The organism is Streptomyces sp. NPDC054956, assembly GCF_053609185.1.
In genome coordinates this window covers 1-52,933 of record NZ_JBSGXB010000003.1, presented here as the reverse complement: position 1 = coordinate 52,933, position 52,933 = coordinate 1, and the positions used below count along the sequence as shown (strand labels likewise).

The 52,933-nt window shown below is 72.2% G+C and carries 57 protein-coding genes and 1 tRNA gene (1 of these 58 cut by a window edge); 31 read left to right on the top strand and 27 right to left on the bottom strand.

Annotation, left to right across the window (positions count from 1 at the left end; all coding sequences use genetic code 11):
* Both ACWGDE_RS01100 and ACWGDE_RS01095 read left to right on the top strand, forming a co-directional pair.
* Positions 1 to 221, top strand: partial view of a GNAT family N-acetyltransferase gene (locus tag ACWGDE_RS01100; RefSeq protein ID WP_453386837.1) — the 3' portion only. The gene continues 1,024 nt to the left of window position 1, outside the view; the window shows 221 of its 1,245 coding nt (coding positions 1,025–1,245); the start codon falls outside the window, past its left edge; the stop codon is at positions 219 to 221.
* Positions 222 to 306: 85 nt separating this feature from the next.
* Positions 307 to 1,071, top strand: a complete 765-nt coding sequence (locus ACWGDE_RS01095) for a putative protein N(5)-glutamine methyltransferase (RefSeq protein ID WP_453386836.1) — start codon at positions 307 to 309, stop codon at positions 1,069 to 1,071.
* Positions 1,072 to 1,086: 15 nt separating this feature from the next.
* Here ACWGDE_RS01095 and ACWGDE_RS01090 read toward each other — a convergent pair whose 3' ends face one another.
* From ACWGDE_RS01090 to ACWGDE_RS01080, 3 genes are all read right to left on the bottom strand, one after another.
* Positions 1,087 to 1,458 carry a hypothetical protein gene (locus ACWGDE_RS01090; RefSeq protein WP_453386835.1) on the bottom strand — a complete coding sequence of 124 codons (372 nt, stop codon included), beginning with the start codon at positions 1,456 to 1,458 and terminating at the stop codon, positions 1,087 to 1,089.
* A complete protein-coding gene (locus ACWGDE_RS01085; RefSeq protein WP_453386834.1) occupies positions 1,455 to 1,826 on the bottom strand; it encodes a hypothetical protein in 372 nt (123 codons plus the stop codon). Before ACWGDE_RS01085 ends, ACWGDE_RS01090 begins: the two co-directional genes overlap by 4 nt.
* Before the next feature lie 339 nt (positions 1,827 to 2,165).
* Positions 2,166 to 2,606, bottom strand: a complete 441-nt coding sequence (locus ACWGDE_RS01080) for a DUF6228 family protein (RefSeq protein ID WP_453386833.1) — start codon at positions 2,604 to 2,606, stop codon at positions 2,166 to 2,168.
* Between the two features lie 150 nt (positions 2,607 to 2,756).
* Between ACWGDE_RS01080 and ACWGDE_RS01075 the strand changes: the two genes are divergently transcribed.
* The 3 genes from ACWGDE_RS01075 (at position 2,757) to ACWGDE_RS01065 (ending at position 4,225) form a co-directional block, all read left to right on the top strand.
* Complete coding sequence (locus ACWGDE_RS01075; protein WP_453386832.1) at positions 2,757 to 3,167, top strand: helix-turn-helix domain-containing protein; 411 nt, start codon at positions 2,757 to 2,759, stop codon at positions 3,165 to 3,167.
* A gap of 25 nt (positions 3,168 to 3,192) precedes the next feature.
* A complete protein-coding gene (locus tag ACWGDE_RS01070; protein WP_453386831.1) occupies positions 3,193 to 3,762 on the top strand; it encodes a hypothetical protein in 570 nt (189 codons plus the stop codon).
* Between the two features lie 124 nt (positions 3,763 to 3,886).
* Positions 3,887 to 4,225 (top strand): DUF2516 family protein, encoded by a 339-nt coding sequence (locus ACWGDE_RS01065; protein ID WP_453386830.1) that lies wholly within the window; start codon positions 3,887 to 3,889, stop codon positions 4,223 to 4,225.
* Positions 4,226 to 4,302: 77 nt separating this feature from the next.
* Here ACWGDE_RS01065 and ACWGDE_RS01060 read toward each other — a convergent pair whose 3' ends face one another.
* The 3 genes from ACWGDE_RS01060 to ACWGDE_RS01050 form a co-directional block, all read right to left on the bottom strand.
* Entirely contained in the window at positions 4,303 to 5,547 is a 1,245-nt protein-coding gene (locus tag ACWGDE_RS01060) for a PP2C family protein-serine/threonine phosphatase (RefSeq protein WP_453386829.1), read from the bottom strand.
* A 276-nt stretch (positions 5,548 to 5,823) separates the two neighbouring features.
* Positions 5,824 to 6,870 carry an NlpC/P60 family protein gene (locus tag ACWGDE_RS01055; protein ID WP_453386828.1) on the bottom strand — a complete coding sequence of 349 codons (1,047 nt, stop codon included), beginning with the start codon at positions 6,868 to 6,870 and terminating at the stop codon, positions 5,824 to 5,826.
* A gap of 168 nt (positions 6,871 to 7,038) precedes the next feature.
* Positions 7,039 to 7,848 (bottom strand): class I SAM-dependent methyltransferase, encoded by an 810-nt coding sequence (locus ACWGDE_RS01050; protein WP_453386827.1) that lies wholly within the window; start codon positions 7,846 to 7,848, stop codon positions 7,039 to 7,041.
* A 165-nt stretch (positions 7,849 to 8,013) separates the two neighbouring features.
* Here ACWGDE_RS01050 and mshA point away from each other — a divergent pair, with 165 nt between their 5' ends.
* Complete coding sequence (mshA, locus tag ACWGDE_RS01045) at positions 8,014 to 9,399, top strand: D-inositol-3-phosphate glycosyltransferase (protein WP_453386826.1); 1,386 nt, start codon at positions 8,014 to 8,016, stop codon at positions 9,397 to 9,399.
* A complete protein-coding gene (locus ACWGDE_RS01040; protein WP_453386825.1) occupies positions 9,392 to 9,886 on the top strand; it encodes a YbjN domain-containing protein in 495 nt (164 codons plus the stop codon). Before mshA ends, ACWGDE_RS01040 begins: the two co-directional genes overlap by 8 nt.
* Before the next feature lie 153 nt (positions 9,887 to 10,039).
* On the opposite strand, the gene ACWGDE_RS01035 is transcribed toward ACWGDE_RS01040, so the two are convergent.
* Positions 10,040 to 11,323 carry an MDR family MFS transporter gene (locus ACWGDE_RS01035; protein ID WP_453386824.1) on the bottom strand — a complete coding sequence of 428 codons (1,284 nt, stop codon included), beginning with the start codon at positions 11,321 to 11,323 and terminating at the stop codon, positions 10,040 to 10,042.
* Between the two features lie 162 nt (positions 11,324 to 11,485).
* Between ACWGDE_RS01035 and ACWGDE_RS01030 the strand changes: the two genes are divergently transcribed.
* The gene (locus ACWGDE_RS01030; protein WP_453386823.1) at positions 11,486 to 12,244 is read left to right on the top strand and encodes a phosphoglyceromutase; all 759 of its coding nucleotides are present in this window, start codon (positions 11,486 to 11,488) and stop codon (positions 12,242 to 12,244) included.
* A 95-nt stretch (positions 12,245 to 12,339) separates the two neighbouring features.
* Here ACWGDE_RS01030 and ACWGDE_RS01025 read toward each other — a convergent pair whose 3' ends face one another.
* Positions 12,340 to 12,507 carry a hypothetical protein gene (locus tag ACWGDE_RS01025; RefSeq protein WP_453386822.1) on the bottom strand — a complete coding sequence of 56 codons (168 nt, stop codon included), beginning with the start codon at positions 12,505 to 12,507 and terminating at the stop codon, positions 12,340 to 12,342.
* Between the two features lie 842 nt (positions 12,508 to 13,349).
* Here ACWGDE_RS01025 and ACWGDE_RS01020 point away from each other — a divergent pair.
* Positions 13,350 to 13,820, top strand: a complete 471-nt coding sequence (locus tag ACWGDE_RS01020) for a hypothetical protein (protein ID WP_453386821.1) — start codon at positions 13,350 to 13,352, stop codon at positions 13,818 to 13,820.
* An 89-nt stretch (positions 13,821 to 13,909) separates the two neighbouring features.
* Here ACWGDE_RS01020 and ACWGDE_RS01015 read toward each other — a convergent pair whose 3' ends face one another.
* Positions 13,910 to 14,056 carry a hypothetical protein gene (locus tag ACWGDE_RS01015; RefSeq protein ID WP_214951967.1) on the bottom strand — a complete coding sequence of 49 codons (147 nt, stop codon included), beginning with the start codon at positions 14,054 to 14,056 and terminating at the stop codon, positions 13,910 to 13,912.
* Positions 14,057 to 14,233: 177 nt separating this feature from the next.
* The gene (gene phoU, locus ACWGDE_RS01010; RefSeq protein WP_112449136.1) at positions 14,234 to 14,911 is read right to left on the bottom strand and encodes a phosphate signaling complex protein PhoU; all 678 of its coding nucleotides are present in this window, start codon (positions 14,909 to 14,911) and stop codon (positions 14,234 to 14,236) included.
* A gap of 233 nt (positions 14,912 to 15,144) precedes the next feature.
* Between phoU and ACWGDE_RS01005 the strand changes: the two genes are divergently transcribed.
* Both ACWGDE_RS01005 and ACWGDE_RS01000 read left to right on the top strand, forming a co-directional pair.
* A complete protein-coding gene (locus ACWGDE_RS01005; RefSeq protein ID WP_453386820.1) occupies positions 15,145 to 16,389 on the top strand; it encodes a sensor histidine kinase in 1,245 nt (414 codons plus the stop codon).
* Positions 16,386 to 17,066, top strand: a complete 681-nt coding sequence (locus tag ACWGDE_RS01000; protein ID WP_030387286.1) for a response regulator transcription factor — start codon at positions 16,386 to 16,388, stop codon at positions 17,064 to 17,066. The genes ACWGDE_RS01005 and ACWGDE_RS01000 overlap by 4 nt, the downstream gene beginning before the upstream one ends.
* Positions 17,067 to 17,187: 121 nt before the next feature.
* Here the strand turns inward: ACWGDE_RS01000 and ACWGDE_RS00995 are convergent, their stop codons facing one another.
* Positions 17,188 to 17,838 carry a DUF461 domain-containing protein gene (locus ACWGDE_RS00995; protein WP_453386819.1) on the bottom strand — a complete coding sequence of 217 codons (651 nt, stop codon included), beginning with the start codon at positions 17,836 to 17,838 and terminating at the stop codon, positions 17,188 to 17,190.
* Between the two features lie 603 nt (positions 17,839 to 18,441).
* Between ACWGDE_RS00995 and ACWGDE_RS00990 the strand changes: the two genes are divergently transcribed.
* The 6 genes from ACWGDE_RS00990 (at position 18,442) to ACWGDE_RS00965 (ending at position 24,733) form a co-directional block, all read left to right on the top strand.
* Positions 18,442 to 18,924 carry a CarD family transcriptional regulator gene (locus ACWGDE_RS00990; RefSeq protein ID WP_003953493.1) on the top strand — a complete coding sequence of 161 codons (483 nt, stop codon included), beginning with the start codon at positions 18,442 to 18,444 and terminating at the stop codon, positions 18,922 to 18,924.
* Between the two features lie 278 nt (positions 18,925 to 19,202).
* On the top strand, positions 19,203 to 19,949 hold the full coding sequence (gene ispD / locus ACWGDE_RS00985; protein ID WP_453386818.1) for a 2-C-methyl-D-erythritol 4-phosphate cytidylyltransferase: 747 nt from the start codon (positions 19,203 to 19,205) through the stop codon (positions 19,947 to 19,949).
* Complete coding sequence (ispF, locus tag ACWGDE_RS00980; protein ID WP_453386817.1) at positions 19,939 to 20,442, top strand: 2-C-methyl-D-erythritol 2,4-cyclodiphosphate synthase; 504 nt, start codon at positions 19,939 to 19,941, stop codon at positions 20,440 to 20,442. The genes ispD and ispF overlap by 11 nt, the downstream gene beginning before the upstream one ends.
* A gap of 103 nt (positions 20,443 to 20,545) precedes the next feature.
* The gene (gene cysS, locus ACWGDE_RS00975; protein ID WP_453386816.1) at positions 20,546 to 21,946 is read left to right on the top strand and encodes a cysteine--tRNA ligase; all 1,401 of its coding nucleotides are present in this window, start codon (positions 20,546 to 20,548) and stop codon (positions 21,944 to 21,946) included.
* A 120-nt stretch (positions 21,947 to 22,066) separates the two neighbouring features.
* The gene (gene rlmB, locus ACWGDE_RS00970) at positions 22,067 to 23,038 is read left to right on the top strand and encodes a 23S rRNA (guanosine(2251)-2'-O)-methyltransferase RlmB (protein ID WP_453386815.1); all 972 of its coding nucleotides are present in this window, start codon (positions 22,067 to 22,069) and stop codon (positions 23,036 to 23,038) included.
* Between the two features lie 168 nt (positions 23,039 to 23,206).
* On the top strand, positions 23,207 to 24,733 hold the full coding sequence (locus tag ACWGDE_RS00965; protein ID WP_453386814.1) for a DoxX family membrane protein: 1,527 nt from the start codon (positions 23,207 to 23,209) through the stop codon (positions 24,731 to 24,733).
* Positions 24,734 to 24,842: 109 nt separating this feature from the next.
* Here ACWGDE_RS00965 and ACWGDE_RS00960 read toward each other — a convergent pair whose 3' ends face one another.
* From ACWGDE_RS00960 to ACWGDE_RS00950, 3 genes are all read right to left on the bottom strand, one after another.
* Entirely contained in the window at positions 24,843 to 25,604 is a 762-nt protein-coding gene (locus ACWGDE_RS00960) for a nucleotidyltransferase family protein (RefSeq protein WP_453386813.1), read from the bottom strand.
* A gap of 67 nt (positions 25,605 to 25,671) precedes the next feature.
* The gene (locus ACWGDE_RS00955) at positions 25,672 to 26,085 is read right to left on the bottom strand and encodes a hypothetical protein (protein ID WP_453386812.1); all 414 of its coding nucleotides are present in this window, start codon (positions 26,083 to 26,085) and stop codon (positions 25,672 to 25,674) included.
* A 211-nt stretch (positions 26,086 to 26,296) separates the two neighbouring features.
* Positions 26,297 to 27,385 (bottom strand): ABC transporter ATP-binding protein, encoded by a 1,089-nt coding sequence (locus ACWGDE_RS00950; protein ID WP_453386811.1) that lies wholly within the window; start codon positions 27,383 to 27,385, stop codon positions 26,297 to 26,299.
* Positions 27,386 to 27,550: 165 nt separating this feature from the next.
* Here ACWGDE_RS00950 and ACWGDE_RS00945 point away from each other — a divergent pair, with 165 nt between their 5' ends.
* Positions 27,551 to 28,219 carry a hypothetical protein gene (locus tag ACWGDE_RS00945; protein WP_453386810.1) on the top strand — a complete coding sequence of 223 codons (669 nt, stop codon included), beginning with the start codon at positions 27,551 to 27,553 and terminating at the stop codon, positions 28,217 to 28,219.
* A 171-nt stretch (positions 28,220 to 28,390) separates the two neighbouring features.
* On the opposite strand, the gene ACWGDE_RS00940 is transcribed toward ACWGDE_RS00945, so the two are convergent.
* Complete coding sequence (locus tag ACWGDE_RS00940; protein WP_453386809.1) at positions 28,391 to 28,663, bottom strand: zinc ribbon domain-containing protein; 273 nt, start codon at positions 28,661 to 28,663, stop codon at positions 28,391 to 28,393.
* A 131-nt stretch (positions 28,664 to 28,794) separates the two neighbouring features.
* Here ACWGDE_RS00940 and ACWGDE_RS00935 point away from each other — a divergent pair.
* Positions 28,795 to 28,870: transfer RNA gene (locus tag ACWGDE_RS00935), tRNA-Thr, on the top strand.
* A gap of 95 nt (positions 28,871 to 28,965) precedes the next feature.
* Here the strand turns inward: ACWGDE_RS00935 and ACWGDE_RS00930 are convergent.
* Positions 28,966 to 30,348: an NAD(P)/FAD-dependent oxidoreductase gene (locus ACWGDE_RS00930; RefSeq protein WP_453386808.1), complete on the bottom strand. Its 1,383-nt coding sequence runs from the start codon at positions 30,346 to 30,348 to the stop codon at positions 28,966 to 28,968.
* A gap of 287 nt (positions 30,349 to 30,635) precedes the next feature.
* On the opposite strand from ACWGDE_RS00930, the gene ACWGDE_RS00925 reads away from it, so the two are divergent.
* From ACWGDE_RS00925 to ACWGDE_RS00915, 3 genes are all read left to right on the top strand, one after another.
* Positions 30,636 to 31,229 carry a thioredoxin domain-containing protein gene (locus ACWGDE_RS00925; protein ID WP_453386807.1) on the top strand — a complete coding sequence of 198 codons (594 nt, stop codon included), beginning with the start codon at positions 30,636 to 30,638 and terminating at the stop codon, positions 31,227 to 31,229.
* Between the two features lie 118 nt (positions 31,230 to 31,347).
* A complete protein-coding gene (locus ACWGDE_RS00920) occupies positions 31,348 to 32,277 on the top strand; it encodes an aminoglycoside phosphotransferase family protein (RefSeq protein ID WP_453386806.1) in 930 nt (309 codons plus the stop codon).
* Between the two features lie 9 nt (positions 32,278 to 32,286).
* A complete protein-coding gene (locus tag ACWGDE_RS00915; protein ID WP_453386805.1) occupies positions 32,287 to 32,757 on the top strand; it encodes an N-acetyltransferase family protein in 471 nt (156 codons plus the stop codon).
* A gap of 60 nt (positions 32,758 to 32,817) precedes the next feature.
* On the opposite strand, the gene ACWGDE_RS00910 is transcribed toward ACWGDE_RS00915, so the two are convergent.
* The gene (locus tag ACWGDE_RS00910; RefSeq protein ID WP_453386878.1) at positions 32,818 to 33,810 is read right to left on the bottom strand and encodes a zinc-binding dehydrogenase; all 993 of its coding nucleotides are present in this window, start codon (positions 33,808 to 33,810) and stop codon (positions 32,818 to 32,820) included.
* Positions 33,811 to 33,944: 134 nt separating this feature from the next.
* Here ACWGDE_RS00910 and ACWGDE_RS00905 point away from each other — a divergent pair, with 134 nt between their 5' ends.
* Positions 33,945 to 34,664 carry a pentapeptide repeat-containing protein gene (locus ACWGDE_RS00905; RefSeq protein ID WP_453386804.1) on the top strand — a complete coding sequence of 240 codons (720 nt, stop codon included), beginning with the start codon at positions 33,945 to 33,947 and terminating at the stop codon, positions 34,662 to 34,664.
* Positions 34,665 to 34,878: 214 nt separating this feature from the next.
* On the opposite strand, the gene ACWGDE_RS00900 is transcribed toward ACWGDE_RS00905, so the two are convergent.
* Complete coding sequence (locus tag ACWGDE_RS00900; protein WP_453386803.1) at positions 34,879 to 35,382, bottom strand: hypothetical protein; 504 nt, start codon at positions 35,380 to 35,382, stop codon at positions 34,879 to 34,881.
* 479 nt (positions 35,383 to 35,861) lie between these two features.
* On the opposite strand from ACWGDE_RS00900, the gene ACWGDE_RS00895 reads away from it, so the two are divergent.
* Positions 35,862 to 36,518 (top strand): sensor histidine kinase, encoded by a 657-nt coding sequence (locus tag ACWGDE_RS00895; RefSeq protein WP_453386802.1) that lies wholly within the window; start codon positions 35,862 to 35,864, stop codon positions 36,516 to 36,518.
* Positions 36,515 to 37,165, top strand: coding sequence for a response regulator (locus tag ACWGDE_RS00890; RefSeq protein ID WP_453386801.1), 651 nt, complete (start codon positions 36,515 to 36,517; stop codon positions 37,163 to 37,165). The genes ACWGDE_RS00895 and ACWGDE_RS00890 overlap by 4 nt, the downstream gene beginning before the upstream one ends.
* 51 nt (positions 37,166 to 37,216) lie before the next feature.
* Here the strand turns inward: ACWGDE_RS00890 and ACWGDE_RS00885 are convergent, their stop codons facing one another.
* The 3 genes from ACWGDE_RS00885 to ACWGDE_RS00875 form a co-directional block, all read right to left on the bottom strand.
* Positions 37,217 to 37,831 carry a nuclear transport factor 2 family protein gene (locus ACWGDE_RS00885; RefSeq protein ID WP_453386800.1) on the bottom strand — a complete coding sequence of 205 codons (615 nt, stop codon included), beginning with the start codon at positions 37,829 to 37,831 and terminating at the stop codon, positions 37,217 to 37,219.
* A gap of 264 nt (positions 37,832 to 38,095) precedes the next feature.
* Positions 38,096 to 38,716 carry a response regulator gene (locus ACWGDE_RS00880; RefSeq protein WP_453386799.1) on the bottom strand — a complete coding sequence of 207 codons (621 nt, stop codon included), beginning with the start codon at positions 38,714 to 38,716 and terminating at the stop codon, positions 38,096 to 38,098.
* Entirely contained in the window at positions 38,713 to 39,948 is a 1,236-nt protein-coding gene (locus tag ACWGDE_RS00875) for a sensor histidine kinase (RefSeq protein ID WP_453386798.1), read from the bottom strand. Before ACWGDE_RS00875 ends, ACWGDE_RS00880 begins: the two co-directional genes overlap by 4 nt.
* A 386-nt stretch (positions 39,949 to 40,334) precedes the next feature.
* Between ACWGDE_RS00875 and ACWGDE_RS00870 the strand changes: the two genes are divergently transcribed.
* Entirely contained in the window at positions 40,335 to 40,889 is a 555-nt protein-coding gene (locus ACWGDE_RS00870) for a GlcG/HbpS family heme-binding protein (protein WP_453386797.1), read from the top strand.
* Positions 40,890 to 40,952: 63 nt separating this feature from the next.
* The gene (locus ACWGDE_RS00865; RefSeq protein WP_453386796.1) at positions 40,953 to 42,386 is read left to right on the top strand and encodes a M1 family metallopeptidase; all 1,434 of its coding nucleotides are present in this window, start codon (positions 40,953 to 40,955) and stop codon (positions 42,384 to 42,386) included.
* Between the two features lie 3 nt (positions 42,387 to 42,389).
* Here ACWGDE_RS00865 and ACWGDE_RS00860 read toward each other — a convergent pair whose 3' ends face one another.
* Both ACWGDE_RS00860 and ACWGDE_RS00855 read right to left on the bottom strand, forming a co-directional pair.
* The gene (locus ACWGDE_RS00860; RefSeq protein WP_453386795.1) at positions 42,390 to 42,908 is read right to left on the bottom strand and encodes a GNAT family N-acetyltransferase; all 519 of its coding nucleotides are present in this window, start codon (positions 42,906 to 42,908) and stop codon (positions 42,390 to 42,392) included.
* 146 nt (positions 42,909 to 43,054) lie between these two features.
* Entirely contained in the window at positions 43,055 to 43,630 is a 576-nt protein-coding gene (locus ACWGDE_RS00855) for a TerD family protein (protein ID WP_453386794.1), read from the bottom strand.
* Between the two features lie 198 nt (positions 43,631 to 43,828).
* On the opposite strand from ACWGDE_RS00855, the gene arfB reads away from it, so the two are divergent.
* Positions 43,829 to 44,254 carry an alternative ribosome rescue aminoacyl-tRNA hydrolase ArfB gene (gene arfB / locus ACWGDE_RS00850; RefSeq protein WP_214949692.1) on the top strand — a complete coding sequence of 142 codons (426 nt, stop codon included), beginning with the start codon at positions 43,829 to 43,831 and terminating at the stop codon, positions 44,252 to 44,254.
* A gap of 69 nt (positions 44,255 to 44,323) precedes the next feature.
* Here the strand turns inward: arfB and ACWGDE_RS00845 are convergent, their stop codons facing one another.
* The gene (locus ACWGDE_RS00845) at positions 44,324 to 44,809 is read right to left on the bottom strand and encodes a flavin reductase family protein (protein ID WP_453386877.1); all 486 of its coding nucleotides are present in this window, start codon (positions 44,807 to 44,809) and stop codon (positions 44,324 to 44,326) included.
* A gap of 406 nt (positions 44,810 to 45,215) precedes the next feature.
* Here ACWGDE_RS00845 and cdgB point away from each other — a divergent pair, with 406 nt between their 5' ends.
* Positions 45,216 to 46,958, top strand: coding sequence for a diguanylate cyclase CdgB (gene cdgB / locus ACWGDE_RS00840; RefSeq protein ID WP_453386793.1), 1,743 nt, complete (start codon positions 45,216 to 45,218; stop codon positions 46,956 to 46,958).
* A gap of 68 nt (positions 46,959 to 47,026) precedes the next feature.
* On the top strand, positions 47,027 to 48,070 hold the full coding sequence (locus ACWGDE_RS00835; protein WP_453386792.1) for a CBM35 domain-containing protein: 1,044 nt from the start codon (positions 47,027 to 47,029) through the stop codon (positions 48,068 to 48,070).
* A 45-nt stretch (positions 48,071 to 48,115) separates the two neighbouring features.
* Here the strand turns inward: ACWGDE_RS00835 and ACWGDE_RS00830 are convergent, their stop codons facing one another.
* The 3 genes from ACWGDE_RS00830 to ACWGDE_RS00820 all read right to left on the bottom strand — a co-directional run bounded on the left by ACWGDE_RS00830 (position 48,116) and on the right by ACWGDE_RS00820 (position 51,259).
* Positions 48,116 to 49,036, bottom strand: a complete 921-nt coding sequence (locus tag ACWGDE_RS00830; protein ID WP_453386791.1) for a 1-phosphofructokinase family hexose kinase — start codon at positions 49,034 to 49,036, stop codon at positions 48,116 to 48,118.
* 166 nt (positions 49,037 to 49,202) lie between these two features.
* Positions 49,203 to 50,366 carry an N-acetylglucosamine-6-phosphate deacetylase gene (gene nagA, locus ACWGDE_RS00825; protein ID WP_453386790.1) on the bottom strand — a complete coding sequence of 388 codons (1,164 nt, stop codon included), beginning with the start codon at positions 50,364 to 50,366 and terminating at the stop codon, positions 49,203 to 49,205.
* Positions 50,366 to 51,259 carry an ROK family protein gene (locus tag ACWGDE_RS00820; protein WP_453386876.1) on the bottom strand — a complete coding sequence of 298 codons (894 nt, stop codon included), beginning with the start codon at positions 51,257 to 51,259 and terminating at the stop codon, positions 50,366 to 50,368. Before ACWGDE_RS00820 ends, nagA begins: the two co-directional genes overlap by 1 nt.
* 301 nt (positions 51,260 to 51,560) lie before the next feature.
* On the opposite strand from ACWGDE_RS00820, the gene ACWGDE_RS00815 reads away from it, so the two are divergent.
* Positions 51,561 to 52,883, top strand: a complete 1,323-nt coding sequence (locus ACWGDE_RS00815) for an ABC transporter substrate-binding protein (protein ID WP_453386789.1) — start codon at positions 51,561 to 51,563, stop codon at positions 52,881 to 52,883.
* The last annotated feature ends 50 nt before the right edge of the window (positions 52,884 to 52,933 follow it).

Here is a 52,933-nt window from a genome sequence, read left to right as displayed (position 1 = left end):
GTTACCGGCTGGACGCGGGCGCGGGGGACTGCGTACGCACGGACGAGCCGGCCGACCTGCGGCTGGACGTGTCCACGCTGGGGTCCCTCTACCTCGGCGACGAGTCGGCGGTGCGGCTGGGCGCGCTCGGCGAGATCACCGAGGAGCGTGCGGGCGCGCTCGCGCTCGCGGACGCGGTGTTCCGCACGGCCCGTCGGCCGTGGTGCCCGGACATCTTCTGAAGCTGTCCGGCTGTCCGGCTGTCCGGCTGTCCGGTTGTCCGGCTGTGCGACCGTCGTGTGCGTGGAAATCTGAGGACTGAGGTACTTGGCAACACTGGTGGAAACCCTGCGCGCGGCCGGCTGCGTCTTCGCGGAGGAGGAGGCGGAGCTGCTGAGCGCCGCCGCCGCGGACGAGGGGCAGCTGGCCGCTCTGGTGGCCCGGCGGGTGGCGGGCGAACCGCTGGAACACGTCGTCGGCTGGGCGGAGTTCTGCGGTCTGCGCATGGAGGTGGGCGAGGGGGCCTTCGTACCGCGCAGGCGCAGCGAGTTCCTCGCGCAGGAGGCGGTGGCGCTGGCCCGGCCCGGCGCGGTGGTCGTGGACATGTGCTGCGGAGTGGGCGCGCTGGGCGCGGCCGTGGCCGCGCAGGTGCCCGGCGCCGAGCTGCACGCGGCGGACATCGACCCGGTCGCGCTCGCGTACGCCCGCCGCAACGTGGCCCCGTACGGGGGGCGGGTCTGGGAGGGCGACCTCTACGCCGCCCTCCCCGGGGAGCTCCGGGGGCGGGTGGACGTGCTCGTCGTCAACGCCCCGTACGTCCCGACCGGCGAGATCGGCCTGCTGCCGGCGGAGGCCCGCGACCACGAACCGGCCGTCTCCCTGGACGGCGGCGCGGACGGCCTGGACATCCACCGCCGGGTGGCGGCGGGCGCCCCGCCCTGGCTGGCCCCGGGCGGCCGGCTGCTGATCGAGACGAGCGCCCGCCAGTCCCCGGTCACGGCATCGGCCCTGACGGCGGCGGGCCTGTCCGTGCGGGCGGTGACCTCGGAGGAGTACTACGCGACGGTGGTCATCGCGACGGCGCCGGCGTAAGCGTCTGCTTGCCGCTCAGAAGAGGAACTCGAGGCTGCTGAGGGAAACGAGGATGCCGACGAAGGCGAGGGCCCACATCACCAGGGTCCCGATCAGCGCGCCGGTCGCCGTCCACAGGCCGGTGCGGCGACCCGAGAGCGTCGCGCACATCCAGCCCACCAGCGCCCCGACGGTGGGCAGGCCGCCGATCACCAGCCCGGTGCGCTGGAGCCCCAGCTTCGTCCGGTGATTGCCCTGCCAGTCGGTGGCGCTCTTGTTGTGGAGGGCGCTCTGCGCGGTGGCGTACCAGAAGAGCACGGGCGGTACGAGGAGCACGGCGGTCAGCGCGAGGAGCACGGCGGGCCGGTGGCGGCCGCGCGCGGGGCCGGGGGCCGAGGGGGCTGTCATGAGGGGACGACCTCCACGCCGGCCGCGAGCATCCGGGCGATGATCTGTTCGCCCAGTTCCTCGTGGCAGACGGTCAGGTACATGGGTGGATCGCCCTTCGTGACGATCAGATGGCCGCCGCTGCCGGTCTCCTCGAGCAGCCAGTGCTCCCGTCCGGTGGTCCACATGTCGGCGTACGCGTCGAGATCGGGCTCGGGTACCTGCCCACGGCTCTCCGCCGGGGCGTCCCGCAGGGCGGCCGAGGGCAGGTACCCGCCGGGCGGCGCGCTCCGGAACGGCAGCCCGAGCCGCGGATCGCGCCCCTGCTCCCCGAGGGCCCGGGCCACCTCGTCGGCCGGGTACCCGAACAGGTCGACGTCACCGAGCACGACGGACACCTCCGCCGGCCCGTACCACCGCGGCTGTCCGCCGCGCGGGCCCGACCCCCGGCCGAACCGCCTCACCGCCACACCCGCGAACGGAGCCCCACCGGGCTCCCCGATCCACTCCGGGTCCGGAGGCCCCGCGTGGGCGATCACCTGAACATCACCCCACGACACGCCGTACCCCCAAGCCGCATCCGCAACCCCGTCCACGCCGGAACACACCTCCCCGAGCCCGCCCAACACCTCCCGCACCCGACCACCCCCCACCCCGAACCGCAGCACCCCAACCCCGGGCAGCCCCACCCCAACCCCGGGCAACAGCTCGACCATCGACATCGCCGCTCACCCCTCCAGGAAGTGCCGGACGGCGGCGGCCAAGGACGACATCTGCTCCCCGGCCTCCAGCCACGTGGTCACCGAGGCGGTCCAGCCGCCCTCGGTGCTCCGCCACGGCCTCAGGGTCCAGGTCAGGCCGACGTATCCGCCGGACCGGAACACGGCGGAGACGGCCAGGTCCCGGTCGTAGGTCTGCCAGCTCCGTTCGCCGTCCCAGCCGCGGTAGTCCGATGCCAGTCCTTCCAGGAACCGTGTGAGCTCGCTGTCCGGGACCCAGGCCACGACCTCGTCGACGCGAGCGCTCAGACCCGGAGCGCGGAGCTCGACCGTGTAGCGCACGCAGTCGGAGTCGGGACCGGACCGCTCGCGGAACTCCACACCGACGGCCTGGGTGTCGCGGCATTGGACGGTCACGGCGTCGGGGTCGGTGCTGTCCGGGGTGGTCATGTGCGGAACGCTAGGGCAGCGCCGCGTGGGCCGTCATCAAGGTTTTCCGGTGAGGTGGATCCGGGTGGGTGGTGCCGGTCCGGCCCGGGGAGTGGGAGCTATTGCAAGCGGGTGCTTGCAATAGTTAGCAAGGTGCGGCAGGATCGGGGTATGGCATCGCTCAACGTCGGGAACCTCGGCGAGTACCTGCGCGAGCAGCGGCGGCAGGCGCAGCTTTCGCTGCGGCAGCTGGCCGATGCGGCGGGGGTGTCGAATCCGTACCTCAGTCAGATCGAACGCGGGCTGCGCAAGCCGAGCGCGGACATCCTGCAGCAGCTCGCCAAGGCGCTGCGGATCTCCGCCGAGACGCTCTACGTGCAGGCCGGAATCCTGGACGAGCGGGACCGGGACGAGGTGGAGACGAGGGCCGTGATCCTCGCCGATCCGTCGATCAGCGAGCGGCAGAAGCAAGTGCTGCTCCAGATCTACGAGTCCTTCCGCAAGGAGAACGCCGCCGAGGCCGATGCCGAGGCCGCGGAGCCGAGCGACGGCTCCGGTGCCGATACGACCCACACGAACTGAGACTGTGATCCGGGAGGACCAGCACATGGCCATCGCCGATGACCTGAAGAAGACCCTCACCGACCCGACCCCGCTCTACTTCGTGGCCGGCACCGCAGACCTCGCTGCGCAGCAGGCCAAGAAGGTGCCCGGGCTCATCGAGCAGCTGCGCGCCGAGGCCCCCGCGCGCATCGAGGCAGTGAAGAACACCGACCCGAAGGTCGTGCAGGAGAAGGCCAAGGAGGCGCAGGAGGCGGTCACCGCCAAGGTCGTCGAGGTGCTCGGCGCGATCGACCCGAAGAAGCTCGGGGAGACCGCTCAGGACCTGGCGCTGCGCGGGGTCGGCGTGGCCGCCGAGTACGCGGTCAAGGCCAAGGAGGCCTACGACAAGGTCGCCGAGCACGGCGAGCAGGCCGTGCGGGCGTGGCGCGGCGAGGTCTCCGAGGAGATCGTCGACATCGCCGTCGTCGTGGAGCCGGAGCCCGAGGTCCCGGCGCAGGCGCAGGCGGACGCGCAGGACACCGCCGCCGCCGAGGAGAAGCCGGTGGCGAAGAAGGCGACCGCGCGCAAGTCCGCGGCCAAGAAGGCCGCCGCGGAGCCGGCCGACGAGAGCTGAGAACGGCGCGGCGGACCGGGCACCCGACGGGTGTCCGGTCCGTTGGTGTTTGTGAAACGGGCTATGCCGGTAGCGTTGAGGCAGGCGGCATCCGGCGTGCGAGGCGTGAGAAGGCGGTCAGGCGATGTTGATGAACGGGTTCGATAACGGGGTTCTGCCGTTGCTCGGATACGCCATGCTCGGGCTCGCCGTCGCGGCTTTCGTGTTGGCGCTGATGGCCCGCGAGGACGCGTACCGCGCGGCGGACAAGCAGACCAAGACCTTCTGGCTGGTCATCCTCGGAGTCACCGTCCTCGTGGACTTCTTCCTGGGGATGCTCTTCCTGGAGATCGCCGGCCTGGTCGCCAGCATCGTGTTCTTCGTCGACGTGCGGCCCGCGCTCAAGCAGGTCTCGGGCGGCGGCCGGCGCAGCGGCGGCAGCAGCAGCGACGGTCCGTACGGGCCCTACAACGGCGGACGGTAGCGGGGGAGAGGGCCACACCCCTCTCCGGCGCTGCTGTCGGGGCCGCCTCCGGGTCCGCGAGGCCCCGCCTCCGGCGTTCAGCCCTCCGCGCGGGAGAGGAGGACGACGGCGACGTCGTCCGTCAGTTCGCCGCCGTTGAGGCGGCGGGCCTCGGTCACGGAAGCTTCGAGCAGGCCTTCGCCGCTCAGCCCGTCGTCCAGGTGGCGGTTGATCATCTCGACCATGCCGTCCTGTCCGAGGCGTTCCCGGCCGGGGCCGATGCGGCCCTCGATGAGGCCGTCGGTGTACATCATCAGGCTCCACGTGCCGCCCAGCTCGACCTGGCGGCGCGGCCAGCGGGCCCGGGGCAGCAGGCCGAGCGCCGGACCGCTGTTCTCGTACGGGAGCAGTCGCGCGGGCCGGCCCGGCCTGGATATCAGCGGCGCCGGATGGCCCGCCAGGCACAGGCCGGCGCGGCGGCCGTCCGGGGCGATGTCCACCGTGCACAGCGTCGCGAAGATCTCCTCGCAGGGCCGCTCGACTTCGAGGACCTCCTGGAGGGTGGAGAGCAGGTCGTCCCCGCACAGTCCGGCCAGGGTCAGCGCGCGCCAGGCGATGCGCAGCTCGACGCCCAGGGCGGCCTCGTCCGGGCCGTGGCCGCAGACGTCGCCGATCATGGCGTGGACGTAGCCGTCGGGGGTGCGGACCGTGTCGTAGAAGTCCCCGCCGAGCAGGGCGCGGCTGCGGCCCGGGCGGTAGCGGGCCGCGAAGCGGAGGTCGGAGCCCTCCAGGAGCGGGTGCGGGAGCAGGCCGCGCTCCAGGCGGGCGTTCTCCTGGGCCCGCAGTTTCGATTCTGCAAGCTTGTACTGGGCGATGTCCGCCCGCTTCCTCTCCACCGCGTAGCGGATGGCACGGCTCAGCAGCCGCCCGTCGAGCTCGTCGCGGAAGAGGAAGTCCTGGGCTCCGACGCGTACGGCCTCCGCGGCGCGCTCCGCGTCCCCCTCGGAGGTGAGGACGAGGACGGCGTGCCGGGGGGCGATGCGCAGCACCTGGCGCAGGGCTCCCAGCGGGTCGGTGCCGTCGGCCGGGCCGGCGGCGGGACCGTGGGGGAGCGCGAGGTCGAGCAGGACGCAGTGCACGTCCGGGGTGAGCAGGCGGGCGGCCTCGGTGAGGTTGCGGGCGCTGCGCAGCCGGATGCGGTGGCCGTCGGCGTCGAGGATCTCGGGGACGGTGAGGCCGCCGGCAGGGTCGTCCTCGATCACCAGCAGGTTGAGCGCCTGCTGGCCGCCCGGACCGCTCTCGGTGGCCGGGATGTCCCTCTGCCGCGGTACGGGTACGGGCATCGTCTCCGGTTCCTTCCCGCCCCCTCGGGGGGTCGCTCGTCCGGGCGACCCTAGCGGGCGGGGCGGGGAGAGCGGAATGCCGGGCCTGGCAGGAGGCTCCGGCATATGCCGTCATCGCGGCGGAAAGTCCGCGTCGCCGAATGACCAACGTCACGGCGCCGGGGCACGGCGTCCCGCCCACCGAGACGTCGGGTGACTCCCGGTAACGCCCCGGACCACGGGAGCCCTGCCCGGACCATCAGAGCCCACCCGGGCCACCGGACCCCGCCCGGCCCCTTACGCGTCCGGCCGGACCACAGCCTTGATCGGCATCGAGCCCGCGCCCGCCATCGTGACGTTGCGCCCGGGACGGGGGGCGTGGATGATCGCGCCGTCGCCCACGTAGATCCCGACGTGGCTCGCGTCGTCGAAGTAGATGATCAGATCGCCCGGACGCATGTCCTTGATCTCGACCTTCGGCAGCCGCAGCTGCTCCTGCGAGGTCCGCGGGATCCGCCGGCCCGCCGAGAGCCAGGCCTGCGAGGTCAGCCCGGAGCAGTCGTACGTGCCCGGTCCCTCCGCGCCCCACACGTACGCCTTGCCGATCTGGGCGGCGGCGAACATCACGGCCCGCCTGCCCGCGTCGGTGGCCGCCGCGCCCGTGGCGTCCTTGAGCGCGCCCGAGGACAGCCAGGCGGTCTGCGCCTTGTACTGCGCTTCCTGCTCCAGCTGCAGCAGCCTGGCCTTCTGCTCGGCCTCCAGCTTGCTCTCGAGCTCCTCCGCCGCCTTGATCTTCTCCTCGATCTGCTTCTTCGAGGACTCCTGCTTGATCCGGTTGGCCTCCAGCGTCTCCCAGTGCGCGCTCGCGTCCTTCGCGTACTGCTGCAAGTCGGTCTGGGTCCGGTTCAGTTCGGAGAGCAGGTCCGAGGTGGCCTTCTCGCCCTGGCGCAGCCGGTCGGAGCCGTCCAGGAACTGGGTCGGGTTGTTGCTGAGGGCCAGCTGCGCGCCCGGCGGCAGTCCGCCCGAGCGGTACTGGGCGCGGGCGGCCGCGCCCGCGCGGCTCTTCAGGCCGGTGATCCGGTCCTGGCCGGCGACGACCAGCTTGGCGATCTCGACGATCTTGGCGGACTGGGTCTTGGTCTCGCTCTCCGCCAGGTTGTAGGCGTCCGTGGCGGCGCCGGCCTCGCGGTAGAGGTCCTCTATGTCTTTGCGGACCTGATCGAGGGTCTTGCCCTGTGGTTCCGGTGCCGCGGTCGCCGTTCCGGCCAGCAGGCCGGGCGCACCCAGCAGCGCCATCGCGCAGAGCAGTGTGAGGGCGAGCGATCCCCGTCGTCGTTTCCTCATGGTCCCCCCAGACACAGGATTGACTAATCGTCAGTAACTTGTCTTTGCCTTCGGGATGGTGCCACGTGTCGGTGAATTCCAACACCCTTGTGGATATCCACCCGATGCGTCCCGGTCGCCCCGGGCACCCCTATAACCCTCAACGTCACCCCCCTGCACGCCCCGACGTCACTCCGAAGGCCTCAACGCTTCCCACCGCACCGTCAGTTCCCCCTGCCGCCACCGGACGGGCCCGTCCGCGAGCGGCCAGTCCGCGGCCAGCGCCCGCGCCGTGCGGATCCAGCGCTGCCGCGCCCCGTACGAGGCGTAAGGGGCCGCCGCCGCCCACGCCCGGTCGAAATCCCGCAGGAACGCGTGCACCGGCTCGCCCGGAACGTTCCTGTGGATCAGCGCCTTCGGCAGCCTCTCCGCCAGGTCCGAGGGGCGCTCCAGGGAGCCCAGCCGGGTCGCGAACGTCACCGTGCGCGCTCCCTCGGGCCCCAACGCGACCCACACGTGCCGCCGCCCGATCTCGTCGCAGGTCCCCTCCACCAGCAGCCCGTCCGGGGCGAGCCGCGCGCGCAGCCGCTCCCACACCGCCTCGACCTGGTCCTCGTCGTACTGGCGCAAAACGTTCGCCGCGCGGATCAGCAGCGGCCGGACCCCGCCCTCCAGCGGCACCTCGAACCCGCCGTGCCGGAAGCTCAGCCCCTCCCGCTCGTACGGCTTCGCGCCCTCGACCCGCGCCGGTTCGATCTCGATGCCGACCACCCGCACCCGCGGAGCCGCCTCCCGCAGCCGCGCCAGCAGCTCCACCGCCGTCCAGGGCGCGGCCCCGTAGCCGAGGTCCACCGCGACCGGATCGTCCGCGCGCCGCAGCGCCGCCCCGTGCGTGGCCGCGATCCAGCGGTCCATGCGGCGCAGACGGTTCGGGTTCGTCGTCCCGCGCGTCACCGTGCCGACGGGGCGACGAGGGGGAGGGGTCGAGCGGGAAGCCATGTGCAGAGAGTAAGCGGAGCGCTCCCGCCCGATAAAAATCCGGCAAACAGCTCAGGAATCCCCCCGCTCCCGGAATGCGGGACACGGCCATCCGGGTTGCACTCCTAAGTAGGGCGCCGACCGCGCTCCCCGCGTCATGCCGTCCGAGCGAGAGGAACTGCTCCCTTGAGCCAGTACGTGTCCCGCATCGGCGGCAGCATCGGCGGGCGGATCGCCGCAGCCCGCTCCGCCACCCGCCACGAGCCGCCCCGGATGCGGCTGCCCGCCGTCGGCGGCCACCGCAAGCCGCGCCGCGTGGCCATGCTCAGCGTGCACACCTCACCGCTGCACCAGCCCGGCACCGGCGACGCCGGCGGAATGAACGTCTACATCGTCGAGCTGGCCAAGCGCCTCGCCGCGATCAACATCGAGGTCGAGATCTTCACCCGGGCCACCGCCGGGGGCCTGGCACCCGTCGTCGAGCTCGCGCCCGGAGTCCTCGTACGGCACGTGGACGCGGGCCCGTACGAGGGTCTGGCCAAGGAGGAGCTGCCGGCCCAGCTGTGCGCCTTCACCCACGGCGTGATGCAGGCCTGGGCCGGCCACCGCCCCGGCTACTACGACCTCGTCCACTCCCATTACTGGCTCTCCGGCCACGTCGGCTGGCTCGCCGCGGAACGCTGGGGCGTCCCGCTCGTGCACGCTATGCACACCATGGCCAAGGTGAAGAACGCGGCGCTCGCCGAGGGAGACACCCCCGAGCCCGCCGCCCGCGTCATCGGCGAGACGCAGATCGTCACCGCCGCCGACCGCCTCATCGCGAACACCGCCGAGGAGGCCGACGAACTCGTCCGCCACTACGACGCCGACCCGGGCAAGGTCGCCGTCGTCCACCCCGGCGTGAACCTCGACCGCTTCACCGTCGCCGACGGCCGGGCCGCCGCCCGCGCCCGCCTCGGTCTCCCGCAGGACGCCGTCATCCCGCTCTTCGCGGGCCGCATCCAGCCGCTCAAGGCCCCCGACATCCTGCTGCGGGCCGTCGCCGAACTCGTGGACCGGGACCCGGCGCTGCGCTCCCGCCTCTTCGTGCCCGTCGTCGGCGGCCCCAGTGGCAGCGGGCTCGCCAAGCCGGAAGAGCTGCAGAAGCTCGCCGCGACCCTCGGCATCGCCGACCTCGTCCACTTCCACCCGCCGGTGGCGCAGGACGCGCTCGCCGACTGGTTCCGGGCGGCGTCCGTCCTGGTCATGCCCTCGTACAGCGAGTCCTTCGGGCTCGTCGCCATCGAGGCCCAGGCCGCCGGAACGCCCGTACTGGCGGCCGCCGTCGGCGGGCTGCCCGTGGCCGTCAACGACGGGGTGACGGGCATCCTCGTACCCGGACACGACCCCGTGGACTACGCCCGCCAGCTGCGGCGCTTCGTGGACGAGCCCGGACTCGCGGGCACGATGGGCGCGGCCGCGGCCCGGCACGCGCAGTTCTTCGGCTGGGACACCGCCGCGAGCGGCACGGCCGACGTTTACACCGCGGCGATGCACGATCATCGCCGTCACGTACGCTCCCACCATGGCTGACGCTGACACCGCCGGGATCATCGAAGCGACGCTGACCGGCGCGGAACTGAGCTGGGAGAGCCCCTCACCGGGCACGTACGTCGTCCAGCTCCCCGGCACCCGCAAGCTGAGCACCACCTGCTCGCTCAAGGTCGGCAAGCACTCCCTGTCGGTCAACGCCTTCGTGATCCGCCACCCCGACGAGAACGAGGCCGGCGTCCACCGCTGGCTGCTGGAGCGCAACCTCAAGCTCTACGGCATGGGCTACGCGGTGGACGCGCTCGGCGACGTGTACCTGACGGCCCGCCTCCCGCTCTCCGTGATCACCCCGGAGGACCTGGACCGGCTGCTCGGCACGGTCCTGGAGGCGGCGGACGGCGCGTTCAACACCCTGCTCGAGCTGGGGTTCGCGGAAGCGATCCGACGCGAGTACGAATGGCGGGTCTCCCGGGGGGAGTCCACCCGCAACCTGGACGCCTTCAAGCACTTGACGCGGCCATCGGCCTGACCCGGTGGCGCGGGGCCCCGGAGACGCCGTGCGGCGCCGCTGCCGGGGGCGCCGCCCCCGGACCCCCGCGCCTCAAACGCCGGCGGGGCCGGATTTGGCCGGCGTCGGCCCGGATGCGCGCCCCGGCGGGACCTTGAGGGGGGGGGGGGCGCCTCAGGCAGCGGTGGTGGCGGCCTGGGCCGAGCCCTCGGGCAGCTGTCCGGTGCCGGGCGCGTCGGCGTCCTCCGCCTCACCCTCGGGGAGGCTCCGCATCAGCAGCCAGTAGCCGCCCGCGGCGATGGTCCCCAGCACCGCCGTCGAGCCCCACAGCCAGCCCGCGCCGAAGTGCTGGATCGCGAAGCCCGCCATCAGCGGCGCCACCAGCGAGGCCACCGCCCACGACATCGTGTACATGCCCTGGTAGCGGCCGCGTCCGTGCAGCGGGGAGAGCCGCGCCACCAGGCCCATCTGGGTCGGCGAGTTGATGATCTCGGCGAGCGTCCACACGCAGACGGTCAGCGCCAGACTCCACACCGAGCCGCCGAAGGCCGTCAGCCCGAACCCGTACCCGGCGAGCAGCGCCGAGACGACCAGCAGCTTCTGCGGGTCGCGGCGCTCGATGAACCGGGTGACCGGGATCTGCAGCAGCACGATCAGCAGGCCGTTCACGCCGATCACCAGGCCGTAGTCGGCCGTGGAGAACCCGTCCGCGCCCATCGCGAGCGGCAGCCCGAACGAGCCCTGCATGAAGATCAGCGAGATCAGGAACGACAGCCCGACCACACCCATGAAGCGCCCGTCGCGCAGCACCGTCCCCAGGCCGATCTCCGGCTCGGCGGCCGCCTTCTCCGCCGCCGTCCTCTCCGGCCGCGACTCCGGCAGCTTGATGTACACGAGCACCGCGCAGACCAGCGTCAGGGCCGCCTCGCCGAGGAACCCGGCCAGGTAGCTGTACTCGGCGACGAAGCCCGCCACGGTCGCGCTGACGGCGAAGCCGAGGTTGATGGCCCAGTAGTTCAGCGCGAAGGCCCGTACCCGGTCCTCGGGGCGCACGATGTCCGCCATCATCGCCTGCACCGCCGGGCGCGAGGCGTTCGAGGTCATGCCGACCAGCGCCGCCACCACCGCGATCGCCGCCGGGTGCTCCATGAAGCCGAGCAGCGCCACCGAGAACGCGGTCGAGGCCTGCGCCGCGACCATCGTGGGCCGCCGGCCCAGCCGGTCGGTGAGCACGCCCGCGACGAGCGAGGACACCACACCGCCGAGCCCGTGCAGGGCCACCACAAGTCCCACGAAGGAGGCCGAATAGCCCCGCTCCAAGGTCAGGTACAAGGTCATGAATGTGGCGACGAAGGCCCCGAGCCGGTTGACCAGCGTGCTCGTCCAGAGCCACCAGAACTCGCGCGGAAGCCCCGACACGCTCTCTCGAGCGGCCCGTCTCAGACTGGCAACGGACATACGGAATCCCCCCGGCGGCGTAAGCGTCTCTGGAACAGTTCGGACCCTACGGATGCGCGTCCCGCGGGGCCACTGGATTGACGGGCGGCGTCAATCGGGGCCCCTCCGCACGCCCTCCACACCGCGCGCGGGCGGCCGGGTGCGTCCATTAGGCTCGTACGCATGGCCGACGCACCGTACAAGCTGATCCTCCTCCGCCACGGCGAGAGCGAATGGAACGCGAAGAACCTGTTCACCGGCTGGGTGGACGTCAACCTCAACGAAAAGGGCGAGAAGGAGGCGGTCCGCGGCGGTGAGCTGCTCAAGGACGCCGGCCTGCTCCCCGACGTCGTGCACACCTCGCTCCAGAAGCGCGCGATCCGCACCGCGCAGATGGCGCTCGAGGCCGCCGACCGCCACTGGATCCCGGTCCACCGCTCCTGGCGCCTGAACGAGCGCCACTACGGCGCCCTCCAGGGCAAGGACAAGGCCCAGACCCTCGCCGAGTTCGGCGAGGAGCAGTTCATGCTGTGGCGCCGCTCGTACGACACCCCGCCGCCGGCCCTCGAGGACGGTACGGAGTTCTCGCAGTCCGAGGACCCGCGCTACGCCTCGATCCCGCCGGAGCTGCGGCCGCGCACCGAGTGCCTCAAGGACGTCGTCGTCCGCATGCTGCCGTACTGGTACGACTCGATCGTCCCGGACCTGCTGGACGGCCACACCGTCCTGGTCGCCGCGCACGGCAACTCCCTGCGCGCGCTGGTCAAGCACCTCGACGGCGTCTCCGACGCCGACATCGCGGGCCTGAACATCCCGACCGGCATCCCGCTCTCCTACGAGCTGGACGAGAACTTCAAGCCCCTCAACCCGGGCGGCACCTACCTCGACCCGGACGCCGCGGCGGCCGCCATCGAGGCCGTCAAGAACCAGGGCAAGAAGTAACCCCAAGCCACGAAGAGGCCCCCCACCTGCTGGTTCGCAGCGGATGGGGGGCCTTCTCGTCGCCTCGGGCCCCGTCTGTGGGCCCGGGGGGAGGGCTACAGGCGGCGGAACGACAACCGCAGGGCGACCAAGGCCGCGACGGGTGTCACCAGTTCAGCCGGTGCGCCGACCGAACTCGCGAGGGCCGCGCCGCCGGCACTGATCAGTACGAGGGGAAGCTCGCGCACTCGGACGTCGATCCTCAGCCCGCGTTGTGAGAACATGGGTTCCTTCCATTGAGCGGTCAGTTCTGCTGGATACAGGACGAAACGGACGCGGAAATGGATCTAAGGCCGCCTCCTGCAAGAGGCGGCCTTTTCCGCGTCTGGAACTTTACGCACGCCGGGCGTGCGCCGCAAATTCCCTGGTTATCGAGGTGTCGCACGGAATCCCGGACCTTGGAAAACCTTGGAAAACCTAGGAAAACCTCGGAAAATCTCGGAAGCACCGAAGCCTGCTGAGGCCCTGAGGGCAGCCCCCCGTCGGCCTCCCGGCCCGGCATGGCGAACCTGTGGCTGGCAACGTGGCGCAACCTGGCGAAGGGTGGCGCAATGTTGCCGCGACCAGCAGGTAGGCAACGTCTGAATTCCCGCAATTCCGAATGGAGTGGGTGCGTGAAAGCGCGTGTCGAGTCGGGTGAATGGCCGGACATTGCCCGAAAGCTGGTGGGATTCGGTGGGGCGGATGTCGGAGCTGATGGAAACTCGGGAAACGCGGAAATCTCCGATTCTTGCGGCAGGGGTAGAACCGGTGCGGTAAACGGGTGACCGTCGATATCCGAACGATGGCGGGACCATGGGGTCGGGAGCCCAGCGCTCGCACACGGCACCGGGCGCCGTGCGGGGCCGCGGGCTGCTGCTGGGCACCGGGCTGCATCGACCCGCAGGGTGAGCCCTGGCCCGGGCGTAGGTCTCCCGCACTTTCTCCGGCTCTGCGATGGCCCGGTGGCCCGCCGGGCTCCCCCTGATTACCGTTGAACTGGTTTCGGAGATCTGCGCCCTCCCCGATGGGACGACCGCTTTCCCGCGGTCTTGTGGGTGGGCCGGGGGCGTGGTCTGGTGGCGCGGTGGAAGCAATCATCGCCAGTGCGATAGCGGTTCTGGGGACGCTGCTCGGGTCGGGGGTGACCTTCGCCTTCCAGCAGCGGGTGGCCGAGCGGGGGCACGAGTTCACCCGGTCGGAGAAGCTGCGCCAGGAGCGGCTCGATGCCTACACCTCGTACGCGGGGGCGCTCGTGGACTTCCGGCGCACCCTCGTCCACCTGTGGTTCTCCACGTACCAGCAGCCCTACGGGCCGTACGAGGACCCGGTCGCGATCAAGGCGCGCTCCTACGATCTGCGCTCCAGCGCCCAAGAGGCTCTGTTCCGGCTCCAGATGCTCACCGACGACGAGGACCTGAGCACGCGGGCGGGGGCCCTGCTCGCCGACATCGCGGTCGTGCACAAGACACGGGACCGGGCGGATTTCGAGGTGCGCCGGGACCGGACCCGCGAGGGGATCGCCACGCTGGTCGCCGCGGCGAAGAGCCGGCTCTGAGGAGCGCCGCGGCCGAGGCGGGTACCCGAAGGGCCCCGGCCGAGTGGATCGGACGGGGCCCTTCGCGTACGGGGACCAGGCGGGCGGGGTCAGCCGCCGCACTGGCAGGGGGCGCCGGACTGGCAGCCGCAGCCGCAGCCCGAGCCACAGCCGCAGGCCGCGAGCAGCGGTAGCCGCAGCGCCTCCGGGGGCTGCGCTTCCTGCTCCGGTGTGATGGGGACGGGGGAATCGGGCATGGATCCTCCTCGTAGGCGTTGTGCCTTCGCCTCATTCATGCCCAGCCGGACCCCCGCGTCAACGGCGCATTGGGGGCTCGTTGTTGACGCCACCCCGGCCCCGGACGCGGGGGATTCGGACGCCCCGGCCTCGGACGCCCCCGGCCACGGACGCCCCTGCCGCGGACCCCCTCGGCGTCAGACGCCCTCGACCTGCGTCGGCGGCTGCAGCTCGTCCGCGTGCTCGCCCGTCACCAGGTAGACGACGCGCTTGGCGACCGACACCGCGTGGTCCGCGAACCGCTCGTAGTAGCGGCCCAGCAGCGTCACGTCCACGGCGGTCTCGATGCCGTGCTTCCAGCGGTCGTCCATCAGGTGCTGGAACAGCGTGCGGTGCAGCTGGTCCATCTCGTCGTCGTCCTGCTCCAGCTGGAGCGCCAGGTCGACGTCCTTCGTGATGATGACCTCGGCGGCCTTCGCCATCAGGCGCTGCGCCAGCTGCCCCATCTCCAGGATGGTGGCGTGCAGGTCGCGCGGGACCGCGGTGTCCGGGAAGCGCAGCCGGGCGAGCTTGGCCACGTGCTGGGCCAGGTCGCCCGAGCGCTCCAGGTCCGCGCTCATGCGCAGGGAGGTGACGACGATGCGCAGGTCGGTGGCGACCGGCTGCTGGCGCGCGAGCAGCGCGATGGCACGGGCCTCCAGGTCGTGCTGGAGGTCGTCGACCTTCTGGTCGGCGGCGATGACGCTCTCGGCGAGCTTCAGGTCGGCGTCGAGCATGGAGGTCGTGGCCCGCCCGATGGCGGAACCGACCAGCCGGGCCATCTCGACCAGGCCTTCTCCGATCGAGTCCAGTTCCTCGTGGTACGCGTCACGCATGGTGTCCCTCTCTGCCTACTGCCTGCTACTGCTCGCTACTGCCCGGGGCCGGGCCCGGGGCGGCCTTGTGGCTGGCCTCGTGCCCCACGTTGACACGTTGACCGCCGAACGCGGCCGACTCCGACACCACAAGTGAATCAACCAGGTCGTCAGGGTGAACTCTGGGCGACGACTGTTCGAGGTGCCACCCGAACGGCTGTGGAAGTGTCGTCCCGCCTGCTTAACCTGGAGTCATGGACGTGAACGCGGCGGTCGCCGCAGCTGCAGCGATCGCCGGTCTTTGCACCGGTGTGATCGCGATGCTGGCGTTCCGCTGGAGCGAGCGCGACCAAGCCCGCCCCACCCGGAGCTCCATGCGCCCCGACATCAACGCGGTGCTCCCACCAGGAGTGGACACCGTCCTCTCCGTACTGCGCTCCTCCGCCGTCGTCCTCGACGAGGGGGACGCGGTCGTCAAGGCCAGCTCGGCGGCGTACGCCCTCGGTCTGGTCCGCGGCGGCAAGCTGGCCGTGGAGCCCATGCTCCACATGGCCCGCGACACCCGCCGCGACGGGGAGATACGACAGGTCGAACTGGACCTGCCCCGGCGCGGCACCGGCCGCGGCGAAGCGCTCGCCGTCTCGGCGCGCGTCGCCCCGCTCGGCTCCCGCCTGGTGCTCCTCCTGGTCGAGGACCTCACCGAGGCCCGCCGCATCGAGGCCGTGCGCCGCGACTTCGTCGCGAACGTCTCGCACGAGCTCAAGACCCCGGTGGGCGCGATCTCCCTGCTGTCCGAGGCCGTCATGGACGCCTCCGACGACCCCGAGGCGGTCCACCGCTTCGCCGGCCGCATGCAGATCGAGGCCACCCGCCTGATCAACCTCGTACAAGAGCTCATCGACCTCTCCCGGGTACAGAACGACGATCCCCTGGAGGACGCCGAGCCCGTCCGCGTGGACACGCTCGTGGCCGAGGCCATAGACCGCTGCCGCCACACGGCGTCCGCGAAGCAGATCACCATGGCCGCCGGCGGCACCGCCGACCTGCGGGTATGGGGGAACCGGGGGCAGCTCGCGGCCGCCCTCGGAAACCTGGTCGAGAACGCCGTCAACTACAGCCCGGCCCGCACCCGCGTCGGCATCGCCGCGCGCCGGGTCACCGCGCCGGGTGGAGACTTGATCGAGATAGCCGTGACCGACCAGGGCATCGGCATCCCGGAAAAGGACCGCGAGCGCATCTTCGAACGCTTCTACCGCGTGGACCCCGCCCGCTCCCGTGCCACGGGAGGAACCGGTCTGGGACTCGCGATCGTGAAGCACGTAGCGGCTTCGCACGGCGGGGAGGTGTCGGTCTGGAGCTCGGAGGGCCAGGGTTCCACGTTCACCCTGCGACTGCCCGAAGCGGCCTCGCCGGCCCCGGCGACGGCCTCCGCACCCGCCAACCCCCTGCTCGAACCTCAAACCGCACCAGCCATTCCTGCCCCGGAGGTCCTTCCGTGACCCGAGTGCTCGTCGTCGAGGATGAGGAATCCTTCAGCGACGCCCTGTCCTACATGCTCCGCAAGGAGGGCTTCGAGGTCGCGATCGCCGCGACCGGGCCCGACGGGCTCGACGAGTTCGAGCGCAACGGCGCCGACCTCGTCCTCCTCGACCTGATGCTCCCCGGCCTGCCCGGCACCGAGGTCTGCCGGCAACTGCGCGGCCGCTCCAACGTCCCCGTGATCATGGTGACCGCCAAGGACAGCGAGATCGACAAGGTCGTCGGGCTGGAGATAGGAGCAGACGACTACGTCACCAAGCCCTTCTCCTCGCGGGAACTGGTCGCCCGCATCCGCGCGGTCCTGCGCCGCCGCGGCGAGCCGGAAGAGGTCACCCCGGCGGCCCTGGAAGCGGGCCCCGTCCGGATGGACGTCGACCGCCACGTGGTCACCGTCGCCGGCGGGAAGGTGGACCTCCCGCTCAAGGAGTTCGACCTGCTGGAGATGCTGCTGCGCAACGCGGGCCGCGTACTGACCCGCATGCAGCTCATCGACCGGGTCTGGGGCGCCGACTACGTGGGCGACACCAAGACCCTCGACGTCCACGTCAAGCGCCTGCGCGCCAAGATCGAGCCGGACCCGGGCGCGCCGCGTTACCTGGTCACGGTCCGTGGTCTGGGCTACAAGTTCGAGCCGTAAGCCGGCTCACCGCCAAGGCTCACCCTCACGGAGTACGGGAACGGCCTCCAGAGGTACGGGAACGGCCCCCGTCCGCATCGAGCGGACGGGGGCCGTTGCCGTGTGTACGGTGCTTCGCGCCTCAGTGGCCGGCGCTGGAGGACGGGGACCCGGACGGGGTGCCCGCGGGGCTGCCAGAGGCCGAACCGGACGGCGTGGCCGCCGGCGAGCCGGAGGGGGTGCCCGAGGGGCTGCCGGACGGGCTGGCGCCCGCGACCGGGGCCTCGGTCGGGCCGAAGCCGGCGTACATGCCGGCCGCGGGGACGACGAAGGCCTCGAGCTCGACGTCACCGGCGGTGCTCAGCTGGAAGACGACCTTCTGCACCTTGCCGTCCTCGACGGCCTCGTTGCCACCGGTGATGACGGCGGAGGCGTTGCCCTTGCCGCCCAGGACCAGGGAGCCGCCGGCCGGCACGACCACCTTGGAAGCGCCGCCCGCGGGCTTCAGGGCGACGGTCGCCTTGCCGCCCGGGAGGGTGATGGCGTCGATCGTCTGCTCCTTGGCGCCCGCGTTGAACAGCGTCGCGGAAACGGCGGCCGGGCCCTTCTTGTTCTTCTCCTGCGTGATCACCAGGGCGTTCTGGATCTTGATGTCGCCCTTGGTGACAGCCGCGTTGTCCGGCTTGATCTGGAGAGTCTGCGCGTCCTGGCCGGCACCGCAGGCGGCCAGCGAGGCGATCGAGAACACGATGGCGGTGGCGGCGAGGGCGCCGCGTCGAAGGCTGCGGCTCACGGCGGCGGCTTCTCCTTGGACGTACGAAACGGAAGGGTGGACTCCCCCGGTCACGCGGGGAGGTACCCCTCGGAACGGCCGAAGTAAAGCCGCTCTAAGGGGGTGCAGCGCGCTTAGGTTACCGAGCCGCCGCCCCGCGCCCGCACCCGACCCTCCGCAGTGTGGGGGCGGCCCTGTCCGGGTCGTGCCCCGGCGCCGCCGCGGCCGGGTGATCTTTGCATTCGCGGAAATGGCCGATGGACACCCGGTGATCAATTTCTGGATTCCTTCGAACACCGTCCGGTGATCGAATTCCGGATTGGGCCGGAACGCGCCCCGCCGGGGTGGCCGCCAGTCGAACGGAGTAGTTCGGTTTCCCGCCGCGCAAAGCGGCAAAACGGGACGTACGTCACACTGGCGGGGGTCCTGGGCAGGTGTAACGTAGCCGTTTCGGCCGGTCCGCACAGCGCCTCCGACCTGCGAATACCCCCTTCCGCAAGCCTCTCGCAGCACGTTCCTGTCGGTGTTGTCAAGCCCCGAGATGTGCCCTGACCTGCGAAAACGCCATTCATAACGGTCGGTTCTCGTGTTACCCTGGATAGCCACGGAAGGGGTACCTGTCACATGACGTTCAAGGTTGGCGACACCGTGGTCTATCCCCATCACGGGGCCGCGCTGATCGAGGCCATTGAGACTCGCCAGATCAAAGGCGTGGACAAGACCTACTTGGTGCTCAAGGTCGCCCAGGGCGACCTGACCGTTCGCGTGCCCGCGGACAATGCGGAGTTCGTCGGTGTTCGCGACGTAGTCGGCCAGGACGGGCTGGACCGGGTCTTCGAGGTGCTTCGTGCACCGTACGCAGAAGAGCCGACGAACTGGTCCCGGCGCTACAAGGCAAATCTGGAGAAGCTCGCTTCTGGCGATGTCATCAAGGTCGCCGAAGTTGTGCGCGACCTGTGGCGTCGTGAGCGTGAGCGTGGACTCTCCGCGGGTGAGAAGCGCATGCTCGCGAAGGCGCGTCAGATCCTGGTGAGCGAGCTCGCGCTCGCCGAGAACACCAACGAGGACAAGGCTGAAGCCCTCCTCGACGAGGTGCTCGCGTCCTGACGCGATCACCCGTACGCCCTGGTCACGCACAGTTGCCCGGTCGTACATAGTTGTGCCGCGGTGCCCGATGACAAGGAAACTTGTTGCCGGGCGCTGCGGCATGTCTGTATCCGAAACAGCATGTCCGTATCCGAACAGGCCGACATCGTGCACTGGCGTGCCGGGCCCGGGCAGCCGACTCGACCGGTCGTCACGGAAGGGGCGAGGGGCGTCGCACCCGGCACCCTTCAGGCCATACCCATGTCGGCCGAAGTCACAAACCTGGCTCGGAGCTACTGATGTCTGACGAATCGCGCCCCCACCGCACCGCCGCGGTGATCCCGGCCGCCGGACGCGGGGTCCGTCTCGGTCCCGGCGCCCCCAAGGCCCTGCGGACCCTGGGCGGTCTGCCCATGCTCATCCACGCCGTCCGCGCCATGGCGCGCTCCCGCGCGGTCTCCCTCGTGGTGGTCGTCGCCCCGCCGGCCGACACCGTAGAGGTGCGCCGGATGCTCGACGAGCACGCGCTGCCCGACCGCACCGAGGTCCTCGTCGTCCCCGGCGGCCAGACCCGCCAGGAGTCCGTGCGCGCCGGCCTGGACGCACTCCCGGCCGACATCACCGCCGTACTCATCCACGACGCGGCCCGCCCGCTCGTCCCCGTGGACACCGTCGACTCCGTCGTCGAGGCCGTCCGCGACGGCGCGCCCGCCGTCGTGCCCGCCATGCCGCTGGCCGACACCGTCAAGGAGGTCGAGCCCGGCAAGCCCGGCGAGCCCGAGCCGGTCGTCGCCACCCCCGTACGGGCCCGGCTGCGCGCCGTGCAGACCCCGCAGGGCTTCGACGTGGCCACGCTGCTGCGCGCCCACGAGAAGATCGCCGTCGACGGCGAGGGCGCCACCGACGACGCCGGCATGGTCGAACAGCTCGGCATCACCGTCGTGGTGGTCCCCGGCCACGAAGAGGCCTTCAAGGTCACCCGCCCGCTCGACCTGGTCCTCGCCGAGGCCGTACTCGCCCGCAGGAGGGCCACCGATGCCTACTAGCCCCGACGCACCCCTGATCCCGCTCGTCGGCATCGGCACCGACGTCCACGCCTTCGAGACCGGCCGCGAGCTGTGGTGCGCCGGCCTGCTCTGGGAGGGCGAGGACGGCCTCGCCGGGCACTCCGACGGCGACGTGGCCGCGCACGCGGCCTGTGACGCCCTCTTCTCCGCCGCCGGAGTCGGCGACCTCGGCGCGCACTTCGGCACCTCGCGCCCCGAGTGGTCCGGCGCCGCCGGGGTCACCCTCCTCGCGGAGGCCGCCCGCATCGTCCGCGCCGAGGGCTTCGAGATCGGCAACATCGCCATCCAGGTGATCGGCGTACGCCCGAAGATCGGCAAGCGGCGCGAAGAAGGACAGAAGGCGCTCTCCGCCGCGGCGGGCGCCCCCGTTTCGCTCTCCGGCACCACCACCGACGGACTGGGACTCACCGGCCGAGCCGAAGGCCTCGCCGCCATCGCCACGGCCCTCGTCTACCGGACGAACCGGGCCTAGTACCCCGTACGGGGGCCGCTCCCGCGGCTCTTCGACAACAAAGCGGGCCCCGCGTACCGAAAGGGTCGCGGGGCACTGCTACAGGCGCACTACCCTGGATGCCGTGACTATTCGCCTGTACGACACCAGCGCCCGGCAGATCCGTGACTTCACCCCGCTCGTTCCGGGCTGCGTCTCGATCTACCTCTGTGGCGCCACCGTGCAGGCGGCCCCGCACATCGGGCACGTCCGGTCCTACCTGAACTTCGACATCGCGCGCCGCTGGTTCACCTACCGCGGCCTCGACGTCACGTTCATCCGCAACGTCACCGACATCGACGACAAGATCATCGCGAAGGCCGAGGCCCAGGGCCGCCCCTGGTGGTCCATCGGCTACGAGAACGAGCGCGCCTTCAACGACGGCTACAACGCACTGGGCTGCCTCCCGCCCACGTACGAGCCGCGCGCCACCGGCCACGTGCCCGAGATGATCGAGATGATGCGCGGCCTCATCGAGCGCGGCCACGCGTACGAGGCCGACGGCAGCGTCTACTTCGACGTGCGCTCCTTCCCCGGCTACCTGGAGCTGTCGAACCAGAACATCGACGACCTGCGCCAGCCCGCCGAGGAGGGCATCACCGGCAAGCGCGACCCGCGCGACTTCGCCATGTGGAAGGCCTCCAAGCCGGGCGAGCCCGACTGGGAGACCCCGTGGGGCCGCGGCCGTCCCGGCTGGCACCTCGAATGCTCCGCGATGGCGCACAAGTACCTCGGCAGCGCCTTCGACATCCACGGCGGCGGCCTCGACCTGATCTTCCCGCACCACGAGAACGAGATCGTCCAGGCCAAGGCCTTCGGCGACGAGTTCGCGAAGTACTGGATGCACAACGCCTGGGTCACCCTCTCCGGCGAGAAGATGTCGAAGTCGCTGGGCAACTCCGTCCTCGTCTCCGAGATGCTCAAGGTCTGGCGCCCGATCGTCCTGCGCTACTACCTCGGCACCCCGCACTACCGCTCGATGATCGAGTACAGCGTGGAGTCGCTGCGCGAGGCCGAGTCCGGCTTCGCGCGCATCGAGGGCTTCATCCAGCGCGTCATCGAGAAGGCCGGCAAGCCCGTCGAGCCGGCCGCCGAGGTCCCGCCCGCCTTCGCCGAGGCGATGGACGACGACCTGGGCGTCCCGCAGGCGCTCGCGATCATCCACACCACCGTCCGCCAGGGCAACAGCGCGCTCGCCGCCGACGACAAGGACGCGGCCATCGCCCGCCTGTCCGAGGTACGGGCCATGCTGGGCGTCCTCGGCCTCGACCCCCTCGACCCGCACTGGGCGGGCGAGGCGGACCGCGGCGAGGACCTCCACGGCGCCGTGGACACCCTCGTACGCCTCGTCCTGGAGCAGCGCGAGTCCGCCCGCGCCCGCAAGGACTGGGCCACCGCCGACGCCATCCGCGACCAGCTCCAGCAGTCCGGCCTGGTCATCGAGGACAGCCCCACCGGACCCCGCTGGACGCTCGGCCCCCGCTGAGCCCACCGGAGCGGTCCCTCCAGCAGTCCGACCGGCGCATTCAGATTGGGCCGCCCGGCGTTCCGGGCGGCACACTCTTCATACGTACATATCGCAGCACCAACGAAACAGGTAGAGGTCATGGCCGGGAACAGCCAGCGCAGGAACCGCCGCACGTCCAACAAGAAGGGCGCCACGGTCGGCAGCGGTGGCCAGCGGCGCAAGGGCCTGGAAGGCAAGGGCCCCACGCCCAAGGCCGAGGACCGCAAGAAGCACAAGGCCAACCGCATCGCCGGGGCCATGGCCCGCCAGGCCGCCAAGCGCCGCCCGGCCCCCCGCCGCGGCGGCCCCAAGGGCACCAGCGAGATGGTCGTCGGCCGCAACCCGGTCTTCGAGGCCCTGCGCGACGGCGTACCGGCCACCACCCTCTACGTCCAGCAGTTCATCGACAACGACGAGCGCGTCCGCGAGGCCCTCCAGCTCGCGGCCGAGCGCGGCAACATCAACCTGATGGAAGCCCCGCGCCCCGAGCTCGATCGCATGACCAACGGGCTCAACCACCAGGGCCTGGTCCTCCAGGTCCCGCCCTACGAGTACGCGCACCCGGAAGACCTCACCGCCGCCGCGTACGACAACGGCGACGACCCGCTCATCGTCGCCCTCGACGGCGTCACCGACCCCCGCAACCTCGGCGCGATCGTCCGGTCCGTCTCCGCCTTCGGCGGCCACGGCGTGGTCATCCCCGAGCGCCGCGCGGCCGGCATGAACGCCGGAGCCTGGAAGTCCTCGGCCGGCACCGCCGCCCGCACCCCGGTCTCCCGCGTCACCAACCTGACCCGCGCCATCCAGGACTACAAGAAGGCCGGCATCACCATCGTCGGCCTCGCCGCGGAGGGCACGCACGAGGTCCAGGACCTGGAGGCGCTCGGCGGCCCCGTCGTCATCGTCGTCGGCTCCGAGGGCAAGGGCCTGGGCCGCCTCGTCGGCGAGAACTGCGACTTCCTCGTACGCATCCCGATGCCGGGCGGCGCCGAGTCCCTCAACGCCGGCGTCGCCGCGGGCGTCGTCCTCTACGAGGCCGCCCGCCGCCGCGCCACCCGCGGCCGCGTCTGACCGGCCCGGACGCGAGCGGTCCACACGATCGCTTGATCCAGTTGGCTCATTCGCAGTGACCCGTGAGCGTGCCACCCCGCCCCTTCCGGGCGGGGTGGCTTGATTTGACGGGTCTCGGACACATCCCTGATGTCAAGGCAGTGTCCTAAACACTCATCACTCGGTTAGATGAGTGTGGACACCAGAACGCCAGGGTTCGACGACCAGCCCGCGCTGAGCATGGTCAAGGTGCCGTGCGATCCCGCACAGGTCATCGTCAACCACGCCAGCTTCCGCGTGCGGCTCGCACCGAGCCCCAGCGCGCGTCCCAAGCCCGCGGGAATCCCCGGGCTCGCCCCCGCGCTCGGCGGGGCCCTCGCGGCCGCCGGAGCCGGCGCGGCCCGCCGCCGCCCCGTCGTCTGGAGCGGCAAGTCCGCCCCCGGCGACGCCGCGGCCAGCGCCGCCATGGGCGGCCTGCTCCAAGCCGTACGCGAGCACGGGCGCGGGCACGACGAGTACGACGGCGGAGCCACCCAGGTCATCCCGCGCATCGACCTCGCCCACGACCTCGCCGACGACACCCTCGCCACCCCGACCGTCATCGGTCAACGCAGCTACGGGGACCCGGACGAGACCCGCCCCCAGCCCGCCCTGCGGGACCACCACTACGGGGCCCACGACACCGCGCACCCCGAAAGCACCGGACCCGGCGCCGACACCCGCCGCGCACCCGGCGACACGCGCGGCCAGGCCTCGTACTACCCCGGCCGCCGCATGAACCTCGGCGTCGTGCTGCTCCCGCTGCGCGTCTTCCTCGGCTTCATCTCCATCTACGCCGGCATGGGCAAACTCTGCGACCCCGTCTACTTCGACGGCGGCGAACGCGGCTCCATGGTCACCTGGCTGCACACCCTGCACCCGTGGGCCCTCGCCGAACCCCTGCGCGACTTCGCCCTCGCCCACCCCGTCGGGGCCGGCCTCAGCGTCGCCTTCCTCCAGGTCATCGTCGGCGTACTCACCGTCTTCGGCCTGTGGCAACGGTTCGCCGCCTGCTTCGGGGCGCTGCTCTCCGCCGCGCTGCTGATGACGGTCAGCTGGAAGACCGTCCCCGCCTACGACGCCCCCGACATCATCTACCTCGCCGCCTGGAGCCCCCTGATCATCGCGGGCGCCCCCGTCTACTCCCTGGACGGACGGCTCGCGAGCGAAGCCTGGCGCACGCTGGGCCCGCGCTCCGAGGTCTGGCGGCTGCGCCGGCGGGTCCTGCGGCGCGGAGCCGTCATGGCCACCGTCGTCTGCGGACTCACCCTGCTCATCGGCTCGCTCCTCGGCGGCGCCGTCCGCTCCACCACCGTCGTCACCGTCCCCGGACCGGGACAGGCCCCCAGCAACTACCTGCCGGGCCGGCCCCTGCCCCACACCCCAGAGCAGCAGCCCGCACGCCCCACCCCCTCCAAGCCCGCCGCACAGCCCTCGGCCGGAGCCTCCTCACCCGCCGCCAAATCCGGCCGCGGCACCACCGGTTCGGCCTCCCCGGGCACCAGCGGCTCCGGATCCCCCACCGCGACCCGCGGCAGCGGCGGCAGCCAGACCCCGCGCAGCACCCCCCGCCAGTCCGCCCCGCAGAAGCCCCCGGCCACCTCCTCCGGAACGGGCAGCGGCTCCAGCAGCACGCCGACGCGCCAGCCCGGCCTGGTCGGCGGACTCCTCGGCTGAGGAGGACGGCACCGCTCACGCACGCACGACCGTACGAAGATCAGGGCCCGGTACGCGAAAGCGCGCCGGGCCCTGATCTGCGGAGCGGGGCAATGGGGACGGCGAGGGCCTACACGCCGCTCTGCGCGGCCAACTCCCGCGCCGCCTCGGTCAGGTCCTTCGCCGTGTCGATCGCCCGCCAGTAGGCCCCCTGGGGCAGCGGGAAGCCCGCCAGCCGCCGCTCACGGGCCAGCCGCGGGAACGTCGTACGCTCGTGGTCGCCCAAATCCGGCAACAGCGCCGCGAATTCGGGCCCGAACACGTACACGCCGGCATTCACCGGATACGGAGACTGCGGCGCCTCGATGAAATCCAGCACGTGCCCGTACTCATTGATCTCCACCACGCCCCACGGAATGCGGGGTCGGGCCAGCGCCAGGGTGGCCGTGGCACCGCGTTCGGCGTGGAAGGCCGCCATCTCACGCAGCGAGAACCGCGTCCACACGTCCCCGTTCGTCGCGAACCAGGGCTCCTCCGGCCGCGGCAGCCGCCGCGCCGCGTACTTCAGGCCGCCGCCCCGGCCCAGCGGCTCCTCCTCGACGACCGTGACCACCCGCAGCGGCAACTCGGCCTCGGCCAGCCACTTCTGGAGCACCTCCGCGAGATGCCCGCAGGAGACGACCGCGTCCGTCACCCCCTCGGAAGCCAGCCACGCCAGCTGATGCCCGATGATCGGCACCCCCGTACCGGGGATCTCCACCATCGGCTTCGGACGGTCGTCCGTGTACGGCCGCAGCCGCGAACCCTGGCCTCCCGCCAGGACGACTGCCTGGGTCGGGGAAGCGGGGAACGCGGCTGCGTGGGGTCGGGGCGGAAAATCGGAACGGGTCATGTCCCTGTCCGTGTCCGGGTACTTGTCCGTGTGCGGGGGCGAGGGCGGCGAACGGTGGCGGCGGCCGTCAGCCCATCGAGGCGACGCCGGACGCGTACGCGGTGTCGCACACCGGCCGCGCGAACGACTGCGCCTTCGTCGGCCCGTAGGCGTCCACCGCGGCCCGCCCCAGCGCACGCGCGATCCCCGCGCAGTGCTCGGCGAGCGAAGGCCGCCGGTCGACCTCCTGCTGGAGGTGGGTGAGCACGTCACCCGGCTGCTCACCCTGCTGGATCTCACCCAGCAGCCTGTCGCGCAGGACGTCCTGGGCGGCACGCGGCTTCGCGGGCACGGACACGTCCTCGGCGGACGCGGTGAGGATCTGGGAGGGGGTGTTGTCCGCCCAGGGGACCATGGTGACCGCGAGGGTCCCGGACAGGACCAGGACGACGGGCAGGACCAGGGCGAGGGATCGGCCGATACGGCGGGCAGTGTGGGTCACGAGGGCGAGAGTAGCGCTCGGTGAAGATTTGGCGACATTTAGTCACCCGGTCGGGGGATGGTTCGACGTGGCTTTTCGAATTAAGGGTTGACGTATGAGGCCGAATGGCCCGATCTGCCGGAACTCCGTAACCCCCGGAAGCCGGAACTCACGCCAAAGGGGCGCCCCTTGACGGGACGCCCCTCGGGTCGGATCAGCCGGATCGGCCGGGTCAGCCGGAAAGGCGGGCACCGGAAGACGTCGAGAACACGTGGATCTCACCGGCGCGCGGGACCACGTGCAGCTGCGAGCCCTTCTCGGGGACGTTGCGACCGCTCACGCGCACCACGATGTCCTGCGAGCCCTCGGAGTGCGAGGTCGAGCCGTAGACGTACCCGTCGGCGCCGAGCTCCTCGACCACGTTCACCGTGATCGTCAGACCACCCGTGTCGCCGATGTCGAAGTGCTCGGGACGCACGCCCACCGTCACCGTGCGGTCGCCCGCGTCGGCCGCCGCGGACAGCGCCTCGCGCGACACCGGGACGACGCTCTCGCCGAACTTCACGCCGCCGTCGGCGATCGGGACCTCGACGAGGTTCATCGCCGGGGAGCCGATGAAGCCGGCGACGAACAGGTTCGCCGGACGGTCGTACATGTTGCGCGGGGTGTCGACCTGCTGGAGCAGACCGTCCTTGAGGACCGCGACGCGGTCGCCCATCGTCATGGCCTCGACCTGGTCGTGGGTGACGTAGACCGTGGTGATGCCCAGATCGCGCTGGAGCGCCGCGATCTGCGTACGGGTCGACACGCGGAGCTTGGCGTCGAGGTTCGACAGCGGCTCGTCCATGAGGAACACCTGCGGCTTGCGCACGATCGCGCGGCCCATCGCGACGCGCTGGCGCTGACCGCCGGAGAGCGCCTTCGGCTTGCGGTCGAGGTACTGGGTCAGGTCCAGCATCTTCGCCGCGTCCTCCACCTTCTTGCGGATGGTGGCCTTGTCCTCGCCGGCGATCTTGAGCGCGAAGCCCATGTTGTCGGCGACGGACATGTGCGGGTACAGCGCGTAGTTCTGGAACACCATCGCGATGTCCCGGTCCTTCGGCGGCAGGTGCGTGACGTCGCGGTCACCGATGCGGATGGCACCGCCGTTGACGTCCTCCAGGCCGGCGAGCATGCGCAGCGAAGTGGACTTGCCGCAGCCGGAGGGGCCGACGAGGACGAGGAACTCGCCGTCCGCGATCTCCAGCTCCAGCTGGTCGACGGCGGGCTTTTCGCCGCCCGGGTACAGACGGGTCGCCTTGTCGAAAGTGACAGAAGCCATGGTGATGAATCCCTTCTACCGGCAGGAACGTGCCGGACGATCCGAGTGGAAGGTCTAGTCCAGTAATGGACTCGCGCCCGACGCTACCGGCCGCAGCGCCTCCTGTCAGCACCTGGACCGGGGTGACTTCCCCGACTGTCAGAGGGGACTGGTTGGATCGCGCGCATGACCATCTACGACCTGACCCGCGCCCTGCCCGACATCGAGACCCTGCGCGACCGCTGCCGGGCGATGGCGGCCCTGGACCTGGTGATCAGCGGAGACGAGGACGGCTACTTCTCCTACGACCCCCAGTGGGGCGACGGCGAGGAGGTCGCGCTGATGGACAACGGCTCGGGCGACGACTACGCGATCGTCTTCACGCAGGACGGGGCCTTCGGGTACGGGTTCGACCACGAGTCGCCCATGAGCCCGTGGGCGAACGACGAGGGCACGGCGTGGCCCGGCCTGGTCGACGGCATACCCGAGGTCTTCCGGCCGTTCCTGACGGAGCCGGCCTTCTGCACGGCCGAGGGCGTGCTCGACGCGACCGCCGTCTTCTGGCGCGAGACCGGCGACACGGCCTGGCGCGCCGGCAAGGTCGAGTTCCCGGAGGACGAGCACCCCGACCCCGACGGCACGGACTACGTCTTCGAGGTCCTGGTGGACGGCACCCCGGAGGCCTACCGCACCTTCGCGGAGGAGTACTACGAGACCACCCTCCCCCTGGAGGCGATCCAGCACATCTGGTCCCTGCGCCCGCTCACCCAGGACATCGTGGAGGCCCTCAACCCGGGCCTCCCGCTGGAAGCGGTGGCCCCGAGGCTGGCGCGGGCGGGGTACCCGGGGGTGTGAGGGCGGCAGAGCAATCCACTTTTGACCCCAGTGCCGCCCTCGCGGGCGACGCTTCCTGCTTCACCGTCCGCTGCCTTCCGGTGCAGCCCTGAGGGATGCACCGGAAGGTCTGACGCAGACTCCACAGGCCTGAAGACCGACGGCCCGTCGGCCTTGTTGCTCGTGCACGGCCTACGCGGCCGTGACGCACTCCGGTAGCTCCGACGCACGGATGACCGAGGGCGGGGTTTTGCCGGGAGGCAGGGCCATCGCCACCAGCCAGTACAGCCGCAACCCCTCGTCGCGGAGGTTCACGGCCGCGTTCCCGTCACGGTCGTGGACCGCCCCGCACGCCGCGCACGTCCACGACCGGACGGACAGGCCGAGCTGTTCGCCCTTCGTGTGGCAGGCGGAGCAGCGCCGGGTCGAGGGGAAGAACCGGTCGACGACACGTCCTGGAGCCACGGGGTCGCAGGATCCAGTACGGAGAACGAACTGGCGCGCAGGGGTTTACAGGGGCTGGAAAGTTCTTCGCGACGGGGTCTGGTGGCTGTGTAGAGTGAAGGCGATTCTGTGCGCTGTGCAGTGTCACGTATGCCGCCTTAGCTCAGTTGGCAGAGCGGTTGCCTTGTAAGCTCCAGGTCATCGGTTCGATTCCGATAGGCGGCTCCATCCCAGGTCGGAGGCTTGACGGCCGAGGGAATTCGTACAGAACCGGAAGCCCCGGACCCATGCGGTCCGGGGCTTCCGCTGTGTTCGGGGGACGGTCAGCCGCGGCCCGAGATGCGGTCCGCCAGGCGGGCCAGCGGGGTTGTGGTCGGGGTGTGGGTGGTGGATTCGCGGCGGTCGGCCTCGCGGTAGGCGGCGTACAGGGCCTGGACGCCGAGCCAGCGGAAGGGTTCCGGCTCCCAGCGGCGGACGCGGTGGTTGACCCACGGGAGGGTGGTCAGGTCGGTGGAGTCGCCGAGGACCAGGTCGCGCAGGGTGCGGGCCGCGAGGTTGGAGGTGGCCACGCCGGAGCCGACGTAGCCGCCGGCCCAGCCGAGGCCCGTCGTCGCGTCCAGGGTGACCGTGGCGCACCAGTCGCGGGGGACGCCGAGGACTCCGGACCAGGCGTGGGTGATCTCGACGCCCGTGAGGACCGGGAAGAAGGTCTCCAGGAGGTGCGTCAGGGCGGCGATGGTCGCGGGCTGGGTGCGGCCGTCGTTGTCGGTGCGGGACCCGAAGCGGTAGGGGACGCCGCGGCCGCCGATGGCGATGCGGTCGTCGGCCGTGCGCTGGGCGTACATGTACGCGTGGGCCATGTCCCCGAGGACCTCGCGGCCGGACCAGGAGAGGGAGTCCCAGACGTGGGCGGGGAGCGGGGCGGTGGCGATCATCGAGGAGTTCATCGGGAGCCACGAGCGCTTCTGGCCCTTGAGGGCGGCGGTGAAGCCCTCGGTGCAGCGCAGGACGTACGGGGCGCGGACGGTGCCGTAGGGGGTGCGGGCGCGGCGCGGGGTGATCTCGGTGACCGGGGTGGATTCGTGGATGACGACGCCGAGGCGTTCGCATGCGGCGGCCAGGCCCTTGAGGAGCTTCAGGGGGTGGATGCGGGCTCCGTGCGGGGTCCAGCTGGAGCCCACGGCGTCCGCGATGCTGATGCGGGCGTGGGTGTCCGTGGCGTCGTAGAGCTCGCGCTCCGATTCGCCGAAGGCGAGTTCGGCGGCGTGGAAGGCCTTGAGCCGGGTCAGCTGGGCGGGGGTCCGGGCGACTTCGAGTACTCCGCCGTGGTGGATGTCGGCGTCGATGTCTTCCTTCGTGGCGACGCCGATGACTTCGGTGACGGTGTCGTTCATGGCGTGCTGGAGGCGCAGGGCGGCCTGGTGGCCGTGGCGGGCTGCGTAGCGGTCGCGGCCGGCGATGCCGTTGTAGAGCCAGCCGCCGTTGCGGCCGGAGGCCCCGTAGCCGCAGAACTTCTGCTCCAGGACGGTGACGCGCAGGTCGGGGGCGGTGGTCTTGAGGTAGTAGGCGGTCCACAGGCCGGTGTAGCCGCCGCCGACGATGACGACGTCGGCCGTGGCATCGCCGGTGAGCGGGGCTCGGGGTGGGCGTGAGGTGGCGGTGTCGTCTGTCGCGTGCCAGAAGGAAATGCCGCCGTTGATCGTCATGGGGGAGTTGGTACACCTCGTTCCGGAGGGGTGTCCAGGGACGTGACGTCGGGTTTCGGGGTCCGGATGGTGGCCGAATGGTTGATGCGGGGGGAGGGTTCCCGTCCTTAGGGTGGCTCGGGGGTTTTAGGTCTTTTGTGGTGAGAGGTTTGGTTTGTATGGTGCGCGGGCTGAGGGCTGGGCGAGTCGTGGCGGGGGTCGCCGCCGCCGCGTTGCTGGGTGGAGCGGTCGTGGGGTGCGGGTCCGGATCGGGTGCGGGGAAGCCCGCGGTCGCTTCGGAGGTGGCGGTGCGGACCAGTCCGATCGCGGAGCGGCTCGCGAAGCTGCCCGCGGTGGTGGACGGGTCGAAGATCGTGGTGGGCCGGGCGGACGCGCCGCGTACGGCGCAGGTGCTGGTGGATCCGAAGTGCGGGTACTGCTCGCGGTTCGAGGAGGCCGGGGGTGAGGCGCTGCTGGAGCTGGCGGCGGACGGCAAGGTGAAGATCGAGTACGGGCTGGCGTCGTTCCTGGACCGGGGCGGGGCGAGCGGGTCGGTCAAGGCGGTGAACGCGTTGCGGGCGTCGGTGGACGCGGGCAAGTTCGCGGAGTACCACGCGGCGGTCTTCGCGAGTCAGCCGAAGGGGAGGTTCACGGACGAGCTGTTGCTGAGGATCGCGGACGTGGTGCCGGGGCTGCGCGGGGAGGCCTTCGACGCGGCCGTGGCGGGGAAGAAGTACGCGGGGTGGGTGCGGGAGGCCGAGGAGGGTTTCGAGGAGACGGGTGCGCAGGCGACGCCGATGGTGCTGGTCGACGGGAAGCCGGTCGGGTCGAGGGACGGGTCGATGTTCGACGCGGCCGCGTTCACCGAGGCGTTGAGGGGTGTGGGGATCGGGGCGGCTTGAGGGGCCGGGGGCTCCGGGTTCGCGGGGCCGGGGTTCCCGGGCCGGGGGTGTTCTGCCGGTCGGGCCGGGTGGGGGCGCGGCCCGGCTCGGGCGGTACGGCGGCCCCTAGGGTTGGGGCATGGGCGCGACTCCAGGGTTTGCCGGTGTTCCCGACGTGTTCGTGCGGGCGCAGCTTGCCGGGAACGGCGTGGCCGGGCGGGAGTTCGTCGAGGCGTTGCCCGGGCGGGTGGCTTCGTTCCTGGAGCGGTGGGAGCTGCGGGTGACCGGGCCGGGCATGTACGGGGCGACGGCCCTGGTGCTCCCGGTGGAGCGGGCCGACGGTTCGCCCGCCGCGCTGAAGCTGCCCGCGTTGGACGAGGAGAACGCGGGGGAGGCGCTCGCGCTGCGGGTGTGGGACGGGCGGGGCTGCGTACGGCTGTTGGCGGACGACGCGGCCACCGGGACGTTGCTCCTGGAGCGGTTGGACGAGGGGCGGCACCTGTCGCAGGTGGCGGCGGACGATTCGCGGCGGGCCGTGGCGGTGATCGGGGAGCTGCTGGCGCGGCTGTCGGCGGTGGAGGCGCCGCCCGGACTGCGCGGGCTCGGGGGGATCGTGGCGCGGATGCTGGAGGCGGTGCCCGAGGCGCTCGGCGGGGTGGTGGACGGGCGGGCGCGGAGGCTCGTCGCGGACTGTGCGGCGGCGGTCGCGGAGGTGGCGGGGGAGTGGGCGGGGCCGGGGGTGTCCGGGGGGCGGTTGCTGCACTGGGACCTGCACTTCGGCAACGTGCTGGCGGGTGGCCGCGAGCCGTGGCTGGCGATCGATCCGAAGCCGCTGGCCGGTGATCCGGGGTTCGAGCTGTTGCCCGCGCTGGTGAACAACTTCCGTCCGCAGGAGGTGTGTTGGCGGTTCGAGCTGCTCGCGGAGGCGGTGGGGGCCGATCGGGAGCGGGCGCGGGCGTGGACGCTGGGTCGGGTGCTGCAGAACTGCCTGTGGGACGTGGAGGACGGGGAGCAGCCGGGTGAGGTGCAGCTGGCGGTGGCGGAGCTGCTGCTCGGGGGCCGGTCGTAGGCTGCGGGCATGATTCGTAGCGCTGTCGTCGGGGACGTTCCCGTCATCCATGCCATGATCCGCGAGCTCGCGGAGTACGAGAAGGTCCCCGAGGAGGCGCGCGCCACCGAGGAGCAGTTGCGGGAGGCGCTGTTCGGGGAGCGGCCGGCGGCGTTCGCGCACATCGCGCAGACGGCGGAGGGGGAGCCGGTGGGCTTCTCGTTGTGGTTCCTCAGTTTCTCGACGTGGCGTGGGGTGCACGGCATCTATCTGGAGGACCTGTACGTGCGTCCGGGGGTGCGCGGGGGTGGGTACGGGAAGGCGCTGTTGGCGGAGCTGGCGCGGATCTGCGTGGAGCGGGGTTACGAGCGGCTGGAGTGGTCGGTCCTGAAGTGGAACGAGCCGACGATCGCGTTCTACGAGGCTTTGGGTGCGCGGCCGCAGGACGAGTGGTCGGTGTACCGGCTGACGGACGAGGCGTTGGTGCGGCTCGGGGGTTAGGTCTTTGGGGCGGGCCGGGCCGGGGGCGGGGCCGTTGGGGGTTGGCCCGGCCCGGCCGGGTCACGGTTCCAGGACGACCTTGCCGGTGGTGGCGCGGTTCTCCAGGTCGCGGTGGGCGGTGGCGGCTTCGGACAGGGGGTAGCGGCTCAGGGCGGGGCGCAGGCGGCCGGAGGCGGCTTCGGCGAGGGCGCGGGTTTCCAGGAGGCGCAGGGGGTTCTCGCCGCCGGCGCGCTGGAGCATGGCCGGGCCGAGGACGTTCAGGGTGGTGATGGAGCGGGCGTCGAGCGCGGCGCGGTCGGTGTCGGTGAGCGGGATGGGGCCGCCGGACCAGCCGAAGACGAGGTGGAGTGCGCCGTCGGCCAGGAGGTCGAGGGCGGTGCGGGCGATGGGGCCGCCGACGGAGTCGAAGAGGACGGTGGCGCCGTCGGGGTGGTGTGCGCGTACGGCTTCGGCCCAGTCGGGGCGGGTGTAGTCGAGGGATAGGTCGGCGCCGGTCGCGGCGGCGCGGGCGGTCTTGTCGGGGCCGCCCGCGAGGGCGACGACGGTGGCTCCGGCGTGCTTCGCGTACTGGACGAGCAGGGTGCCGATGCCGCCCGCGGCGGCGGGGACGAGGGCGACGGAGCCGGGGCCGAGGTCGGCGAACTGGAGGATGCCGAGCGTGGTGCGGCCGGTGCCGATCATGGCGACGGCTTCGGCGGGGGCGAGGCCGGGCGGGACGGGGTGCACGCGGGAGGCGTCGGCGACGGCGTACTCGGCGTAGCCGCCGGGGGCGAATCCGAGGTGGACGACGACGGGGCGGCCGAGCCAGGCGGGGTCGGTGCCGGGGCCGAGGGCGTCGACGGTGCCGGCGACCTCGCGGCCGGGGATGGTGGGGAGCTCGGGGAGGGGTGCGGGCGGGCCCTGGACGCCGCGGCGGAGGCTGGTGTCGAGGAGGTGGACGCCGGCGGCGGCGACGGCGATGCGGAGTTGGCCGGGGCCGGGTTCGGGGAGGTCGGTCTTCTCGTAGGAGAGGTTCTCGGCGGGGCCGAAGGCGTGGAGGCGGATGGCGTTCATGTGGGTGGGGCCGGCAGTGGGGGCGGGGGCCGGCGTGGGCGCGGGAGTCCGGTGCTGGGTCATGGGGCGAGCCTGTTACCTCAAGCGGGGTTGAGGTCAAGGACTCTGTCGGTGGGGTGGGTCAGGATGGGGGGATGGCGCGAAACGGGCAGGCGGAGCGGGCGGAGCGGGCGGGGCAGGCGGGGCGGGCGGGGAAGTCGGGGCCGGGGGTGAAGGCGGCGCGGCGGCCGGAGGTGCGGCTGCCGGAGCTCGGTGCGTGGGAGGGCGGCGAGCTGGAGCCGGACGGGGACTACGACGGGCTGGAACTCGCGGACCTGGACCTGGCGGGCCAGGAAGGGGTCGGGGCCCGGTTCATGGACTGCGCGCTACGACGCTGCGCGCTGGACGAGACGGGGCTGGCGAAGGCGCGGTTCCTGGACTCGGTGCTGGAGGGCGTCCGGGGCGTCGGGACGGACTTGTCCGGGGCTTCGCTGCGGGACGTGGAACTGCTGGAGGCCCGGCTGGGCGGGGTGCAGATGCACGGGGCGGTGCTGGAGCGGGTACTCGTACGCGGGGGCAAGATCGACTACTTGAACCTGCGGGCGGCGAAGCTGAAGGACGTCGTCTTCGAGGGGTGCGTGCTGGTGGAGCCGGACTTCGCGGGGGCGGTGCTGGAGCGGGTGGAGTTCCGGGACTGTGCGGTGCGGGGGGCGGATTTCTCGGGGGCGCGGCTGTCGGAGGTGGACCTGCGGGGGGCGGTGGAGCTGGGGATCGCGCGGGGGGTGGATGCGCTGGCCGGGGCGGTGATCAGTGCGGCGCAGCTGTTCGACCTGGCCCCTGCGCTGGCTGCGCAGCTGGGGCTGCGGGTGCTCTAGCCGGGCTCCGGCCGGCCCCTTGGGGCTCCGCCCCGGACCCCGGTCCTCAAACGCCGGACGGGCTGAAAAAGATCGCCTCAAACGCCGGCGGGGCTGGATTTTGCCAGGCGGGGCTGGCCCCGTGCAGCGGTGCCGCAGCCCAGGGGGCGGGCCGGGGCGGAGCCTCGGGGTGAGGCGCGGCCCGGGGCGGGCTGACGGGTTGGGCCCGGTAGGGCTACGCCGGGACGCGGGGGAAGCGGGACTGGAGGGTCCAGATGACCGGGTTGTCGGCGAGGCCGTCGTGCATGTCCGTGAGGTCCGCGATGACGTCGTGGAGGAAGTCGCGGGCTTCGCGGCGCAGCAGGCGGTGGCTGAAGGTCAGCGGGTCCTCCTCCGGCGGCATCCAGTCGGCCTCGATGTCGACCCAGCCGAAGCGCCGCTCGAAGAGCATGCGGTCGGAGGACTCGGTGAAGTCGAGTTCGGCGTACTGGCGGTTGGCGGAGCGGCTGCCGCGCGGGTCCTGGTCGAGTTGCTCGACGATGTCGCACAGGGCCCAGGCGAAGTCGAGTACGGGCACCCATCCCCAGGCTGTGGACACTTCCCGGTCCGCGTTGGTGTCGGCGAGGTAGACGTCCCCGCAGAACAGGTCGTGGCGCAGCGAGTGGACGTCCGCAGAGCGGTAGTCGGTCTGCGGGGGGTCGGGGAAGCGCCGGGAGAGGGAGTAGCCGATGTCGAGCACGTATCCGATGGTGTCACGCCCCCGCCGGTCCGCTCACCGCCCGGTGCCCGGTCCGTGAATCAGAGTTCCTGATCGTGCGCGGGGCCGGCGGTGCGTGCGATTCGGTGGTCCGGTGGGGTGCGGATGTCCTGTGCGGGGGCGGGGTGCGGGGCGTCGCCGGATGGGCGGGGGACGGGTGCGGGGGCGTTTCACCTGCGGGAACGGGGGTGCGGGGGTGGGGTTGAGGTGGGGTGGTGGCGGGTTTCGGGTGGGTGGGCGGGCGGTCGGCGGGGGTGGGGTGCGACCGGTCGGGGTGGGCGGTGCGGGTGGGCGGGGGGCTGTCGGCGGCTCTCGCCCGGGTGGAGGGGGCCGTCTTAAGCTCGGCCCCGTCCGGGGGGTCCGGAGCTCGGCGCGTCCGGGGGGCCGGCGGGTCGTGGGCAGAGGGGACGGGGGCCGTCGTGGCAGGAGCGGGGGGACAGCGCGAGGGGTTGGCGGCCGGGGTGCTCCGGGAGAGAACCCGGCTCGCCGCCGAGCTGCACGACACGGTGGCGCAGGGGCTGACCAGCATGCGGATGCTGCTCGACGCGGCGGATCGGCAGTGGACCCGGGAGCCGGTGCGGGCCCGGCAGCTGGTCCGGCAGGCCGCGGAGGCGGCGAGCGAGAATCTGGAGGAGGCCCGTCGGCTGATCCGCGACCTGGCTCCGCCCGAGCTGGACGGCAGCTCTCTGCCGGAGGCCGTGCGCCGGCTGTGCGAGGGGGCGCGGGGCGCCCGGTTCCGGCTGGAGGGGGAGCCCCGGCCGCTGGGGGCGGCGGTGGAGGGCGCGGCCCTGCGGGCGGTTCAGGGGGCGCTGGCCAACGTACGGGCGCACGCGCGGGCCTCGAACACCGTGGTGACGCTCACCTACCAGGCGGGTGCGCTGAACCTGGACGTGTGGGACGACGGCATCGGCTTCGCACCGGATGCAGGGCCCGGCGGGCAGCCCGCCGCGGAGCTCGCCGGGCAGTCCGCCGGGCGCTCCGGCCGGCCTTCCGGTGGTGACGGGCTGCGGCTGTTGCGGCGGCGGGTCGGGCATCTCGGGGGCAGGGCCGTGGTGGAGAGCACGCCCGGTGGGGGCACGGTGGTGTCGGTCCGGTTGCCCGTCCGGGACCCGGCATGAGGCGTACGCGGATCCTGCTGGTGGACGACCATCCGGTGGTGCGGGCGGGGCTGCGGGCCCTGCTGGCGGGCTGCCCCGACTTCGAGGTGTGCGGGGAGGCATGCGACGGGGCCGCGGCGCTGCGGCTGGTGCGTGAACTGGCCCCGGACCTGGTCCTGATGGACATCCGGCTGGGCGCCGGGATGTGCGGGCTGGAGACGACCCGGCGGATCGGCCGGCTGCCCGCGCCGCCCCGGGTGGTCGTGCTGACGAGCTACGAGTCGGACGCGTACGTCGTGCGGGCGGTGGAGGCGGGCGTGGCGGGGTACCTGCTGAAGGGGTCCCCGCCCGACCAGCTGTTCCAGTCGCTGCGGACGGTCGCGGCGGGCGAGTCGGCGCTGTCGCCCTCGGTGGTCTCGCGGCTCATGAACCGCTACCGGGCGCCGCGGACGGCGCTGACGGCCCGGGAGACCGAGATCCTGGAGCTGATCGCGACGGGCCGCTCCAACCGGGAGATCGGATCGGCCCTGTTCATCAGCGGGACGACGGTCAAGACCCACCTGGCGCACGTCTACGAGAAGCTCGGGGTGGAGAACCGTACGGCGGCGGCGCGGGTGGCCGTCGACCGGGGCCTCATCGCGCCGGGCCAGGGCGGCGCACCCGGTTAGCCCGGACGGGTGGTCCGGACGGGTGGTCCGGACGGGTGCCGGGAGCCGTGGTCAGTTGGGGTAGTTGATCTGGACGGAGGCGCCGTTGTACTGCCAGGTCGGCGAGAAGACGCGCTTGCGGATCTTCCAGACGCCCGCGATCTTCACGTACTCGTCGCGGTAGCGGATGCCGCGCACGACGACGGTCTCCGCCGTGGTCGCGGTGGCCGGGTAGACGAGCTGGGCGGTGGCGTGGCTGTCGCCCGTCGCGGTCGTCCGGCTGGTGGCCTTGATGTAGGCGTTGGCGGTGACGTGGGTGGAGTAGCCCCAGGCCGCGGCGCCGTCGAGGTTGGCGACGACCGCCTCGATGCCGGTCTTGACGATGCCGGCGGTGCCGTCGGGGTGGGCCATCACGGTCAGGACGGCGTCGTCGGTGAAGAGGGTCCGGAAGACCGTCTTGTCCTTGGTGTCGACGGCGAAGAGGTAGGTCTCGAGCAGCCGGCGGATGGCCAGTTCGTCCTCGACCGCGCCGGTCCCGCAGGCGGAGGCGGCGAGTTCGTAGTCCTCGGACGACGCGGCGTTGGCGGGGGTCGCGGCGACGAGCGCGCCGAGCCCGGCAACGGCGGCACCGGTGCCCAGCATGGAGAGCATGCGGCGGCGTTCGGGGGCGAATTCGGTGGTCGGCATGACGGGTTCCTCTCGACACGGCTGGTGGCGTCCGGGCCGGTTCGGGGCGGTCCGGGCAGTGACGAGCCTCCCGTGCCGGGAGCCCCGGCGGATCGGCGCGGCGTACGACCGCGATCTCGTACGGATGGACGATGCGCGGGCGTGCGGGCGCGCACCGTCAATTCGTGCGGGCGTACGGGTGCGTTGGCGCACGGGTGTGCCGGGGTGCCGGTGTGTCGTCGCGTGGGCGTACGGGGCTGCGGGTGCGCGGGCCCCGGCCGGCCGTCAGGGCAGGAGGCGTTGTTCCTTCGCCACCGAGACCGCGCCCGCCCGGGTGTCGACGCCGAGCTTGTCGTAGATCCGGCCCAGGTGGGTCTTGACCGTGGCCTCGCTGATGAACAGCGCGCGGGCGATGTCCCGGTTGCCCAGGCCCCGGGCCAGCTGGCCGAGGATGTCGAGCTCACGGTCGGTCAGGGTGGGCCGGGAGCCGCGCATGTGGGCCATCACGCGGCTGGCGACCGGCGCGGAGAGCGTGGTCCTGCCCTGCGCCGCCGAGTGGATCGCGGCGAAGAGCTCCTCGGGGCGTTCCGCCTTGAGGAGGTATCCGGTGGCGCCCGCGCCGATGGCCCGGGTGATGTCCGCGTCCGTGTCGTACGTGGTCAGGACGAGCACGTGCGGGGGGTTCGGGGCGGCGGTGATCCGGCGGGTGGCCTCGACGCCGTCGATGCCGTCGCCGAGCTGGAGGTCCATCAGGACCACGTCGGGGCGGAGTTTGGCGGCGAGCGCGACCGCCTCCTCGCCGCTGCCGGCCTCGCCCAGGACCTCGATGTCGGGCTCGCTGCCGAGCAGGGCCAGCAGGCCGGCGCGGACCACCACGTGGTCGTCGCACAGGAGGATCGTCGTCATGGGGTGGACTCCAGGGGTATCGACGCCGAGAGGACCGTGCCCTCGCCCGCGGTGGATTCGATGGTCAGGGTGCCGCCGAGCTGGCGCACGCGGGCGCGCATCGCGGGGAGGCCGTGGCCCCGCTGCGTGGACGCGGGGGCGGGCGCGGACGGGGTCTGGGGGAAGCCGTGGCCGTCGTCCGCGATGTCCAGGACGACCTGGTCGCCCAGGAAGCTGAGGGTGAGGGCGGCGGTACGGGCCCCCGAGTGCTCCCGTACGTTCGCCAGCGCGCCCTGGGCTATGCGCAGCAGCGCCGACTCGGCGCGGTCGGGCAGGGATACGGGGGCGCCCTCCAGGTGGAAGCGGACCTCTATCTCCGGGCCGGCGTCGAGCGCGCGCAGGGCGTCGGCGAGGCCGGCGCCGCCGGCGAGCTCGGGCGGGGCGAGGTCGTGGACCAGGCGGCGGGCCTCGGCGAGGCCGCGCGCCGTGATGTCGGTGGCGGTGCGGACGTGCGCGCGGGCGGTGGCCGGGGCGGTGTCCCAGGTGCGCTCGGCGGCCTGGAGGAGCATCTGCTGGCTGGACAGGTGCTGGGCCAGGGTGTCGTGGATCTCCATGGACAGCCGCTGGCGTTCGGCGAGGGTGCCGGCGCGGCGCTCGGTGGCGGCGAGTTCCCGGCGGGTGCGGATCAGATCGTCGATCAGGGCGCGCTGGGCCGTGGCCTGGCGCTCCATGTGGACGAAGACGGCGGTGGCGAGCGCGGCGACGGCCGGCGGGGCGAGGAGCAGGTTGGGGTCGAAGGGCTCGCCGCCCGTGGCCCGGGCGAGCTTGAGCTGGGCCGCGACGACGAACACCGTCAGCAGGGCGACGAGGACGATCGCGGCGCGCGGCGGGAGGGTGCGCAGGGCGGTGTAGAAGAGCGGCACGGCGCACCAGGCGAAGCTCGGCGCGAGGACGACGAGGACCACCCAGACGGCCACGACCAGCCCGAGCCAGAGGAGCCGGCGCAGGGTGGGGGCGGCGCCGAGGGCGGGGCCGAGTACGTAGAGCAGGGCGAGGGTGACGCTGAGGGCGATGATCCACGGGGTGCGGGGTTCGCCGGGGTGGCGGAGCAGGAAGCGGACCACGGAGGCGCCGAGGAGCAGGAAGAAGGCGGTGTGCATGACCGTGGAGAGCGTGCGGGTGTCCCTCTCGGGTGGGGGGCTCGGGGTCGTGGTCACGGGGGGTGCTCCTGGGTCGGTGGTGCGTGTGTCCATGGTGCCGGGTGGGTTGTGGTGCGGGTGGGTGGCGCTGCGCGGGGCCTTCCCCCACCCACCCTTCCACCGTTCCCAGGGCTCTGCCCTGACCCGCCCCCAGCTACCGCCGGGAGGTGCCCCCGGGGCTCCGCCCCGGACCCCGCGCCACACACGCCGGCGGGGCTGGAGGTTCGCCGGAGGGGCTGGATTTGGCCGGGCTGGATGGCCAGGTAAGCCCCCGGGTGGGGCAGGGCGCATCAGCCGATCGGTTGACCTCGGGGTCAACCGGTGCGGTGGCCGTTGGGAGCCGGTACGGGGACGGGTGGGAGGGGGTGGCGGGGAGAGGGTGGGAACACGGCCGATGCACCGGCCGCCGCGCCGGTTTCCCGCTTTCAACAGGAGCAGACATGAACACCCGCACCCGCGTTCTCACCGGTACCGCCCTCGTCGTCGCGCTCGGCGCCGGGACCTTCGGCGCGGTCAGCGCCACCGCCGCTCCGGCCTCTGCTCCTGCCTCCGCTCCGGCCGCCGCCGCCAAGAAGGACAACGACAAGAACTTCACGACCACCACGCACCTCACCATCGACGCCGCCACCCGCGCGGCCCAGGCCGCGCTGCAGGCCGCCGAGAAGGAGAACCAGAAGGTGACCGTCGCGGTCGTCGACCGCAACGGCAACACCATCGTCACCCTGCGCGGCGACGGCGCGGGCCCGCAGTCCTACGAGTCGGCGCAGCGCAAGGCCTTCACCGCCGTGTCCTGGAACGCCCCGACCTCGGTGCTCGTGGGCCGCCTGGCGCAGGCCCCGAACCTGAAGGACATCCCCGGCACCCTCTTCCTCGGTGGCGGCACCCCCGTCCAGGCCAACGGCGCCCCCGTTGCGGGCATCGGCGTGGCCGGAGCCCCGAGCGGCGACCTGGACGAGAAGTTCGCGAAGGCCGGCGTCGACGCCCTCGACAAGTAGTCGACGGCCTCGACAAGTGGTCGAGTAGCCCGCTCAGCGAGCGGCTCGCTTACGCTCGACCGTGTGGATCATCGCGCTGTCTCCCGCCTGGCCGCCCCTGCGGTGGTCGCCCTCCTCGCCCTCACCATGGGCTGTACGGGTGACACCGTGCAGGGGCGGCCAGGCGCGTCGGGGGTGCGCGACCCGTACTTCCCCAAGGCGGGCAACGGCGGCTACCAGGTCGATCACTACGACCTGGACCTCGATTACGACCCCGCCGCCGGGCGGCTGGACGCCACCGCCGTCCTCACCGCCCGCGCCGAGCAGGGGCTCAGTTCCTTCAACCTCGACCTCGCCGGGCTCGACGTCGAGCGGGTGCGCGTCCAGGGCAAGGGGGCCCGGTTCAACCGGACGGGCAACGAACTGACCGTCCGGCCCGCCGAGGACCTGAAGGCCGGCGAGGTGTTCCGCGCGGAGATCGACTACGCCGGCAAGCCCAAGCCGCTCAAGGACCCCGACGGCTCCGAAGAGGGCTGGGTCGCCATCCCGGGCGGCGAGGGCGCGATCGGCGTCGGCGAGCCGGTCGGGTCGATGGCCTGGTACCCGGGGAACCACCACCCGAGCGACAAGGCCACGTACGACATCAAGCTGACCGTCCCCGAGGGGTACGAGGCGGTGTCGAACGGCGAGCTGCGTTCCCGGACCCGGTCCACCGGGGACGGCGGCGGGCGGACCGTGTTCGCCTGGCACTCACCGGAGCCGATGGCCAGCTACCTGGCGACCGCCGCCGTGGGGAAGTTCAAGGTGACGACCGGGCGGACCGCCTCCGGGATCCCCTTCTACAACGCGGTCGCGCCCGGGGAAGCGGCGAAGGCGGAGCCCGTCCTCTCCCGGCTGCCGGAGGTCGTCGAATGGGGCGCCGGCCGGTTCGGGGCCTATCCGTTCTCCGCCACGGGCGCCATCGTGCTGCCCGAGGGCAGCCTCGGCTACGCGCTGGAGACCCAGACCCGGCCCGTCTTTCCGGGGGCGCCCGGCAGCACGGAGCTGCTCGTGCACGAGATGGCCCACCAGTGGTTCGGGAACTCGGTGTCGCCGAAGTCCTGGAAGGACATGTGGCTCAACGAGGGCTTCGCGACGTACGCCGAGTGGCTGTGGTCCGAGGACCACGGCGGGCCGAGCGCGCAGAAGCACTTCGAGGCCTACCTGGCCGGGGACACCGACGTCGACGAGCAGGCCGGCTCGGCCTGGGACGCCTTCCCGCCCGCCGCCCCGCCGGGGCCCGAGGAGATCTCCGCCGCCCCGGTGTACGGGCGCGGGGCGATGGTCCTGCAGCGCATCCGGCAGGAGGTCGGCGACGAGGCGTTCTTCGCCCTGGTGCGCGGCTGGGTCGCCGATCACCGGCACGGGAACGTGAGCACGGCCGATTTCACGGCCTACGCGCAGGAGAAGACGGGCCACGACCTGAAGAAGGTCTGGGACGTGTGGCTGTTCGGCAAGGCCCGCCCGACCGCCCCCTAGGCCCTAGAGCGGTTTGCGCAGGACCGTGCAGGGGCGTCCCGCCTCGCGGTCGGCGGCCTGGCGCAGGGCCTCGTACCCCTGGGACTTCCAGAACGCGAGGGCCTTGGGGTTGTTGTCGAGTACGGCGATGCGCACGCCCGAGCGTCCGGCGGCGCGGAAGCGGTCCTCGACCAGGGAGGCGAGGGTGCGGCCGTACCCCTCGCGGTGCGCGGTGGCGTCGATGAGCAGCAGCCCGATCCACGGGTCCGGGTCCTCGGCGGCCGGGTCCGGGTGGTGGGCGAGGGTGGCGGCGAGGCCGACGAGGCGGCCTGCGGAGCGCGCGAGGAGGATCTCGGCGCCTTCGTGGGCGAGCTCGTCGGCGAGGGCGGCGGCGACCTGTTCGACCGTGATGCGGCCTGGGTCGGGGAAATCACCGCTGAGCTCGAAGAACGCGTGGTTGGTCGCGTAGAGCGTGGCGATTTCGGTGAGGACCGGGCCGGGGAGGGCGCCGTCCTCGACGGGGGCGAGCGGGAGGAGGATCACCTACCGAACGGTAGCGAAGCCCCCTCCCCGGACGGCCGGGAGGGGGCTCGCGCCGGCGCTGTGGCGGCCGGGCCGGGTTCGGCCGGCCGCCTTCACGCGGTTCGTGCGGGGCGGGTGGTGACCCGCCGGCCGGGCTCGGTCCGTCCTCAGACGTTGACGCCGAAGTCCTGGGCGATGCCGGTCAGGCCCGAGGCGTAGCCCTGGCCGACGGCGCGGAACTTCCACTCGGCGCCGTTGCGGTAGAGCTCGCCGAAGACCATGGCGGTCTCGGTCGCCGCGTCCTCGGAGAGGTCGTAGCGGGCGATCTCGGCGCCGCCGGCCTGGTTCACGACGCGGATGTACGCGTTGCGGACCTGGCCGAAGTTCTGGCTGCGGGTCTCGGCGTCGTAGATGGAGACCGGGAAGACGATCTTGTCCACGTCGGCGGGGAGGCCGGCCAGGTTGACGTTGATGGACTCGTCGTCGCCGGAGCCCTCGCCGGTGCGGTTGTCACCGGTGTGGACGATGGTCTGGTCCGGGGTGGACTTGTTGTTGAAGAAGACGAAGTGGCCGTCGGAGACGACCTTGCCGAGCGCGGTGACCGCGATGGCCGAGGCGTCCAGGTCGAAGTCGACACCGGTCGTCGTGCGCACGTCCCAGCCGAGGCCGACGGTGACGGCCGCGAGGCCCGGGGCCTCCTTGCTGAGCGAGACGTTTCCGCCCTTGGAGAGGCTTACTGCCATGGTGACTGGTGTCCCTTCCTAAGTCTCACTTGGTCGCGCCTGGTCTCACTCGTCGTCATGACGTCATGACCGTGAGAGCGCCCAAGTTACCGCTGACCTCCATAACGCGGGGAGAGGGCCGGTAGGTTCCGGCATCCGTGAATTGTCCCGGCGTAAATGCGGGTGACGGGGCCCCGGCGGGGGCGGATCATAGGGGGCATGCCTGGTCCTTATGTCATCCGCGGTTCGGTCGTGCTCCCCGAGGGAGAGCTCGCCTGGCGTTTCTCGCGGTCCTCCGGGCCCGGCGGACAGCACGTGAACACCTCGGACTCGCGCGCGGAGCTGCTCTTCGACGTCGCGGCGACGAAGGCGCTGCCGGAGGTGTGGAAGGAGCGCGCGCTGGAGCGCCTCGCGTCCCGCCTGGTCGACGGGGTGGTGACGGTGCGCGCCTCCGAGCACCGCTCGCAGCTGCGCAACCGGGAGATGGCGCTGGTGCGGCTGGCCGCGCTGCTCGCGGAGGCCACGGCGCCGCCGCCCAAGGCGCGCCGGGCGACGAAGATCCCCCGGGGCATCAACGAGCGGCGGCTGCGCGAGAAGAAGGCCCGCGGCGAGACCAAGCGGGGGCGCAACGCCCGGGACTGGTAGCCGCAGCCCGGCCCGGGGCCCGCTGCGGGACCGCGGCGGGTGGCCGCCGCCCGGCGCCGGGGCCCGCGGTCAAGGCGCCAAGTGGCGGTAGCGGCCGCGGAAGTACGTCAGGGGCGGTGCGTCCGGCGTCGGCTGCGCGGCCGCGAGGACCCGGCCGATGACCAGCGTGTGGTCGCCCGCCACGACGCGGTTCTCCGTACGGCACTCCAGGGTGGCCAGCGCGCCCGACATCAGGAGGGCGCCGGAGATCCCGCCCCGCGTGGTGGGCACGTCGGCGAAGAGCAGGCGGTCGCTGATGCGGCCCTTCATCGCGAACCGGCTCGCGATCTGGACCTGGTTGTCGGCGAGCACCGAGACCGCCCACAGGGGCTGCTCCGCCAGCAGGTCGTCCATCCGGGACCCCTCGCGCAGGCTGACCACCACCAGGGGCGGGTCCATGGACACGGACATGAAGGCGGTCGCCGTCATGCCGACGTCCTCGCCGCGCGGTCCGCCGGCCGTCAGGGAGGGCTCGTGCGCGGTGATCAGGCTCACGCCCGCCGCCAGTCGGGACATCGCGGCCCGGAACTCGTCGTTGCTCACCCCCTCAGGATGCGGTGCGGGTTCGGGAAGCGTCGTCGCGGGTCTCGTGTCGGGCACAGGGGGGACGCTACTGTCGCCCTCTCGTGCGGCGCATCGGGCTGAGGGCGGAGCCCCGCCCCGCCCATGGACCTAGGCGGACCGGGGTCGGCCGGGTTCCGGGCGTATCGTTTGCTCCCGGGAACGCGGCCGGTGAGGCGTCGGCGGTGGGCGGTGAGGCGTGCACCTTTATTCATCTCATGTGACTTGAGTCACAGAGAGCAAGATTTGTTGACCCTGTGTACCTGCCGCACAGCTCACTGTGATTCAGTGGACGGGACACCGCAACGAAACGCCGATGACAAACCTGGAGTTGCTGTCGAGGTCTCGGGGAGAGCGAGCAATGGAGACCGAGTCGGAGCCGTACGTCCGTCTTGCGACCCTGCGGCAGCTGCACCAAGTGGTGGCCGAGCTCAATACGGCCCGGAGCCTGGCCGACACCCTGCAGACCGTCGTGGACGGCATCGTCCGGGGCCTCGGCTACGAACTCGCCTGCGTCAACCTCGTACGACCCGACGGTGATCTGGTCGTCGCCGCGTTCGCCGGAGATCCTTCGGCAGAAGCCCTGATCACCGGCCGTGTCGGCTCGCGCGCCTCCTGGGAACGCCGCCTGACGATGGGCGAGAACTGGGACGGCCTGCGCTTCATCCCGCACACCGAGGGCTGGGTCCTCATGGAGGACGACGTCCCCCAGTGGCACACGGACGGCCCCGACCCGCGCTTCGAGGACGAATGGCACCCCGAGGACCGGCTCTACGCCCCCATGTACGCCTCCGGCGGCGAACTGCTCGGCGTCGTCTCGGTGGACCGCCCGCGCAACGGCCGGCGCCCCGGCGCGTGGGGCCGCGAGGCGCTCCAGATGTACGCGTTCCAGGCCGCCATTGCGATCAGCAACGCCCGGCTGCGCGCGAACATGCAGCGGGCCCTGGTCCGGCTGGAGCGCGAGCAGCAGGCCCTGCGCGCCAGTGAAGAGTCGTTCCGCCAGGCCTTCGAGTACGCGCCCAGCGGCATGGCCATCGCCGAGATGGGCGGTGACCAGCACGGCCGCCTGCTGCGCACCAACGACGCGCTGTGCCGGCTGCTGGGCCGGCCCGCCTCCGTGCTGCGCCGCTACTCCTTCTCCGACCTCGTCCACCCCGAGGACATCGGAACGCTGCTGCGCACCTCCGCCGAGGGCGGCCGCGCCGAGCTGCGCCTGGGCCGGCGCGACGGTACGTACGTCTGGGTCTCGCTGCGCAACTCGGTGGTCGCGGACGCCGCCGACGGGCCCCGCTTCCTCCTGACCCACGTCGAGGACATCGAGGAGCGCAAGCGGCACGAGCTGCAGCTCGCCCACCGGGCCAGCCACGACTCGCTGACCGGCCTGCCCAACAGCGCCGAGTTGCGCGCCCGGCTCGGGGCCCGGCTGTGCCGGCGCCCGCAGTCGGTGCGCGCCACCGCCGTGGAGGCGCTGGACGCGGCCTTCGAGGGCCGGCCCGCGGCGGACGGCGTTCCCGGCCAGGCGGTGGGTCAGGGGGCGGGCACCGGCTCCGGCGAGCACGGCTTCAGGCCCGACGGCTTCCCCGACCCCTTCGAGTTCCCCGGAGGCCCCGGCACCTCGGCCGGTCACGGGGGCGGCCCGGCGGGGGCGGGCGCGTACGACCACCACGTGCACACGGTGGCGCCCGCGACCGACATCGACGACGGTACGAAGGGGCTCGCGGTGCTCTTCTGCGACCTCGACGGCTTCAAGTCGATCAACGACCGGTTCGGGCACCACACGGGCGACGCCGTACTGATCGAGGTGGCCCGGCGGCTGACGACCGGCGTCAGGGACGGTGACACGGTCGCCCGGCTGGGTGGTGACGAGTTCGTGGTGCTGGCCGACGGCCTGGGCGCCGCGGACGCCGCCGACCTCGCGGTCCGGCTGCGCAACGCGATCATCCCGCCGATCCGGGTGGACGGCCGCGCGGTCCGCGTCGGAGCCAGTTTCGGGATCGGCTGGGCCAGCTGCGGCATGTCCGCGGACGAGGTCCTGCGCTCCGCCGACCAGCGGATGTACATCGAGAAACGATCCCGTTCGAAGGCGCACCGCCGGGCCGGGTGAGGCTGCGGGCCACCCGTGGGCGCACCTGTTCGGGGTAGGCTCGCCGCGGTCGAAAGGAGTGACCTGCGATGACGACGCCCGCGAACAACAGCCCGAACGGTGGGGCGAACAAGCCCGAGGACGACGACCCGTTCGGCTACCTCTACGAGGACGGCCAGGCCGCGGGGGCCACCCCGCCGGGCCAGGGCGGCGGGTACGGCTACCCCGGAGCGGTCGGCGGTCAGGGCGGTGCGCAGCCGGGCGTGCCCCGGACCTCGTACAACCAGGTCCGCACGGTCGGCGACCGGCCCTACGGCGGCCAGCGCGGCCCCGTCCCCAGCCAGCAGGGGGCCCCGCAGCAGCAGCCTCCGGGCTACCAGGCGCAGTACCAGGCCCCCGAGGCGCTCCAGGCGGGCGGCTACGGCGTTCCGCCGCAGCAGCAGGCCCCGCAGTACACCCAGTCCGTACCGATGCCGGGCGGCGGTCACGGCAGCGGCAACGGCGGGTCCAGCCGCAAGGGCATGCTCATCGCCGCCGTCGCGGTGGTCGCCGCGGTCGCGATCGGCATCGGCGCGGCGGTGATCTTCGGCGACAAGGACAAGGGCAAGGACGACAAGGCCTCGAACAACTCGCAGAACCAGTCGCCGCCCCCGAACACCTCCTCGGGCCAGCCGAGCGGTTCCCCGTCCGCGCCGGCCGAGCTGCCCAAGGGCGACGCGGGCGGTCCGGGCATGGTGATCAGCGGCGGCGCGTCGCTGATGAACGTCACGCCGGGTGCCAAGAGCGCGAGCGGCCAGTACGTGGGCAACTTCAACCAGCCGGGCGCGGCGGTGACCTGGACGCTGGACATGCCCAAGGAGGGCACCTACCGGCTCTACGTGCGCTTCGGCATCCCCGGCGAGGACGCGAACGGCACCCTCGCGGTCAACGGCAAGCCGAACGGCTCGCCGCTGAGCATGCGCAACTTCGCCAAGTCGCCCAAGGGTGACTGGGAGAAGGGCTGGCAGACCACCTGGGGCCCGGTGACCCTGAACAAGGGCACCAACACGATCAAGCTGTCGTGCGAGGCCGGCAACCAGTGCCAGGTCAACATCGACCAGCTGTGGCTGCAAGAGGGATCGCCGAACCCGTAGCCCGCGGGCCTCGGGCCTCGGGCCCCGGGCCTCGGGCCCCGGTCCTCAGGCCGTCGTCACCTTCACCGACCCCCGTACCTCCTCGTAGGTGCGGGGGTCGAACTCTCCCGCGGCGGGTGCCGTGACGGTGGCCGCCGACAGGGCGACCGCGCGGGCGAGGCGCTCCGGCCAGTCCAGGCCCTCGGCGAGTGCGGAGAGCAGGCCCGCGACGGCGGAGTCGCCGGCGCCGGTGGGGTTGCCGGCCAGTGCGCGGGGCGGGGCGGCCTGCCAGGCGCCCTGGGCGGTGGCGGCGAGCAGCCCGGCCGGGCCGAGCGAGGTGACCACGGCGTGGGCACCGCGCCGGCGGGCGTCCCGGGTGGCGGGCAGCGGGTCCCGCGATCCGGTCAGGTCGGCGAGCTCGGCCGCGTTCGGCTTGATCATGTCGGGGCGGGCGGCGACCCCGCGCCGCAGGGCCTCGCCGCTGGTGTCGAGGAGTACGGGCACGCCGGCCGCGCGGGCCGCCCGTACCAGCACGGCGTACGCGCCGACGGGAACGCCCGGGGGCAGGCTGCCGCACAGGGCCACGGCCTCGGCGCCGGCCGCGAGCAGGGCCTCGTAGCGGGAGAGGAACCCGGACCACTCGGCCGGATCGACGAGCGGGCCCGGCTCGTTGAACTGCGTGGTGTCGCCCGAGGCCTCGTCGACGACGGCGAGGGTGCGCCGGGTGGAGCCGGCGCAGGTGACCAGAGCGTCGCGGACGCCCGGGGATTCGGCGAGCAGTTCGCGTACGAGGGTTCCCGTGCGGCCGCCCGCGAAGCCGGTGGCGGTCACCTCGTGGCCGAGGGCGGCCAGTACGCGGGCGACGTTGAGGCCCTTGCCGCCGGGCCGTTCGGCGACGTCGCCGACGCGGTGCGAGGCGTGCGGCTGCAGCCTGGGGACGCGATAGGTGACGTCGAGCGCGGTGTTGAGCGTCACGGTCAGGATCATGGCAAGCCTCGGTCGCCTCGGTCTCGGGGTGTGCCGGGATCATGCCAGGAGGCGCCGCCCGGCGGTAGCCGTAGACGGAGGCGGCCGGTCCGGAATCCGGACCGGCCGCTTCGCCGTGATGCCTGCTCGGGGCCGTCGTGACGCCCGATCAGAGCGGTTGCCCCTGCTATCCCTTGAGCGGGCTGACGATCCATTCGCCGCGCCGCATGACGCCCTTGACGTCGAAGGCGGCGTCGAGGACGACGAGGTCCGCGTACTTGCCGGGCTCCAGCGATCCCACCTGGTCGTAGGCGCCGATCAGCTTGGCCGGGTTGGCGGAGATCGCCTGGACCACGGACTCGACGGGGAGCTTGTCGAGGGTCACGGACCGCTTGAAGGCGGTGTCCAGGGTGAGGGTGGAGCCGGCGATGGAGCCGCCCTCGACGAGGCGGGCCACGCCCTCCTTGACCTCGACCTCCAGCGGACCGAGGTGGTAGATCCCGTCGCCGAAGCCGGCCGCGTCCATCGCGTCGGTGATCAGCGCCACGCGGTGGGCGCCCGCGTGGTGGAAGGCCAGCTCCAGCATGGCCGGGTGCAGGTGGGTGCCGTCGTTGATGAGCTCGACGGTGACCCGGTCGTCCTCCAGCAGGGCCGCGATCGGGCCCGGGGCGCGGTGCTCCATGCCCGGCATCGCGTTGTAGAGGTGGGTGGCCACGGTGGCGCCCGCGTCGATGGCCTCGAGGGTCTGGTCGTACGTGGAGTCCGTGTGGCCGATCGCGGCGATGACCCCGTGCTCGGCCAGCAGCCGTACGGAGTCCAGGCCGCCCGGGAGTTCGGTGGCGAGGGTGAACATGCGGGCGGCGCCGTGGGAGGCGTCGATCAGCTTGCGGACCTCGGCCGGATCGGGGTCGCGCAGCAGGTCTTCCTTGTGGGCGCCCTTGCGGCAGGGGTTGATGAACGGCCCCTCGAAGTGGATGCCCGCGATGTCGCCCTGCTGGGTCAGTTCGGCGAGCAGGCCGGCCCGGCGGGCGAGTTCGTCGAGGTCGCCGGTGACGGTGGAGGCGACCAGGGTGGTGGTGCCGTGCTCGCGGTGGGTCCGTACGCCCTTGAGCACCTCCTCGGCGGTGCCGGAGGTGAAGGAGGCGCCGCCGCCGCCGTGGTTGTGCATGTCGACGAAGCCGGGGACGATCCAGTGCCCGGTCAGGTCGACGACGGCCGCGTCCTCGTGGGCGCTGCCGGCGATGCGCTCGCCCTCGACGATGAGCCGCCCGCCCCTGACGGTGCCGGTGGGCAGCACCACGTCGGCGCCGGAGAGAACGGTGCTGCGGCCCACATGTGCGCTTCCGGACATCAGGCAGGTACCTCCGTGGCGAGTAGATCCCAGGCGAGCAGCCCTGCGCCCAGGCATCCGGCGGTGTCCCCTAGGGCCGCCGGAACGATGTGGGGCAGCCGCTGGAACGTCACGCGTTCCTCCACGGCCGTCCGGAGTGGTGTGAACAAGGTTTCCCCGGCCTCGGCCAGACCGCCACCGATGATCAGCGTGCTCGGGTCCAGCAGGGTGATCGCGGTGACCAGCCCGTCGGCGAGGGCTCCGATGGCGGCGAGCCACACCTCGCGGGCGGCGGGGTCGCCGGATTCGACGGCCTTGGCGCAGTCCGCGGCGTCCGCGTCCGGGTCGCCGGAGGCGGTCGCCCAGGCGCGGCTGACGGCGGAGGCGGAGGCGAGGGTCTCCAGGCAGCCGTACTGGCCGCAGCCGCAGGCGGGGCCGCCGGGGCGGACCACGATGTGGCCGATCTCGCCCGCGTAGCCGTGTGCTCCGGCCTCGATGCGGCCCGCGATGCCGATGGCGCCGGCGATGCCGGTGCCGAGCGGGACGAACAGGAACCGGTCGGCTCCGCGGCCCGCGCCGATGCGGCCTTCGGCGAGTCCGCCCGTGCGGACGTCGTGGCCGAGGGCGACCGGGATCCCGCCGAGGCGTCTGCCGAGCAGTTCGCGCATGGGGACGTCGCGCCAGCCGAGGTTCGCCGCGTAGACGGCGATCCCGTTCTCGGCGTCGACGATGCCGGGGACGGCGACGCCGGCGGCCGAGGCGGCAGTGCCGAACCGCTCCCGGCCGAGGGCGAGGAGCTCGAAGGCGAAGTCCTGGATCGTCTCGACGACGGCTTCGGGGCCACGCTCGCGGCCGGTGGCCCGGCGCGCCTCGTGGAGCAGGGTGCCGTCGTCGGCGACGAGGGCGGCCTTCATCCCAGTGCCGCCCACATCGAGGGCGATGACGTGTTTCACGGGTTTCACGGGTGACAGTCTCGCGCGCTCGGAGGGGAAAGGTCTAGTCCACTGAGGGGGATTGTTGAGCGGCCATACAAATTCGGGACCAACGTCGGTGGGCCGGTCCGGGTGGAGGGGTCGCGCGGAGGGGGTCGCGCGCAGGGGTGCGGGGGTCGCGTGCAGGGCGTGTGCACGTTCGGGCCCGAATGTTGACCGGGTGCCAAAGTGGTGTAGACCTTTACGCGAATCGTACGGAACAACCTGGGGTGGAACGAAGACTGTGAAGGCCCGAACTGTGCAGGCCCGGAACCGGAACCTGAACCCCGCCGCGTCCGGGGCCGCGCTGTGCCTGACCGCCGTGACGCTGACCGGCTGCGGAGCCGTTTCGAGCCTCACGGGGAACAACGAGGTCACCCTGCGGGTCGTGGCGGCCGACTACGGGGACAATCCCGAGAACTCCTCGAAGGGGTACTGGAACGGCCTCGCCACGGCCTTCGAGAAGGCCCACCCCGGCATCAAGGTCCAGGTCGACGTCTACTCCTGGTCCGAGGTCGACGCGAAGGTCGCCCAGATGGTCAAGGACGGCCACGCCCCCGACGTCGCCCAGATCGGCGCCTACGCCGACTACGCGGCCGAGGGCAAGCTCTACTCCGCCGACGAACTGCTCTCCGTGAAGACCGAGGCCGACTTCCTCGCGCCGCTCGCCGACGCCGGCAAGGTCAAGCGCGTCCAGTACGGGATGCCCTTCGTGGCCAGCACCCGGCTGATGTTCTACAACGAGAAGCTGCTCGCCGACGCCGGGGTCATCCCCAAGGACGCCAAGGGCGGCTGGCAGCCCAAGAGCTGGGCGGACCTGGAAACGGCGGCCAAGAAGCTCAAGGCCTCCGGGGTCCCCACCCCCTTCGCGCTGCCCCTGGGCCGCGAGGAGGCGCAGGCCGAGACGATGCAGTGGATGCTCGCGGGCGGCGGGGGCTACAGCGACAACGAGGAGGCGTACTCGATCGACTCCCCGGACAACGTCAAGACCCTCGAGTACCTGCGCGACAAGCTCGTCGCACCGGGCCTGACCGGCCCCGTCGAGCCGTCCAAGCTGAACCGGCAGGCCGCCTTCGACGCCTTCACGCGCGGGGAGGTCGGCATCCTCAACGGGCACCCGACGCTCCTGAAGCAGGCCGCCGACAAGGGCGTGAAGTACGGCATGGTCCCCATGCCCACCTCCGACGGGACCGACCACTCGACGATGGGCGTCGCCGACTGGGTCATGGCCTTCAAGACCGGCCACAAGAAGGAGTCCGGGCAGTTCCTGGACTTCCTGTACGAGCCGAACAACGTGACGGCCTTCACCGGCAAGTACGACCTGCTGCCGGTCACCACCAGCGGCTACCGGGAGATGGAGGCCAAGACGGGGGCCTCGTCGACGCAGCTGAAGACCTTCCTGCAGGCGCTGCCGAACGCGCGGCTGTACCCGGTGGGCAAGAAGTCCTGGGCGGGTGTCAGCGAGGACATCAAGAAGAACATCGGCAGCAGCGTGCAGCCGGGCGGGCAGCCGGCCAAGGTTCTCGGTGACATCGCGGAGGCTGCGCGGAAGAACGACCTGCGCTGAGTCGTGCGGGGGGTCGGGGCCGGGGGCGGGGTGGGGTGTCGTGCGGGACT

What these genes read in the sequence shown, in the direction of transcription:
- ACWGDE_RS00965 (WP_453386814.1), top strand. Translation starts at nt 23,207, where the DNA reads ATGAGTGTGGACACCAGAACGCCAGGGTTCGACGACCAGCCCGCGCTG.
- ACWGDE_RS01075 (WP_453386832.1), top strand. Translation starts at nt 2,757, where the DNA reads ATGGCATCGCTCAACGTCGGGAACCTCGGCGAGTACCTGCGCGAGCAG.
- ACWGDE_RS01050 (WP_453386827.1), bottom strand. Translation starts at nt 7,848, where the DNA reads ATGGCTTCCCGCTCGACCCCTCCCCCTCGTCGCCCCGTCGGCACGGTG.
- ACWGDE_RS00950 (WP_453386811.1), bottom strand. Translation starts at nt 27,385, where the DNA reads ATGGCTTCTGTCACTTTCGACAAGGCGACCCGTCTGTACCCGGGCGGC.
- cdgB (WP_453386793.1), top strand. Translation starts at nt 45,216, where the DNA reads ATGGAGACCGAGTCGGAGCCGTACGTCCGTCTTGCGACCCTGCGGCAG.
- ACWGDE_RS00990 (WP_003953493.1), top strand. Translation starts at nt 18,442, where the DNA reads ATGACGTTCAAGGTTGGCGACACCGTGGTCTATCCCCATCACGGGGCC.
- ACWGDE_RS01030 (WP_453386823.1), top strand. Translation starts at nt 11,486, where the DNA reads ATGGCCGACGCACCGTACAAGCTGATCCTCCTCCGCCACGGCGAGAGC.
- ACWGDE_RS01055 (WP_453386828.1), bottom strand. Translation starts at nt 6,870, where the DNA reads ATGAGGAAACGACGACGGGGATCGCTCGCCCTCACACTGCTCTGCGCG.
- ACWGDE_RS01060 (WP_453386829.1), bottom strand. Translation starts at nt 5,547, where the DNA reads ATGCCCGTACCCGTACCGCGGCAGAGGGACATCCCGGCCACCGAGAGC.
- ACWGDE_RS01025 (WP_453386822.1), bottom strand. Translation starts at nt 12,507, where the DNA reads ATGTTCTCACAACGCGGGCTGAGGATCGACGTCCGAGTGCGCGAGCTT.
- ACWGDE_RS00830 (WP_453386791.1), bottom strand. Translation starts at nt 49,036, where the DNA reads ATGATCCTGACCGTGACGCTCAACACCGCGCTCGACGTCACCTATCGC.
- ACWGDE_RS01015 (WP_214951967.1), bottom strand. Translation starts at nt 14,056, where the DNA reads ATGCCCGATTCCCCCGTCCCCATCACACCGGAGCAGGAAGCGCAGCCC.
- ACWGDE_RS00875 (WP_453386798.1), bottom strand. Translation starts at nt 39,948, where the DNA reads ATGGACACACGCACCACCGACCCAGGAGCACCCCCCGTGACCACGACC.
- ACWGDE_RS00920 (WP_453386806.1), top strand. Translation starts at nt 31,348, where the DNA reads ATGGGCGCGACTCCAGGGTTTGCCGGTGTTCCCGACGTGTTCGTGCGG.
- ACWGDE_RS00915 (WP_453386805.1), top strand. Translation starts at nt 32,287, where the DNA reads ATGATTCGTAGCGCTGTCGTCGGGGACGTTCCCGTCATCCATGCCATG.
- ACWGDE_RS01090 (WP_453386835.1), bottom strand. Translation starts at nt 1,458, where the DNA reads ATGACAGCCCCCTCGGCCCCCGGCCCCGCGCGCGGCCGCCACCGGCCC.
- ACWGDE_RS00960 (WP_453386813.1), bottom strand. Translation starts at nt 25,604, where the DNA reads ATGACCCGTTCCGATTTTCCGCCCCGACCCCACGCAGCCGCGTTCCCC.
- ACWGDE_RS00880 (WP_453386799.1), bottom strand. Translation starts at nt 38,716, where the DNA reads ATGACGACGATCCTCCTGTGCGACGACCACGTGGTGGTCCGCGCCGGC.
- rlmB (WP_453386815.1), top strand. Translation starts at nt 22,067, where the DNA reads ATGGCCGGGAACAGCCAGCGCAGGAACCGCCGCACGTCCAACAAGAAG.
- ACWGDE_RS01040 (WP_453386825.1), top strand. Translation starts at nt 9,392, where the DNA reads ATGGCTGACGCTGACACCGCCGGGATCATCGAAGCGACGCTGACCGGC.
- ACWGDE_RS00845 (WP_453386877.1), bottom strand. Translation starts at nt 44,809, where the DNA reads ATGTCCCGACTGGCGGCGGGCGTGAGCCTGATCACCGCGCACGAGCCC.
- nagA (WP_453386790.1), bottom strand. Translation starts at nt 50,366, where the DNA reads ATGTCCGGAAGCGCACATGTGGGCCGCAGCACCGTTCTCTCCGGCGCC.
- ispF (WP_453386817.1), top strand. Translation starts at nt 19,939, where the DNA reads ATGCCTACTAGCCCCGACGCACCCCTGATCCCGCTCGTCGGCATCGGC.
- ACWGDE_RS00820 (WP_453386876.1), bottom strand. Translation starts at nt 51,259, where the DNA reads ATGAAGGCCGCCCTCGTCGCCGACGACGGCACCCTGCTCCACGAGGCG.
- arfB (WP_214949692.1), top strand. Translation starts at nt 43,829, where the DNA reads ATGCCTGGTCCTTATGTCATCCGCGGTTCGGTCGTGCTCCCCGAGGGA.
- ACWGDE_RS00835 (WP_453386792.1), top strand. Translation starts at nt 47,027, where the DNA reads ATGACGACGCCCGCGAACAACAGCCCGAACGGTGGGGCGAACAAGCCC.
- ACWGDE_RS00885 (WP_453386800.1), bottom strand. Translation starts at nt 37,831, where the DNA reads ATGCCGACCACCGAATTCGCCCCCGAACGCCGCCGCATGCTCTCCATG.
- ACWGDE_RS01035 (WP_453386824.1), bottom strand. Translation starts at nt 11,323, where the DNA reads ATGTCCGTTGCCAGTCTGAGACGGGCCGCTCGAGAGAGCGTGTCGGGG.
- ACWGDE_RS00910 (WP_453386878.1), bottom strand. Translation starts at nt 33,810, where the DNA reads ATGAACGCCATCCGCCTCCACGCCTTCGGCCCCGCCGAGAACCTCTCC.
- ACWGDE_RS01065 (WP_453386830.1), top strand. Translation starts at nt 3,887, where the DNA reads ATGTTGATGAACGGGTTCGATAACGGGGTTCTGCCGTTGCTCGGATAC.
- ACWGDE_RS00855 (WP_453386794.1), bottom strand. Translation starts at nt 43,630, where the DNA reads ATGGCAGTAAGCCTCTCCAAGGGCGGAAACGTCTCGCTCAGCAAGGAG.
- ispD (WP_453386818.1), top strand. Translation starts at nt 19,203, where the DNA reads ATGTCTGACGAATCGCGCCCCCACCGCACCGCCGCGGTGATCCCGGCC.
- ACWGDE_RS00870 (WP_453386797.1), top strand. Translation starts at nt 40,335, where the DNA reads ATGAACACCCGCACCCGCGTTCTCACCGGTACCGCCCTCGTCGTCGCG.
- phoU (WP_112449136.1), bottom strand. Translation starts at nt 14,911, where the DNA reads ATGCGTGACGCGTACCACGAGGAACTGGACTCGATCGGAGAAGGCCTG.
- ACWGDE_RS01080 (WP_453386833.1), bottom strand. Translation starts at nt 2,606, where the DNA reads ATGACCACCCCGGACAGCACCGACCCCGACGCCGTGACCGTCCAATGC.
- ACWGDE_RS00930 (WP_453386808.1), bottom strand. Translation starts at nt 30,348, where the DNA reads ATGACGATCAACGGCGGCATTTCCTTCTGGCACGCGACAGACGACACC.
- ACWGDE_RS00905 (WP_453386804.1), top strand. Translation starts at nt 33,945, where the DNA reads ATGGCGCGAAACGGGCAGGCGGAGCGGGCGGAGCGGGCGGGGCAGGCG.
- ACWGDE_RS00945 (WP_453386810.1), top strand. Translation starts at nt 27,551, where the DNA reads ATGACCATCTACGACCTGACCCGCGCCCTGCCCGACATCGAGACCCTG.
- ACWGDE_RS01005 (WP_453386820.1), top strand. Translation starts at nt 15,145, where the DNA reads ATGGACGTGAACGCGGCGGTCGCCGCAGCTGCAGCGATCGCCGGTCTT.
- ACWGDE_RS00890 (WP_453386801.1), top strand. Translation starts at nt 36,515, where the DNA reads ATGAGGCGTACGCGGATCCTGCTGGTGGACGACCATCCGGTGGTGCGG.
- ACWGDE_RS01070 (WP_453386831.1), top strand. Translation starts at nt 3,193, where the DNA reads ATGGCCATCGCCGATGACCTGAAGAAGACCCTCACCGACCCGACCCCG.